Source organism: Streptomyces sp. S6 (genome assembly GCF_054880855.1).
Genome location: NZ_JBTYMC010000001.1, coordinates 1 through 57,454 on the forward strand (window position 1 = coordinate 1; position 57,454 = coordinate 57,454).

At 69.9% G+C, this 57,454-nt stretch carries 47 protein-coding genes and 2 pseudogenes (1 of these 49 cut by a window edge); 26 read left to right on the top strand and 23 right to left on the bottom strand.

The features are described 5' to 3' along the window. Together ACVNF4_RS00005 and ACVNF4_RS00010 are read left to right on the top strand one after the other, a co-directional pair. On the top strand, window positions 1-346 hold a 346-nt coding region (locus tag ACVNF4_RS00005; RefSeq protein WP_461800495.1), incomplete at its 5' end, for a PucR family transcriptional regulator. Between the two features lie 221 nt (window positions 347-567). Continuing rightward, the gene (locus ACVNF4_RS00010; RefSeq protein WP_461800496.1) at window positions 568-1,341 is read left to right on the top strand and encodes a hypothetical protein; all 774 of its coding nucleotides are present in this window, start codon (window positions 568-570) and stop codon (window positions 1,339-1,341) included. Window positions 1,342-1,455: 114 nt separating this feature from the next. On the opposite strand, the gene ACVNF4_RS00015 is transcribed toward ACVNF4_RS00010, so the two are convergent. Further along, on the bottom strand, window positions 1,456-2,259 hold the full coding sequence (locus tag ACVNF4_RS00015; protein WP_461800497.1) for a GntR family transcriptional regulator: 804 nt from the start codon (window positions 2,257-2,259) through the stop codon (window positions 1,456-1,458). Window positions 2,260-2,416: 157 nt separating this feature from the next. Between ACVNF4_RS00015 and ACVNF4_RS00020 the strand changes: the two genes are divergently transcribed. Both ACVNF4_RS00020 and ACVNF4_RS00025 read left to right on the top strand, forming a co-directional pair. Further along, a complete protein-coding gene (locus tag ACVNF4_RS00020) occupies window positions 2,417-3,262 on the top strand; it encodes a (2Fe-2S)-binding protein (RefSeq protein ID WP_461800498.1) in 846 nt (281 codons plus the stop codon). A gap of 316 nt (window positions 3,263-3,578) precedes the next feature. Next, a complete protein-coding gene (locus ACVNF4_RS00025) occupies window positions 3,579-4,637 on the top strand; it encodes a DUF2637 domain-containing protein (RefSeq protein ID WP_461800499.1) in 1,059 nt (352 codons plus the stop codon). 90 nt (window positions 4,638-4,727) lie between these two features. On the opposite strand, the gene ACVNF4_RS00030 is transcribed toward ACVNF4_RS00025, so the two are convergent. Both ACVNF4_RS00030 and ACVNF4_RS00035 read right to left on the bottom strand, forming a co-directional pair. Next, the gene (locus ACVNF4_RS00030) at window positions 4,728-5,201 is read right to left on the bottom strand and encodes an ATP-binding protein (protein WP_461800500.1); all 474 of its coding nucleotides are present in this window, start codon (window positions 5,199-5,201) and stop codon (window positions 4,728-4,730) included. A 733-nt stretch (window positions 5,202-5,934) separates the two neighbouring features. Further along, entirely contained in the window at window positions 5,935-6,573 is a 639-nt protein-coding gene (locus ACVNF4_RS00035) for a hypothetical protein (RefSeq protein ID WP_461800501.1), read from the bottom strand. 214 nt (window positions 6,574-6,787) lie between these two features. On the opposite strand from ACVNF4_RS00035, the gene ACVNF4_RS00040 reads away from it, so the two are divergent. After that, a complete protein-coding gene (locus ACVNF4_RS00040) occupies window positions 6,788-8,170 on the top strand; it encodes a helix-turn-helix domain-containing protein (protein ID WP_461800502.1) in 1,383 nt (460 codons plus the stop codon). 7 nt (window positions 8,171-8,177) lie between these two features. Here the strand turns inward: ACVNF4_RS00040 and ACVNF4_RS00045 are convergent, their stop codons facing one another. Next, window positions 8,178-9,851, bottom strand: a complete 1,674-nt coding sequence (locus tag ACVNF4_RS00045; protein WP_461800503.1) for a protein phosphatase 2C domain-containing protein — start codon at window positions 9,849-9,851, stop codon at window positions 8,178-8,180. Between the two features lie 344 nt (window positions 9,852-10,195). On the opposite strand from ACVNF4_RS00045, the gene ACVNF4_RS00050 reads away from it, so the two are divergent. Further along, on the top strand, window positions 10,196-10,678 hold the full coding sequence (locus ACVNF4_RS00050) for a DUF456 domain-containing protein (RefSeq protein ID WP_461800504.1): 483 nt from the start codon (window positions 10,196-10,198) through the stop codon (window positions 10,676-10,678). 18 nt (window positions 10,679-10,696) lie between these two features. On the opposite strand, the gene ACVNF4_RS00055 is transcribed toward ACVNF4_RS00050, so the two are convergent. Further along, the gene (locus ACVNF4_RS00055) at window positions 10,697-11,179 is read right to left on the bottom strand and encodes a methylated-DNA--[protein]-cysteine S-methyltransferase (protein ID WP_461800505.1); all 483 of its coding nucleotides are present in this window, start codon (window positions 11,177-11,179) and stop codon (window positions 10,697-10,699) included. Window positions 11,180-11,326: 147 nt separating this feature from the next. Beyond that, window positions 11,327-12,427: a ribosome small subunit-dependent GTPase A gene (gene rsgA / locus ACVNF4_RS00060; RefSeq protein WP_461800506.1), complete on the bottom strand. Its 1,101-nt coding sequence runs from the start codon at window positions 12,425-12,427 to the stop codon at window positions 11,327-11,329. A gap of 440 nt (window positions 12,428-12,867) precedes the next feature. Between rsgA and ACVNF4_RS00065 the strand changes: the two genes are divergently transcribed. Further along, window positions 12,868-14,766, top strand: a complete 1,899-nt coding sequence (locus tag ACVNF4_RS00065; protein ID WP_461800507.1) for an AMP-dependent synthetase/ligase — start codon at window positions 12,868-12,870, stop codon at window positions 14,764-14,766. An 18-nt stretch (window positions 14,767-14,784) separates the two neighbouring features. Here ACVNF4_RS00065 and ACVNF4_RS00070 read toward each other — a convergent pair whose 3' ends face one another. From ACVNF4_RS00070 to ACVNF4_RS00085, 4 genes are all read right to left on the bottom strand, one after another. Then, window positions 14,785-15,480 (bottom strand): response regulator transcription factor, encoded by a 696-nt coding sequence (locus ACVNF4_RS00070; protein ID WP_461800508.1) that lies wholly within the window; start codon window positions 15,478-15,480, stop codon window positions 14,785-14,787. Between the two features lie 169 nt (window positions 15,481-15,649). Further along, window positions 15,650-17,128, bottom strand: a complete 1,479-nt coding sequence (locus ACVNF4_RS00075; RefSeq protein WP_461800509.1) for a cellulose binding domain-containing protein — start codon at window positions 17,126-17,128, stop codon at window positions 15,650-15,652. Between the two features lie 275 nt (window positions 17,129-17,403). Next, the gene (locus ACVNF4_RS00080; protein WP_461800510.1) at window positions 17,404-18,723 is read right to left on the bottom strand and encodes a radical SAM protein; all 1,320 of its coding nucleotides are present in this window, start codon (window positions 18,721-18,723) and stop codon (window positions 17,404-17,406) included. Between the two features lie 151 nt (window positions 18,724-18,874). Continuing rightward, window positions 18,875-20,128: an MFS transporter gene (locus tag ACVNF4_RS00085; RefSeq protein ID WP_461800511.1), complete on the bottom strand. Its 1,254-nt coding sequence runs from the start codon at window positions 20,126-20,128 to the stop codon at window positions 18,875-18,877. A 146-nt stretch (window positions 20,129-20,274) separates the two neighbouring features. Here ACVNF4_RS00085 and ACVNF4_RS00090 point away from each other — a divergent pair, with 146 nt between their 5' ends. The 9 genes from ACVNF4_RS00090 (at window position 20,275) to ACVNF4_RS00130 (ending at window position 31,836) form a co-directional block, all read left to right on the top strand. Continuing rightward, a complete protein-coding gene (locus tag ACVNF4_RS00090) occupies window positions 20,275-21,519 on the top strand; it encodes a D-arabinono-1,4-lactone oxidase (RefSeq protein WP_461800512.1) in 1,245 nt (414 codons plus the stop codon). A gap of 135 nt (window positions 21,520-21,654) precedes the next feature. Then, window positions 21,655-22,899: an ROK family protein gene (locus tag ACVNF4_RS00095; RefSeq protein WP_461800513.1), complete on the top strand. Its 1,245-nt coding sequence runs from the start codon at window positions 21,655-21,657 to the stop codon at window positions 22,897-22,899. Window positions 22,900-23,164: 265 nt separating this feature from the next. After that, window positions 23,165-24,433 carry an ABC transporter substrate-binding protein gene (locus ACVNF4_RS00100; RefSeq protein WP_461800514.1) on the top strand — a complete coding sequence of 423 codons (1,269 nt, stop codon included), beginning with the start codon at window positions 23,165-23,167 and terminating at the stop codon, window positions 24,431-24,433. 17 nt (window positions 24,434-24,450) lie between these two features. Then, window positions 24,451-25,419 (top strand): carbohydrate ABC transporter permease, encoded by a 969-nt coding sequence (locus ACVNF4_RS00105; protein WP_461800515.1) that lies wholly within the window; start codon window positions 24,451-24,453, stop codon window positions 25,417-25,419. Beyond that, window positions 25,416-26,258 (top strand): carbohydrate ABC transporter permease, encoded by an 843-nt coding sequence (locus ACVNF4_RS00110; protein WP_461800516.1) that lies wholly within the window; start codon window positions 25,416-25,418, stop codon window positions 26,256-26,258. The genes ACVNF4_RS00105 and ACVNF4_RS00110 overlap by 4 nt, the downstream gene beginning before the upstream one ends. Before the next feature lie 12 nt (window positions 26,259-26,270). Next, window positions 26,271-29,138 carry a glycoside hydrolase family 2 TIM barrel-domain containing protein gene (locus ACVNF4_RS00115; protein ID WP_461800517.1) on the top strand — a complete coding sequence of 956 codons (2,868 nt, stop codon included), beginning with the start codon at window positions 26,271-26,273 and terminating at the stop codon, window positions 29,136-29,138. Window positions 29,139-29,222: 84 nt separating this feature from the next. Beyond that, window positions 29,223-30,221 carry an ABC transporter ATP-binding protein gene (locus ACVNF4_RS00120; protein WP_461800518.1) on the top strand — a complete coding sequence of 333 codons (999 nt, stop codon included), beginning with the start codon at window positions 29,223-29,225 and terminating at the stop codon, window positions 30,219-30,221. Beyond that, window positions 30,218-31,018, top strand: a complete 801-nt coding sequence (locus ACVNF4_RS00125) for an ABC transporter permease (protein WP_461800519.1) — start codon at window positions 30,218-30,220, stop codon at window positions 31,016-31,018. Before ACVNF4_RS00120 ends, ACVNF4_RS00125 begins: the two co-directional genes overlap by 4 nt. A gap of 5 nt (window positions 31,019-31,023) precedes the next feature. Beyond that, entirely contained in the window at window positions 31,024-31,836 is an 813-nt protein-coding gene (locus ACVNF4_RS00130; RefSeq protein WP_461800520.1) for an ABC transporter permease, read from the top strand. Window positions 31,837-31,845: 9 nt separating this feature from the next. Here the strand turns inward: ACVNF4_RS00130 and ACVNF4_RS00135 are convergent, their stop codons facing one another. The 4 genes and pseudogenes from ACVNF4_RS00135 to ACVNF4_RS00150 all read right to left on the bottom strand — a co-directional run. Continuing rightward, on the bottom strand, window positions 31,846-32,427 hold the full coding sequence (locus ACVNF4_RS00135) for a TetR/AcrR family transcriptional regulator (RefSeq protein WP_461800521.1): 582 nt from the start codon (window positions 32,425-32,427) through the stop codon (window positions 31,846-31,848). A gap of 86 nt (window positions 32,428-32,513) precedes the next feature. Next, window positions 32,514-33,848, bottom strand: coding sequence for a jacalin-like lectin (locus tag ACVNF4_RS00140; protein WP_461800522.1), 1,335 nt, complete (start codon window positions 33,846-33,848; stop codon window positions 32,514-32,516). Between the two features lie 146 nt (window positions 33,849-33,994). Beyond that, window positions 33,995-34,444 (bottom strand): hypothetical protein, encoded by a 450-nt coding sequence (locus ACVNF4_RS00145; RefSeq protein ID WP_461800523.1) that lies wholly within the window; start codon window positions 34,442-34,444, stop codon window positions 33,995-33,997. Window positions 34,445-34,494: 50 nt separating this feature from the next. Next, window positions 34,495-34,959, bottom strand: a pseudogene (locus tag ACVNF4_RS00150) (IS5/IS1182 family transposase); the annotation flags it as partial. Between the two features lie 382 nt (window positions 34,960-35,341). Here ACVNF4_RS00150 and ACVNF4_RS00155 point away from each other — a divergent pair. The 4 genes from ACVNF4_RS00155 (at window position 35,342) to ACVNF4_RS00170 (ending at window position 39,283) form a co-directional block, all read left to right on the top strand. Continuing rightward, window positions 35,342-35,758 carry a hypothetical protein gene (locus ACVNF4_RS00155; RefSeq protein WP_461800524.1) on the top strand — a complete coding sequence of 139 codons (417 nt, stop codon included), beginning with the start codon at window positions 35,342-35,344 and terminating at the stop codon, window positions 35,756-35,758. 57 nt (window positions 35,759-35,815) lie between these two features. Continuing rightward, a complete protein-coding gene (locus ACVNF4_RS00160; RefSeq protein ID WP_461800525.1) occupies window positions 35,816-37,276 on the top strand; it encodes a hypothetical protein in 1,461 nt (486 codons plus the stop codon). Beyond that, entirely contained in the window at window positions 37,273-37,782 is a 510-nt protein-coding gene (locus tag ACVNF4_RS00165) for a hypothetical protein (RefSeq protein ID WP_461800526.1), read from the top strand. The genes ACVNF4_RS00160 and ACVNF4_RS00165 overlap by 4 nt, the downstream gene beginning before the upstream one ends. A gap of 184 nt (window positions 37,783-37,966) precedes the next feature. After that, window positions 37,967-39,283 carry an MFS transporter gene (locus tag ACVNF4_RS00170; protein WP_461800527.1) on the top strand — a complete coding sequence of 439 codons (1,317 nt, stop codon included), beginning with the start codon at window positions 37,967-37,969 and terminating at the stop codon, window positions 39,281-39,283. 25 nt (window positions 39,284-39,308) lie between these two features. On the opposite strand, the pseudogene ACVNF4_RS00175 reads toward ACVNF4_RS00170, so the two are convergent. Together ACVNF4_RS00175 and ACVNF4_RS00180 are read right to left on the bottom strand one after the other, a co-directional pair. Continuing rightward, window positions 39,309-40,562: pseudogene (locus ACVNF4_RS00175) on the bottom strand (DHA2 family efflux MFS transporter permease subunit); the annotation flags it as partial. A gap of 9 nt (window positions 40,563-40,571) precedes the next feature. Beyond that, a complete protein-coding gene (locus ACVNF4_RS00180; RefSeq protein WP_461800528.1) occupies window positions 40,572-41,180 on the bottom strand; it encodes an NADPH-dependent FMN reductase in 609 nt (202 codons plus the stop codon). A gap of 170 nt (window positions 41,181-41,350) precedes the next feature. Between ACVNF4_RS00180 and ACVNF4_RS00185 the strand changes: the two genes are divergently transcribed. Together ACVNF4_RS00185 and ACVNF4_RS00190 are read left to right on the top strand one after the other, a co-directional pair. Then, window positions 41,351-42,037: a TetR/AcrR family transcriptional regulator C-terminal domain-containing protein gene (locus tag ACVNF4_RS00185; protein WP_461800529.1), complete on the top strand. Its 687-nt coding sequence runs from the start codon at window positions 41,351-41,353 to the stop codon at window positions 42,035-42,037. Window positions 42,038-42,192: 155 nt separating this feature from the next. After that, window positions 42,193-43,023, top strand: coding sequence for an alpha/beta hydrolase (locus tag ACVNF4_RS00190; protein ID WP_461800530.1), 831 nt, complete (start codon window positions 42,193-42,195; stop codon window positions 43,021-43,023). On the opposite strand, the gene ACVNF4_RS00195 is transcribed toward ACVNF4_RS00190, so the two are convergent. Then, the gene (locus tag ACVNF4_RS00195) at window positions 43,020-44,420 is read right to left on the bottom strand and encodes an XRE family transcriptional regulator (protein ID WP_461800531.1); all 1,401 of its coding nucleotides are present in this window, start codon (window positions 44,418-44,420) and stop codon (window positions 43,020-43,022) included. The two genes, ACVNF4_RS00190 and ACVNF4_RS00195, sit on opposite strands and share 4 nt — an antisense overlap. Before the next feature lie 480 nt (window positions 44,421-44,900). Here ACVNF4_RS00195 and ACVNF4_RS00200 point away from each other — a divergent pair, with 480 nt between their 5' ends. Beyond that, window positions 44,901-45,035, top strand: a complete 135-nt coding sequence (locus ACVNF4_RS00200) for a hypothetical protein (RefSeq protein WP_461800532.1) — start codon at window positions 44,901-44,903, stop codon at window positions 45,033-45,035. 278 nt (window positions 45,036-45,313) lie between these two features. Here ACVNF4_RS00200 and ACVNF4_RS00205 read toward each other — a convergent pair whose 3' ends face one another. From ACVNF4_RS00205 to ACVNF4_RS00215, 3 genes are all read right to left on the bottom strand, one after another. Next, window positions 45,314-45,682: a VOC family protein gene (locus tag ACVNF4_RS00205; RefSeq protein WP_461800533.1), complete on the bottom strand. Its 369-nt coding sequence runs from the start codon at window positions 45,680-45,682 to the stop codon at window positions 45,314-45,316. Between the two features lie 87 nt (window positions 45,683-45,769). Then, on the bottom strand, window positions 45,770-47,446 hold the full coding sequence (locus tag ACVNF4_RS00210; RefSeq protein ID WP_461800534.1) for a DUF2264 domain-containing protein: 1,677 nt from the start codon (window positions 47,444-47,446) through the stop codon (window positions 45,770-45,772). Window positions 47,447-47,684: 238 nt separating this feature from the next. Beyond that, a complete protein-coding gene (locus ACVNF4_RS00215; RefSeq protein WP_461800535.1) occupies window positions 47,685-48,728 on the bottom strand; it encodes a rhamnogalacturonan acetylesterase in 1,044 nt (347 codons plus the stop codon). Window positions 48,729-48,907: 179 nt separating this feature from the next. On the opposite strand from ACVNF4_RS00215, the gene ACVNF4_RS00220 reads away from it, so the two are divergent. Next, window positions 48,908-50,581, top strand: a complete 1,674-nt coding sequence (locus tag ACVNF4_RS00220) for a rhamnogalacturonan lyase B N-terminal domain-containing protein (protein ID WP_461800536.1) — start codon at window positions 48,908-48,910, stop codon at window positions 50,579-50,581. Between the two features lie 7 nt (window positions 50,582-50,588). On the opposite strand, the gene ACVNF4_RS00225 is transcribed toward ACVNF4_RS00220, so the two are convergent. Then, window positions 50,589-51,998, bottom strand: coding sequence for an RICIN domain-containing protein (locus ACVNF4_RS00225; RefSeq protein WP_461800537.1), 1,410 nt, complete (start codon window positions 51,996-51,998; stop codon window positions 50,589-50,591). Window positions 51,999-52,126: 128 nt separating this feature from the next. Next, the gene (locus tag ACVNF4_RS00230) at window positions 52,127-53,515 is read right to left on the bottom strand and encodes an amino acid permease (RefSeq protein ID WP_461800538.1); all 1,389 of its coding nucleotides are present in this window, start codon (window positions 53,513-53,515) and stop codon (window positions 52,127-52,129) included. A 145-nt stretch (window positions 53,516-53,660) separates the two neighbouring features. Here ACVNF4_RS00230 and mmuM point away from each other — a divergent pair, with 145 nt between their 5' ends. Beyond that, window positions 53,661-54,602, top strand: a complete 942-nt coding sequence (gene mmuM / locus ACVNF4_RS00235) for a homocysteine S-methyltransferase (protein ID WP_461800539.1) — start codon at window positions 53,661-53,663, stop codon at window positions 54,600-54,602. Window positions 54,603-54,734: 132 nt separating this feature from the next. After that, complete coding sequence (locus tag ACVNF4_RS00240; RefSeq protein ID WP_461800540.1) at window positions 54,735-55,805, top strand: LacI family DNA-binding transcriptional regulator; 1,071 nt, start codon at window positions 54,735-54,737, stop codon at window positions 55,803-55,805. A gap of 88 nt (window positions 55,806-55,893) precedes the next feature. Here ACVNF4_RS00240 and ACVNF4_RS00245 read toward each other — a convergent pair whose 3' ends face one another. Further along, window positions 55,894-57,454 carry the 3' portion of a carboxylesterase/lipase family protein gene (locus ACVNF4_RS00245; protein WP_461800541.1) on the bottom strand. It continues 32 nt past the right edge of the window, so the window shows 1,561 of its 1,593 coding nt (coding positions 33-1,593); its start codon lies beyond the right edge, outside the window; the stop codon is at window positions 55,894-55,896.

Genomic DNA, 57,454 nt, shown 5'->3' on the forward strand with positions numbered 1-57,454 from the left:
GCGGGTCGCGGCGGCGCGGCCGGGGCCGGTGTCGGCGGCCGGGCACCAGGAGCTGGCGTCGCACGTCCTGCTCCTGCCGTTCGTCCCGGACGACGTCCGGCGGGCCTTCACCGCGCGTCTCCTCGACCCCCTGCGCGAGTACGACCGACGGCATCGCGCGGAGCTCGTCCCGACGCTCGAAGCGTTCCTCGCCTGCGACGGCTCCTGGACGCGCTGTGCCTCCCAGCTCCACCTGCACGTCAACACACTGCGCTACCGGGTGGGCAGGATCGAGCAGTTGACGGGGCGTGACCTCGCGAAGCTGGAGGACAAGCTCGACTTCTTCCTCGCGCTGCGCATGAGTTGACGCGTGTCGGCCGAAGTGGCGTAAGGGGTCGGCGAGTTGGCGTGAGGTGCCGGCGGGCCTTCGGCGGGCCGGGGACCCGGCCTCCGGCTGCTGAAACCCCGGCGCGTCGAGTTCCCCCGACTTTGTGAAATCCTTCACCCACCCCCTTGGCCCCGTGCCACGATCCGTGCTGAGATGCGGCCACCACTCAACAGCTCGATGGCGTGCTCGGGGAGGGCAACGTGGCGCACACCGCCATGTCCGGTTACGGAACGACCCCTGGTGACGATCCTCTCCAGACCGCGGTGTGGCGGCTGCGGTCGCGCGCCTGCTGGACGGACGCGGCGGCGCTGCTGCCCGCCGACACGGCGTCCGGCTCGCTCCAGCGGGCCGCGCTGCTGGTCGAGCGGTGTCTGTACACGGAGCAGGGGTGGGCCGACGCGGAGGACGCGCTGCGGGTCGCCGAGGCGGTCGCGCACTCCGACTCAGAGCGGGGCGCCGCCGCTTGTGAACGCGGGTACTTGGCGTACTCGTCCACGTTGCACGGGGTGCGGGACCGGACCGACGAGGCGCGTGCGGCCCTCGGGCGGGCCGCCGCGCTGATCCCTCCGGGGGCTGTGCCGAGGGCGCTGCTCGACTTCCGCCGGGGGCTGTTGGCGGAGAACCTCGCGCGGTCTCCCCAGTCGGCGCGGGCCGCGTACCGCCGGGCCCATGCGGCCGCCGCCGAATCGTCCGACTCCCTGTTGCTGTCGTTCACTTGGCGCCATCTCGCGGGACTCGCCCTGCGGGACGGGGAGTTGACGGAGGCGCGGCACGGGTTCGCCGAATCGCTGCGGCTGCGGGAGGAGTTGGGGTATCTGGTGGGGACGGCTCCGGCGCTGGCGTCCCTGGCGGAGACGGAGGAGGAGCCGGAGGCTTCGCGGTTGAGGGAGGAGGCGAGGAGGTTGTTCCAGTTGCTGGGGGGTGTTCCGACGTGGCTGGCAAGGCAGTTGGGGGTCGTGAAGGACGCGTCGTAGGTCGGGTGCGGGTGCGTCGCGGTTACTCGCGCCCACGCGGCGGAGCCGCATATCAGACGCAGCCCCGCGCCCCTTGAAAGACGTGGCTGACGCCGTCTTTCACCTTTCGGCCCCCTAGCCCCCGAAGTGCTCCTCCACCAACAGCCTCACCGTCTCCACATCCCCCACCACCAGCGCATCCACCAACCGCACATGCCCCGCCGCATCCGCCGTCGGATCCCCGTACCCCTGCTGAGCCCGCCGGTGCAAGTCCTCGGCCAGCTGCACCAGTTGCCCGTTCCCCGCGAACCCCAGCAACGCCCCGTGGAACGCCCTGTCCGCCTCCGCGTACGTCGCCCGGCAGCCGGAAGCCGCGGCTCTCACGCCGGCCTCCGCCAACGGCCGCAGTTCCGCCCAGCGTTCACGGGGGACCGTCCGTGCGAGGCGCATTATCACCGGGGCCTCCAGCAGGCCCCGTATCTCGGCCAGTTCGGCCAGCTCTCGCGCACCGCGCTCAACAACCCGGAAGCCCCGGTTCGGGACGACTTCGACGGCGCCTTCCAGGGCGAGTTGCTGCATGGCTTCGCGGACCGGGGTCGCGGAGACGCCGAAGCGGTCGCCGAGGGCGGGGGCGGAGTAGACCTCGCCGGGGAGGAGGTCGCCGGTGACGAGGGCGGTGCGCAGCGCGTCGAGGATCTGGCCCCGGACGGAGGAGCGCTGGACGACGGGACGGGCCGGGGGGATCGGCGGCTCGCTGTGGGTGTGCTCGCCGCGGGCGGCGTCCTGTGCGGGGACGTGGGGTGCGGTGCCTTGGCGGGGGACGGTGACCGGCCTCTCGGCGCCCGCGCCCGCACCGGCACTCGCACCGCCGCCGTACGCCTCTAAGCCCGCGGCGGCAGCGCCGTGCGGCTCGTAGGAGCCCTGTGCGGTCGGGGTCACGGGGGTCTCCTCCGGGCTTGTCGGTACTTGGGGCCATTACGACCGGTTGTTACTCGTCCGTCAAGCACCATAGGCCCACTCGCGGCAAGTTCAAATCCCAACCATTTTGAGTAAGGTTAGGCTTACCTTCCAAAACTCGTGGATCGGTGGCCCCCGCATGCCCACTCCCCCGCCTGTCGTGCACGACGCGTACGCCCGCCTGACGGAGGTCTGCCCGAGCGTCACGGTGCGTCACCTCGGGGACGACGAAGCGGCGCCGACGGGCGACGGCTGGGTGTCGGCGGCGGGGCTCGCGGCCGGAAACACCGAGATGGAACGTTTCCTCGACTGGGACGACGCACAGGTACTGCGGGACTACGGAAAGCAGGGGCGCCCGGACGTCGTCGCGAGCTTCGGCCTCCACCGGTACTCGTGGCCGGCCTGCCTGCTGTTCACGATCCCCTGGTTCCTGCACCGCCGGGTCCCCCGCTTCCCCGTGACGCATGTCTCGTACGACCGCACCGACGGCATGCGCCTCGCGGTGCGGACGCCGGTGTCGTTCGCGTGTCTGCCGGGCGACCCGGCGGCGGGGGACCCGGGGGCCGTCGTCGTGCCGGACGAGGAGGCGCTCAGGGCGCAGCTGCGGGCGGCCGTCGCCGAACACCACGAGCCGCTGCTCGCCGGGTTCGGGCCGCGGATGCGGCGGCGGGGGCGGGCGCTGTGGGCGACGGTGACGGACGAGATCGTCGAGGGCGTCTGGTACGTCGCGGCGCTGCTCGGCGAGGGGGAGCGGGAACGGGCGCGGCGGGAGCTGGAGTTGCTGCTGCCGGGGGCGACACGGCCGTACGTCGGGACAGCCGCGTTCCGTGAACTCGCAGGTCCGAACGGCGAGTCGCTGCCGACCCGGGACCGGGCGAGCTGCTGCATGTACTACACGATCGACGCGGACGACCCCTGCGCGACCTGCCCGCGCACCTGCGACGCCGAACGGATCGCCAAGCTCATGGCGGCAACGGCGAGTTGACGGCGGTTCACACACCCCCCTCGTACGAGGCGCGGGTGAAGCTGTCGTAAGATCATCGCCGAACGGGACGGCCGTACGGTAACGAGGGCTTCACAATTTCCTCACGCGCCGCGGAAACTTTCCGTGGAACCATCCGTACGAGTAGTCTTATTCGAACTCAACTCCCTCCGCTCAAGCAGCAGTTCGAGCAGAACGTCGCCGTGGGCATCCCCTTGCACCTCCTTGGCGGCCTCTTGCCCCGAAACCCCCTTGAGGGCCGGGGGGATTGGGCCAATATGGCGGGCGATACGCCCTATCCCAATGCAAGGGACTCCAGATGAGACTGACCGACATATCGCTGAACTGGCTGCTTCCGGGCGCCGTACTGCTCCTGGGCCTGCTGGCGGCGATGGCGGTGCTCGCGCGGAGCAAGCGGTCCGGCGGGGAGCACGCCAAGGACGACTCCTGGGAGCGCAGCGAGGAACGGCGTAGGCGCAAGGAAGCGTTCTACGGCATGGCCTCCTATGTCCTGCTGTTCTGCTGCGCCGCCGTCGCCGCGGCGCTCTCCTACCGGGGGCTCGTCGGCTTCGGCCGGGAGAACCTCGGCCTTTCCAACGGGTGGGAGTACCTGGTCCCGTTCGGCCTCGACGGTGCGGCCATGTTCTGCTCCGTCCTCGCCGTGCGCGAGGCGAGCCACGGTGACGCGGCTCTCGGCTCCCGGATACTGGTGTGGACGTTCGCGGGCGCTGCCGCCTGGTTCAACTGGGTGCACGCGCCCCGGGGCTTCGGTCACGACGGTGCGCCCCAGTTCTTCTCCGGTATGTCCCTCTCCGCCGCCGTCCTGTTCGACCGCGCGCTGAAGCAGACCCGCCGTTCCGCGCTGCGTGAGCAGGGTCTCGTGCCGCGTCCGCTGCCGCAGATCCGTGTCGTGCGCTGGGTGCGGGCGCCTCGCGAGACGTACAAGGCGTGGTCGCTGATGCTTCTGGAGAACGTCCGCAGCCTCGACGAGGCGGTCGACGAGGTGCGCGACGACAAGGCGCGCAAGCAGGAGGCGAAGCGGCTCCAGCGTGAGCAGTCCCGGGTGGAGAAGGCTCAGCTCAAGGCCATAAGCCGGGGGCACCGGGGGTTTCCCGGGCGGGGTGGCCGGCCGATGGAGGCGCCTCCGGAGGTGGCACTTGAGCGGGTCGGCACCGGCGCTTCGGAGCCTGCCATAGCGGCGTCCTCACCGGAGCAGCTGCCGGTCCGCCAGCGCCCCTCGCTCTCGCCGGTCCGGCAGGGCTCGGAGGCGTCGCTCTCCAGCACCGTCGACCTCACCGCCGAGGACGACACGATGGCGCTGCCGCGACTGGACTCGCTGGAGCGCAAGCTCAAGGACCTGGAGCAGCAGTTCGGCTGACGGCTCCGTGAGCCGTGGGTACCTCGGGGCGGGGGCGCGACCTGGACAGGGTCGCGCCCCCGCCCCGTTGTCCGTCCACGTCACCTCGGACTAGGCGGCTTCCGCGCCGAGTTCGAACCAGACGGCCTTGCCGATGCCGTGCGGTCTGACGCCCCAGGCGTCCGCCAGGGACTGGACGAGGAACAGGCCTCTGCCGCCCGTGCTGTCGTCGGTGCGGACGGGTTCGGGGCGGGGGAGCCGGGCCACGAAGTCCCGTACCTCCACGTGGAGTCCTTCGGGTCCGACGGTCGCCGTCAGGACCGCGTCGTCGTCGGTGTGGACGAGTGCGTTGGTGACCAGTTCGCTGGTGAGCAGTTCCGCGATGTCCGAGCGGCCGGGTTTTCCCCAGTTGTGCAGCAGTTCCCTGAGTGCGTGCCGGGCCTCGGGCACCGCGCCCAGGTCCGCGCGCTCCAGTCGCCGCCGCAGCTGTGGGTGGCCGGCGTCGCCCTCGTACTCGGCGTTGTCGCCTGCCCGTGCCGCGTGTCCCGTCTCCTGCGGTGCCGCAGAGGAGGCCCCGATCGCCATGGGACCGCCCCCTCGTGCCTGCCTATTCATGACCCCCGCCCGCGCGCCGATGTCGGTTTCCCTCCTGCCTCGAACACGTTCACGGGAATCCATGCCCCGTGGAGCGGACGGCAGTCATGTCACGTCGGCAACGCCCAGGTGTTCGGCCATGTTCTCGGCACGGGGTGTCACGCCCCGCCACACGCCTCTGACCTGCCGACAAAGCCGGTGGCATATACCCATGGCCTCTCGCGGGTCGCACGGGCGGACACTCCCGGCCCTGAAGACGCATACACAAGCGCGAACCGACCTCGACCCCCCGCACCGCTCCCCACCCCCACCCCCTCCGCACACCCCCTCCACCCCGCTCGGTCCCGCGTCGACCTCCCCCTCCCGAACCTGCCGTACCCGACTCGGACCGACACCCACCGCCCACAGACACCCCCCGCCCTCCCCTCCTCCCCCAACTTGGCCAAAAACCACCCCACCCCGGCCACAGCCCCTGGCGCCCCCAACCCCTTGCTGCTGGTCACACCCTGGTGAGCACCGGCCGACAAGAACCGGACGAGAAGGGAAACACCGAGAGCGGGCCAGAGGGAGGAGGGCGGGAAAGTGACGCGGGGACCAGGTCCGGGGGTCGGGGGTGGGGCAGGGCCGCCCTCTCGTCCCCCATGCGTGAGGGCGGCCCAGTCTCGGGGACGGCTCAGTCCCGGGGACGGCTCAGTCTCGGGGACGGCTCAGTCTCGGGGACGGCTCAGTGGAGCTTCCTCACCGCTGTGGCCGTCGTCTTCCTGAACGCCTTGACCGGCGCGTCCTTGAACGTGCCGAGCCGGCCCCAGTCCACGACGGTGACGGTGCGGCCGTCGCGGCCGACGGAGAGGAGGCGGATGTCCGTCGCACCCCAGGAGGCGACCGTGTGGAGGCCGAAGACGTGAGCTCCCTCCTCCACCCGGACGGCCCCGTAGTCCTTGAACTCGGCCTGAACGTCCGGGTACTTCTCCTCGATGCGCGCCGCACAGGACCGGATGTCCTTCTCGACCCGCTCGTAACGCCCCTTCGCGAGCGCCTCGTCGGGCAGCACCACACTCATCTGAAGGGCTTCCGCGTCGAGTTCGGTACGGAAGGTGCGGTACCAGGAACCCTCCCCGACCCCACCCATCGCCATGCCCAGACACGTGTCCGCCTCGACCTCGTCCGGCACCCCCCGGGTGACCGGCCCCGCCGTCCACGCGGACGACGCGTCCGGCGGCAGCTCACCGGCGGACAGGAACCCCGGCCGCGAGGTCACAGCCGACGCGGGAGCGGCGGACGTGGAAACGACGGCCGCGGGAACGGCCGACAGACAGACGGCGGTGAGTGCGCTGAGCACGGCCGTGTGGACATGAGTGTGCATGGACGGTCCCCCGTGAGTGCAGATGGATGTGAACAAGCCGCACTCCGGCGTACGTTGGGCTTTCCGGTGCGACACCACGAGCATCAGGCGCCCCGCCCGCCCACGGCAAGCCGCACCACCCGTCCGCCGGGGATGGAACCATCCCACCCCCGCTGACGTGCAGATACAGAGAAGCCTGGGATGCCGTCCCGGGCCCGGGACACACGGGGGCACGGTGACGAGCGGCCAGCACGCGGCACACTTCGCGGCACGCCTGAGGGAACTGAAGTCCCGCACCGACCGCAGCTACGGCTCCCTCGCCCGCCGCCTCGGCATGAACACCTCCACCCTCCACCGCTACTGCGCGGGCGACGCCGTCCCCCAGGACTTCGCCCCCGTCGAACGCCTCGCCGGCTTCTGCGGCGCAACCCCCGAGGAACGCCTCGAACTCCACCGCCTGTGGCTGCTGGCGGTACAGGAACGACAGGGCCGGGGCCGTAAGGAAGAGGCCGAGGCCGGGGACGAGACCGACGCGGACGGCGATCCCGAGGGCGCCGCCCGCTCCGGCACCGGTCCCGAGACGGACGGCGAGGAGACCGGCGCCGATGAGCCGAACGCCCCCCTCGCCCACCCCGACACCGCCCCCCACCCCCCCTCCGCCCCCGCCCCCGTCGTCCAGAACACCACCCCGCCCCGCCCCCGCCCCTGGTACCGCCGCCGCACGACCGTTCTCGCCGCCGTCGCCTGTGTCGTCGCGGCGACGATCGGGACGCTGTCGGCGCTGCCGGACGACCGGAGGCCACCGGCGCCGGGAACGGCCGCGCGGGCGGGGAACGACGTGCCGTCGCTGAGTTCACGTCCGGGGAGGCTGACGGCGAGCCCCGCCGGGAGCCCGAGCGCGTCCGGGTCGCCGTCGCCGTCGTCCTCGTCGTCGTCGAGCGCGGCTCCTTCCCCCGAGGCGTCGCCGTCCGGCTCCCCCGCCTCGAAGCCTGTCACCGGCACCCCCATCGCCTTGAGTGTCGACTCCCATGTCTGGAGCCAGGGCTGCGGGCACTACTACGTCATCGACAAGCCACCCGTGCAGGTCCCTCCGCCCCCGGTGTCCCAGGACGCCCGCGCGTGGGCGACGGCGGAGGGCGCGCTGCACGGCGAGGACACGATGATCCGGATCTCGGTGCAGGGGCGGTCGGACACGGCGGTGGTGCTGGAGGGGCTGCGCGTGCGGATCGCGAGCCGGGCGCAGCCGGCGGCGGGGAACGCGTACTCCATGGACCGGGGCTGCGGCGGCAACCTCACGCCCCGCGAGTTCGCCGTCGACCTGGACAAGGAGCGCCCGATCGCCCGCTCGATGCCGGGCGGCGACGAGAACACGAAGTTCCCCGCCATCAGCTTCCCCTACAGCGTCTCCTCGAAGGACCCGGAGATCCTCCAGGTCACGGCGCGCACGGCGGGCTGCGACTGCTCCTGGTACCTGGAGCTGGACTGGTCGTCCCAGGGCCGCACCGGCACAGTCCGGATCGACGACGCGGGCCGCCCCTTCCGGACGACCGCGATCACGGGACTGCCGAGGTACTTGTACGACTACCAGAGCCGGAACTGGGCTCCCGACAGCGAGTGACCCGTCCTCACGCCTCCCAGACCGCCGCCGCCGTCCGGTCGTCCGCGTACCCCTTCACCCTGATCTGCACGTCCGCGAGGAACTCCGCGAGGCTGGGCGCGGGGGCGCCGGACCAGCGTGCGGTGAGGTGTCCGGCGAGTTCCAGCTCGCCCCTCAGGGGGTCCGCGAGACCGCCCGTGCACATCAGGAGCGTGTCGCCGGGCTGGGCCGTGGAGGTGCGGAAGAGGAAGGGGTCGGGGGGCGGGAGCTGGTCGTAGGGGGTGGCCGGGGGAGTGTAGGGGCCGCCTGTGTACGGTCCGCCGGTCTCCGCCCCCTCCGGGTGTGGAAGCGGTTTCGACGTGGTCCGGTGTGGGCCCGGTTCGCCCGGGGCCGGTTCGATGTCCTGCCACTCCCCCGACCGCAGCCGGAACAGGCCGCCGTCCCCGACGCCGAAGAAGACGCGGGTGCGGCACGCCGGGTCGGCGGGGAGGAGGAGACAGCGCAGGGTCGCCGTGTACTCCTGCGGGGTGAGGCCCTGTTCGGCGGCGCCGGCCCGCAGGCGGCCGAGGCTGCGGTCGGTCAGCCGGTGCAGTCCCGACTTCAGGTCTCCCCGCCGGCCCGCCCCGATGTCCTCCGACAGCCGGACGTGACTGCGCCCAACGGCCCTGCCGATCCACCGGCACACCTCGGCGGCGGCCTTGTGCGCGCCCACGGTCGCCCGCGCGCCGGTCGCCATCGCCACCAGCACCAACGCCTGCTCCCCGTGACCGAACCGCGCGGTCAGCAACGCGTCCCGCCTCGGCTCCCCCCGGTACCTCGCGGAGTCCCCCCGCACCGAGACCGCCCGCACCGTGCTGCTCCCGTACCTGGCCCCGTCCAGCACCGTGTCCGCGACGAGCTCCTCCAGCGCGTCGGGGTCCGCGAGGGGGAGGGCGGTGGGGTCGGCGTCGTAGGTCGGGGGGCCTGAACCGACGTAGTGGGTGAGGAGGGGGGTGTGGGAGGGGGGCGGGGGTGTTTGTGGGAGCGTTTGCGAGGCCGAAGGGAGAAGCGGGGGCGCGGCCGGGGAGCGAAGATCCGGGGCCGAGGGCACACCCGGTTCCGGGCGCCCCGCGAAGCCTGCCGGCAAGGGGCCCGGCGGGAAGTTCGCAGGGCCCGAGGGGGTCTGGGGCGGGGGTTCCCAAGGGGCTCGGTACGACGGGACCGGGGGCGGGGCTTCGGACGAGGCTTCGGACGACGATGAGGTGGGCGGTTGTGGTACCGCTTGCCTCGGCAGAGTCAGACGGATCGTGTCGCCGGGGCGCTCCGGAGCCCCCAGCTCCTCCGATTCCGTCGACTTCTCGGGCTCCTCGGGCTTCTCCGGCCGCTCGGACCGGTCCAGCCCCTCAGGGCTCACCGGCTTCCGGAACCGCTCCGCCTCCTCCGGCGCGGCCGGCTCGCCGGCCCCGTCGGCGGCGGTGCGCTCGACGGCGTCGTCCCCGGCGTCGTGGGGCCGGTTCTCGGGGGTGCCGTTGGTGCGGCGGGGGCGGGGGATCGGCTCCCACCATTCCTCCGTGTCCGGGCTCAGCGTGCCGGAGGCGGAGGCGAAGCGGTCGTCCAGGGAATCGGTGGTGGGTGCGGGACCGGTGTCGTCGGTGGGGGCGTCGTACAGCTGCCCCCACCAGTCGTCCTGGTGGCCGGTGGGACTTCCCCCCTGCTGGCTCATGCCCCTAATTGTCCACCGCTCGGGCCGGAAGAAAACGGGGCATCGGGAAAATGCGCGTCCTGGGGAACGGTTCGCGCGGCGTGTCGCGAGGGACTTCGGACGGGCGTTCGGGAGTGCGGGCCGCCGGACGATTCCACCCCCCACGGGAGAACCGCCCGGCGACGCCGCGGGCCGTGCCACAACCGCTCGCTGCGGCCGACGCTCCGAGTCTGCGGGCCTTCTCTGATAATCCGCTGAGAGCAAGGGTTGAATTCGATGTGAGCACGGGGCCCGTGGGACACCGCAGGCCCCCCGTGAGCCCATCTTGACCTGCGCCGTGCCCCCTCCTCCTGCACCCTGGGCAGATGGGAGTGTGGGAACTCCTGCTGGTCGGTCTGGTCATCCTGCTCGGCCTGTGCGGAGTGCTGGTACCCGGCGTGCCGGGGTCGTGGCTGGTGTGGGCCGGGGTGCTGTGGTGGGCGCTGAAGGACCCGCAGCCGGTCGCGTGGTCCGTGCTGGTCGGGGCGACGGTCGCGCTGTTCCTGGCCCAGGTGGTCCGCTGGGCGCTGCCCCCGCGCAGGCTGAGAGGGAGCGGGGCGTCGCCCCGGATGGCGGTGTACGCCGGAGCGGGCGCCCTCCTCGGGTTCGTCCTGATCCCGGTGCTGGGCGCGATCCCCGGGTTCGTCGGCGGCGTCTACCTCTGCGAGCGCCTCCGGCTGGGGCGCCACCGGGAGGCGCGGGCGGCGCTGCGGACGGTGATGCGGGCGGGGGGTTCGAGCATCCTGACGGAGCTGTTCACGTGCCTGTTGATCGCGGGGGCGTGGGTGGGGGCGGTGCTGTGGGGGTGAGGGTGGGCGGGGCTCCCCTCACAAGCTCCCCTCCAGCCTCAGCAGGCTCACCTTCCGCTCCAGTCCGCCCGCGTACCCCGTCAGCGACCCGTCCGCCCCGATCACCCGGTGGCACGGCCGCAGGATCAGCAGCGGGTTCGCTCCGAGCGCCCCGCCGACCGCCCGTACGGCGGCCCGGGACGCCCCGGTCAGGGAGGCGATCTCGCCGTACGTGACAGTCGTGCCGTAGGAAACGCTTTCCAGCGCTTTCCACACCTTCTCCCGGAACTCCGTCCCCGCCGCCCGCATGGGCAGCGCGAACTCCGTCAGCTCCCCGGCGAAGTACGCGTCGAGCTGTTCCCGGGCGGCCCGGAAGGGGCCGGTGTCCTCCCGCCACCCCGCCTCGGGGGTGCGCCCGCCCTTCTGGCCGGGGACGGAGAGGGAGGTGAGGACGCCGTCGGGGTCGGCGGTGAGGAGCAGCTCCCCGAGGGGGCTGGGGATCCGGGTGTACGTCGTGCTCATCGCGCTTCCTCAGGTCGCCGGTCGGCCCGCTGCGGGCCCTCGTACCGTCCAGTGTGAGCGGTACGAGGGGTGCCGGGCTGGCGGAAATCCGACATGGGGTTCAGGGGGCCGGGGGTGGGGCCGGCGCACCCCCGGGGTGGTGCCCCCTCACTCCCGTCCCCGCTTGGCGGCCCAGTTCGCCCGCCCCACCGCGCCCTTCGCCTTCCACTCGCGCCGCATCTCGGCCCGCAGCCGGGCGTCCGACTTGGACACGATCCACTGGTTCTCGCGGACGAGCTTGCGGTAGCTCTCCAGCCGCCGCACGGCGAGCGCGCCGTCCTCGACGGCCACCAGCACCGCGCACCCGGGTTCGGCCTCGTGCGCGCAGTCCTGGAACCGGCAGCCGGTGGCCAGTTCCTCGATCTCGGAGAACACCTGCCCGACCCCGTGCCCGGCGTCCCACAAGCCGACGCCGCGCAGGCCGGGTGTGTCGATGAGGACACCGCCGGTGGGCAGGGGCAGGAGGTTGCGGGTGGTCGTGGTGTGCCGCCCCTTGCCGTCGACGTCACGGGCGGCTTGGACGTCCATGACGTCCGCGCCGACGAGCGTGTTGGCGAGCGTCGACTTCCCGGCCCCGGACGCGCCGAGCAGCACGGACGTCCCCCGCCCGACGAGCGCGCCGAGTTCCTCGACCCCCTCCCCGGTGAGCGCGCTGACGCTCAGCACCGGCACGCCGGGCGCGGTGCTCTCGACGTCCCGCACGAGGTGCGCGAGGACGACGGGGTCGGCGACGAGGTCGGCCTTGCTGAGGACGACGACGGGTTGCGCCCCCGATTCCCAGGCGAGCGCCAAGTACCGCTCCACGCGCCCGAGATCGAGTTCGACGGCGAGGGAGACGGCGATCACGGCGTGGTCGACGTTGGCGGCGAGGACCTGTCCCTCGGACCGCTTGGACGAGGTGGACCGCACGAACGCGGTCCGCCGGGGCAGCAACGTCCGTACGTAGCGCGGGTCTTCACCCGCGGGGTCGACGACGGCCCAGTCGCCGGTGCACACGACCTTCATCGGATCGCGCGGCACGACGAACTCGGTGTCCGCCCGCACGACCCCCTCGGCCGTGACGACGTCGCACAACCCCCGGTCGACACGTACGACTCGACCGAGAACAGCGCCCTTCTCACGATGGGGCGCGAAACTCTCCTCCCACTCCGCGTCCCACCCGTAGGGGGTGAGGGGGTGCGAGGAATTTCCAGAAACGGAGAAACTCAAGGGAGACCCTTCACAAGGGCGGTCCCGGCAGCGCGCGTTGCGCCTCAGTCAGTAAGCCGACGACCGCGGAAGTGGAGCACGAACACCTGGTTGCCGCGGGACACACCCGCTTCGAAAGCAGCCATGACGCACACCTCCCGAACTTTTCTCGCCGGTCTCTTCCCCGATCAGCACGGGGCGCGCACAGCCTAGAGAACCGGGGAGAGTGTCCACCACCGGTTTTCCGCCCGGTTCCCACGATTCTCAGAGCTGCATCAGAGCCCCATCAGAATCACCTCGGAGATTCCCCCGCTACTCAACGGTACCGGCCCGTCACCTTCCAATACTCCGGGTAACCGCACGAGTTCACCACACGGCGACCGTACGATCCACTCCGCCACGGGCGTGTCGTCGCCGTCCGTTCACCCCCACCGCTCTTCCCCCGCATTCCGGAGCCGCCCGTGTCCTCTCTCTATCCGCTCGCGTCCACGCAGATCGACGGGATCGAACCGCCCGTCGTGCAGCCGGACATCGTCCGGGACGCCGACGGCGTGGTGCGTGAGGTGTCGGTGCCCGCGCTGGTGCCGACGGTGGGGCACGGGTCGCTCGCGGACCTGCCGTTCGACAACGCGACGCGGGCGCCGCAGGACGTGATGTTCAGCAGGCGCACCAGGGACGGGCGTTGGGGGGATGTGACGGCGGAGCGGTTCGCGCGGGAGGTGACGGCGCTCGCCAAGGGGCTGATCGCGGAAGGACTTTCGCCGGGTGACCGGATCGCGGTGCTGGCGCGTACCTCGTACGAGTGGACGCTGACGGACTTCGCGGCGTGGGCGGCGGGGCTGGTGACCGTGCCGGTGCATCCGGGGTTCTCCCCGCGCCGCGTCGAGTGGGTGCTGCGGCACTCCGGCGCGGCGGCGCTGGTGGCGGGGGACGTGCAGCAGGCGATGGGGGTGCGGGAGGCGGGGCTGCGGCATGTGTGGGTGATCGAACAGGGGCATCTGGAGCGGCTCGTGGAGGTGGGCGCGGAGGTGCCGGACGCGGAGGTGGGGGTGCGGCGCGGGATGCTCGGGCCGGTGACTCCGGCGTCGATCGTGTACACGTCCGGCACGACCGGGCGGCCCACGGCGTGTGTGCTGACCCACGGCAATTTCTTCGCGCAGATCGACAACGTCGTCGAGTTGCTCTTCCCGGCGCTCAAGTCGGCGGCGGGGCGGGACACTTCGGTGGTGCTGTGCGTGTCGCAGGCCCATGCCTTCGGGCGGGTCGCGGCGCTGGCGTGTGTGCGGGCGCGGGTGCGGACGGGGCATGCGCCGAGTCTCGCGCCGGAGGAACTCCTGCCGATGCTGGAGGAGTTCAGGCCGACGGCGCTGTTCGCGACGCCGGTGCTGCTGGAGCGGCTGTTCCGTTCGATGCGGGCGCGGGCGCAGGAGTCGGGCAGGCTCACCGCGTTCGACCGGTCGGCGCGGATCGCGGCGCGGTTCGGCGAGGCGGAGCAGCGGCAGCGGCTCGGCCGGGGTGAGGGGCCGGACCGGACGCTGCGGGCGGCGCGCGCGGTCTACGACCGGAGCGTGTACCGGCGGCTGCGGGCCTCGCTGGGCGGCCGGGTCGAGCACGTGGTGTGCGGAAGCTCGGCGCTGCGGCGGCAGTTGGCGGCGTTCTACACGGGCGCCGGGGTTCCGGTGTACGAGACGTACGGGCTGACGGAGTCGACGGGCATCGCGACGCTCGCCCCGCCGCTGCGGCCCCGGCTCGGCACGGCGGGTCATCCGCTGCCGGGGACGCGGGTGCGGATCGCCCGGGACGGGGAGATCCTGCTGTCCGGCCGCCATGTCCTGCACGGCTGTTGGGACCCGGGCGCGAGCAAGCTGCTGCCCGCGGCGCCGGGCGGCTGGCTGGCGACGGGGGATCTGGGGCTGCTGGACGAGGAGGGGTATCTCGTCGTCACCGGCCGGCGCGAGGACACGCTGACGACGTCCCTCGGCGCGCGGGTCGCCCCGCTGCCCGTCGAACACCGTCTGCGGGCCCACCCGTTGGTCTCGCAGGCCGTCCTGGTCGGCGCGGGCCGCCCGTACACCGGTGTCCTGCTGACCCTGGACCCGGCGGGCCTGACCCACTGGCGCCGGACCGCGAAGCGCACCGCCACGCCGTACGAACTGCTGCTGGACGACGTCGAGTTGCGGGCCGTGCTCCAGGAGGCGGTGGACGACGCGAACCGGGCGACCGGCGCCGGCATCGGGCGGTTCGCGGTGCTGCCGGGGGAGTTCACGCGGACGTCGGGGCATCTGACGCCGACGGGGACGCTGCGCAGGGACCGGATCCTGGGGGACTTCGCGGGGGAGGTGGAGGCGCTGTTCCGGTGAACTCCCCGGTAGCGGTGGTCAGTCGGCGCAGAGCCGGTACCCGACACCCCGTACCGTCCTGATCAGCGTGTGGCCCGGGTCCCCCAGCTTGCGGCGCAGGTAGTAGACGTACGTCTCGACGTTCCCCGACCCCTCGGTCCGCCGCTGCCACACCTGCTCCTGGAGCTGCTCCCGGGTGAGCACCCGGCCGGGGTTCTCCAGCAGGCAGCGCAGCAGGGCGAATTCGGTGCCGGTGAGTTCCAGCGGCCGTCCGCAGACGCGGACCTGGTGGGCGTCGAGGTCCATCTCGACCTCCCCGGCGCTGAGCCGGCTCGGCCCCGCGGGGGCGGCCCTCACTCCGCTGCGGCGCAGCAACGCCCGTACGCGTGCGGTGACTTCCCGCAGCTCGAAGGGTTTGGCGACGAAGTCGTCGCCGCCGAGGTCGAGGCCGCGGACGAGGTCGTCGATCCCGCCGCGTCCGGCGAGGAAGAGGACGGGCACGGTGACGCCGCGGGCGCGCAGCATGCGGCAGACCTGGAAGCCGTCGATGTCGGGGAGGCGGATGTCGAGCAGGACGAGGTCGGGCTGCCCGCGCGCGATCAGTTCCAGTGCCTGACGGCCGGTCGAGGCGACGGTGACCCGGAATCCGGCGAACTCCAGCGCCATGGCGAGCATGCCCCGGACGCTGTCCTCGGCGTCGACGACGAGGAGGCGTGCGGAGACAGGAGTGGTCATGTCCTGTTCCTTAGTCCACAGTGAGACTCACGCGAGGGTGCTTGAGTCATCAACCTCTACGGAACGTATCGTCACACATACCGGTGAGTAACTGAACTTGCCGCTGGCATATCCCAGTACGTGGGAAAACCCCGGCCCCGTGGAGGCCCGGGGCACTTCACCTTCCCCCCTAGTCGCAGGGGTGTCCGTTCAGCGTGAACCCGAAGGGTGCCGTGTTCTTGCCCTGCCAGGAGGCGAGGAACCCAAAGGACAGGGTGCCGTTCGCGGCGACCGACTTGTTGTAGTCGGCGGCGGTCGCGATGACCCGCGAGCCCATCTGCGCGACGGACGCGTCCCACATCTGGTCGACGTGCTGGCCGTCCTTGAAGGACCAGGAGACGTGCCAGTCGGTGAGCTTCTCGACGGTCGTCACGGTGACGGTCGCCTGGAAACCGTCGGGCCACTGGTTGACGAGGTCGTAGGTGACCGCGCACAGCGCTCCGTCGCCCTCGGGGGAGGAGGCCGAGCCGGTCGGCCCCTCGGAGGCGTCCGGCGACTCGCTCGCCGTGGCCGACGGGGTCCCCTGCGGTTCCGGGTCGGTGCGCCCGCCGCCGGTCGGCGAGGGACGGTCGTCCGACTTCGTCGTGGGTGTCTCGAAGGAGGGGACACCCCCGACGACCGGCGTGGAGTCGGTCGGCGTGCCGCGCGAGGCGCTCTCGCCCCGCGTGTCGCTGCCGCCGAACGGCATCAGGGACACGCCGAGCGCCAGGACCGACACCAGGACGGCGGCCACGAGGAGCCCGCCGCGCAGCGCCTTCGCCTTGGCCGCGGCAAGCCTGGCGGCCTCGCTCTCCGGGTCGATCAGGTCGGGCCGTCCGGCGCCGAGCCGTACCTCCGCGGCACGCCGGCGGCGCTCCAGGTAGGCGAGGCCGCCCCAGCCGATGACACCGCCCGCGAGAGCGGCGGGCAGTCCGCCGCCGTGCAGCCGCAGACACGCGGCGGCCTCGGCGCACTCGACGCAGAACGCGAGGTGGCGGGAGAGGTCCTCGGGCGCGTCGGCGCCCGGCGAGCGGGTGACCGCGTCGAGGAGGCGGACGTAGGAGCGGCACTCCGCGTCGAGCGGGGTGTCGAGGTGGTTGCGGTGGCAGCGGTCCCTGAACAGGCCGCGTACTTCATTGAGTTGCTCGGCGGCGTCCTGCGGGTCGAGGCCGAGCCTGCGGGCGACGGCGCGCAGCGGCAGCGCCTCGACCTCGGCGAGCCACAGCAGGGCGGCGTCCGGCTCCTGCATGTCGCGCAGGCCGCGCAGGGCGACGGGGCGGGTCAGCGGCGGGCCGGTGTAGCGGGCGGCTTTGTCCGAGTTGAGCCACAGGCGCAGGTCGGGGTCGAGGCGGTGGCCGTTCCCGCCGGCCTCCCAGCCGGCCGCCGAGGTGCGGACGGCCGTCAGCAGCAGGGGTATGCGGGGCAGCCGTGCGGCGCGGCGGCCTATGCTTCGGGTGCCGTCCTCGGCGGCCCGTGCCTCACGGATGCCGAGGGCGAACGCCTCACGGGCCAACTGGTGGGCGGCTGTCGAGCCGGCCGTGCACAGGTCGGCGTACGAAAGGACGGCGTCCCAGCACTCGGAGAACAGCGCGGCTTCCGCGGCGTCCTTCGGGGTCGGCAGGTCGGGCATGGGTCTCCTGCATTCGAATGCGAGGTCAACTCACCATAGCTGTAATGGAGTTGGGGGGAGTCTCGCGGCAGGGCCGAAGCTTTTCACGTCATGCGCACAACTGACAAGCGCGGTATTCAAAAGTGGCGGCGGAACGTTGGCACTTCGCCCGAACATCGACAAAGCGCCTTGACGTGAAACGCGTCCGGCCCCGTACGAGAGACCCGACTTCGGTCCTTCATACGGGGCCGGCGGCGCTCGCGCTCAGCTCGTTCCCTATCCGTTACACATCCGGCTCAGACGGCCGCCTCGTCGTTGGCCGGGAGGCTGTCCATGAAGGAGCTGACGGAGAAGACGGCGCGGCCGGGGCCGGGCTCGCCGTAGCCGGGCGGGGAGGAGAGGCCGAAGTCCTCCATGGTCTGCCGGTACGCCTGGAGGAGACGGATGTGGTACTCCAGCGGGGCGCCCGCCGGGTTGGCCTTGCCGAGCGGGGTGGTCGGCTCGGGGCACCAGGTGGTGAACCGGGGCGTGATGCCCTTCGACATGAAGAAGCGCAGGCCCTCGGTGGTGGAGGCGATGGCCTCGTCGACGGTCTTGAAGCCGAACGGCTCGGCCATCTCGACGCCGGCGACGAAGTTGGGGATCACGTTGCGGGCGCCGAAGATCTCCGCGGAGTCCAGGATGCGGCGGTGCCACTCGTCGCGGCCGACGTACCGCTCCTTGCCGGGGCAGTACATCTTGAAGAGGTACTCGTCCCACACCTCGTAGTTGGGGTGGTAGATCTGCACCCCGTAGTCCTTGAAGCGCTGGACGTCGTCCTTCGGCAGCGCCTGAGCGACGACCTTGCCGATCCAGCGGCCCGGGAAGCGCTCCTCGATGGCCTTGGCGTAGTGGCCGTAGAAGTCGGCCTCGTCGCGGCCCGAGACGGTCTTGGTGATCGCGCCGCCGGTCAGCGTGTAGGCGGTGGACGCCTTCGCCGTGTCGTACCGGTCGATGATCTCCAGCGCCTCCAGGACCTCCTCGACGTCCTTGACGCCGGTGTACGGGCGGCCCGCCGCCTTGTGCTGGCGCCAGTTGTGGTTGATGTCGCAGTACTGGCACTCCTCCTTGGCGCCGAAGTACTGGCAGACCCGGAAGACGGTGAGGTAGATCAGGTAGCCCCACTGGATCGTGGGGGCCACCTCCATCACGGACTTCCCGTTGGAGAGCTTGTGCCGGTAGTACTCCGGCATCGGGGGTACCCCGACGTCCGCGATCCGCTTGCCGTCCAGGTAGAGGCCGAGCATCCCCGAGTCGTCGGCCGCGACCCGGTAGGGGGAGGCGGGGTTGACCCGTACGGAGACGACCGTACGCCTCAGGTCGTAGGGGCCGCCGGTCAGGATGATCTCCTCCGGGGGCCTCCTGAGCGCGGCTTCACCCAGCTCGGGCAGGGTCCCGTGGTCGAACGAGAAGATGAAGTACGACTTCGGCTTCACCTCCCCGCCCTCGTTGTCACTCAGCGCGGAGGGGTCGAACGCCACTCCCCCGCGCAGCAGGTCCTCCTTGAAAACGGCTTCCCGCGGCACCCCCGGGAACCGCTCCATCAGATCCTCGACCAGCGCGGTCCGGCTGCCCATCCCGTCATCTCCCTCACACACACTTCACACGTACGACTCCTCACGGTATGCCCCCGGCGGGGGTGGGGTGGGGGCGGGGTGCCTTTACGGCGTGGGGAATATTTCCCAGCAAGCGTTTTCATCAGCCACACACCTCTTTCCCCGACGCCGCTCAGCTCTCCGCCGCTTTTTCTGACGACGCTCCGCGCCCCGCCCCGAAAATTTCCCGGTACCGCTTTCCCCCCGATTTCCCGCCGCCGACAATCCACGGCGCCAGCATTCCGGTGACCGCGAACATCACCCCGAGAACGATCCACCCCGCCCTCCCCCACGAAACGCACAACGCGATCACCAGCCCCGGCCCCACCGCCTCGGCGATCCCCGCACCGAGCCCGAACACCCCCAGATACTCCCCGGTGGCCCGCTCCGGCGCCAACGCGAACGACACCTCGAATCCGGCGGCGGAATGCCACAGTTCACCGACGGTGTGCACCACCACCCCGGAAATGATCAAGCCCCCCGCGATCCACCCCGGAACTCCGGACGCCATGGAAATGATCACGCACGCCACCAGAAACGCCACCCCCGACCGCCGGTACGCCATTCCCCCGGCCCTCGGCGTGTCGATCCCCCGGCTCGCCCGCACCTGAAACACCACGACGATCACCGTCGCGATCACCATCGAGGCGCCCACCAGCCAGTGCGGAGCGTCGGTCGCCCCGATCAGCCACAGCGGCAGCGCCACCGTGAGCACCTTGAACTGGACGGCCATCACCCCGTCGAGAGCGGTGACGAGCAGGTACCGCCGGTCGCGCAACGCGGTCCGGCGCGGGCCGCGCTCCGGTGTACCGGCGTGAGCAGCCGCCGGCAGCCGGACCAGCACGACGGCCGACCCCACGAGCGCCAACGCATTGGCCACGACGAGCAGTTGATACGCCCCGACACTCCCTACCTGCACCACCCACCCCGCCCCGACGGCCCCCACCGAGATCCCCACGTTCGTCACGGCCCGCAGATACGCCCGGAACTCCTGCGGCCGTTCCCCGCCGAACGCCCGGATCAACGGGGACCGCGCGGCGATCCCGGCCGCCTTCGCCCCACCCGCGAGGGACACGGCGACGACGAACGCGGCGAACGAGTCGGCGGCGAGGAACCCGGCGGTCGCCGCCGCCTGCACGACCAGCGTCACGGCGTACACCCCGCGCGCCCCGAACCGGTCGGCGAGCCGCCCGACGACGACACCGGCGCCGAGGGCGAGGAACCCGGCGAGGGCCAGTCCCAGAGCGACCTGTCCCGGCGGGAGGCCGGCGGCCTCGGTGAAGTAGAGGACTCCGGCGGTGAGATAGAGGCCGCTGCCGAGGGTGTAGACGAGGTTGGAGAGGGCGAGGACGCGCCGAGGGCCGGGATCCGGGAGTAGTCGGGGCACAGGGCTCCCCATCACGTGTCGATGTAAGGACCCGAACATCTTGAGGCTTGTTACTCGCAGGTGCAAGCTATATGCAACAAGCCCTCCACAAGCGGTTACGAGGTAGGTTTCACCCGCATCCCCTCGGAAGCCGGAAGGACGACCGTATGACCGCGAGCGTGACCAACTGGGCGGGCAACATCAGCTTTGCGGCTCGGGAGGTGCTCCGCCCGGACACCCCCGAGGCGTTGCGCAAGGCTGTCGCGGAGCATGACAGGGTGCGTGTCCTGGGCAGCGGACATTCCTTCAACCGGATCGCGGAACCCGGCGGCGAGGGCGCGCTCCTGTCGCTGGGCGCGCTCCCCGCCGAGGTCGAGGTCGACGCGGAGCGGCGGACCGTCCGGGTCGGCGGCGGGGTGCGGTACGCCGAACTCGCCCGGCGCGTACACGAGTCCGGCCTCGCGCTGCCCAACATGGCGTCCCTGCCGCACATTTCCGTGGCCGGCTCGGTCGCCACCGGCACGCACGGGTCGGGGGTGGCCAACGGCCCGCTCGCGGCGGCCGTCCGCGAGGTCCATCTCCTCACCGCCGCCGGGGAGTTCGTCGACATCGGCCGGGACGACCCCCGCTTCCCCGGCGCCGTCACCTCGCTCGGCGCCCTCGGTGTCGTCGTCGCGCTGACGCTCGACCTGGAGCCGGGGTACGAGGTGGAGCAGTACACGTTCACCGAACTCCCCCTGGAGGGGCTGGACTTCGAGGCGGTGGCCGGGGCCGCGTACAGCGTGAGTCTGTTCACGGACTGGCGGGAGCCGGGGTTCCGGCAGGTGTGGGTGAAGCGGCGGACGGACGAGCCGTACGCGGGGTTCCCGTGGGCGACCCCGGCCGTCGAGAAGCTGCACCCGGTGCCGGGGATGCCCGGCATGAACTGCACGGAGCAGTTCGGCGTCCCGGGCCCCTGGCACGAGCGACTCCCGCATTTCAAGGCCGAGTTCACCCCGAGCAGCGGCGACGAACTCCAGTCGGAGTACCTGCTCCCCCGCGAGCACGCCATGGCCGCGCTGAGTGCACTCGGAAACGTCCGGGAAGCGGTTTCCGGCGTTCTCCAGACCTGCGAGGTACGGACCGTCGCGGCCGACGAGCAGTGGCTGAGCCCGGCGTACGGCCGCGACTCGGTGGCCCTGCACTTCACCTGGATCGCCGACACCGACGCGGTGCTCCCCGTGGTCCGCACGGTCGAGAGCGCTCTCGACGGATTCGGCGCGCGCCCGCACTGGGGCAAGGTCTCCACCACCGCCCCCGCCGTCCTGCGCGAGCGCTACCCGGAACTGGACCGCTTCCGCGCCCTCGTCCACGACCTGGACCCGGCCGGGAAGTTCACGAACGCGTTCGTCCGCGAGGTGCTCGGCGACTGAGCCCGCACACCACGGGAACCGACTTCATAAACCCCCTTTCCGAACCCTTGTCGAATGGCCGGACACCGCCATAGCCTGGCGCGGCGCCGGAGCGACGCTGCTTCGGCGCGGGTGGAAGGGATGGGGGCGACTCCGGTGAAGCGAACATCACGTGACATCCGTACCGCGAACCGGTACGAGGTGCTGCGCCAGATCATCGCCCGCTCCCCCACCTCCCGGCAGGAGCTGGCCGCCGCGACCGGCCTCAGCCTCGCGACGGTCGCGACCCTCGTCGGCGAGCTGCTCGACCTCCGCATGATCACGGAGGTCGGCTTCGAGGACTCGGCGGGCGGCCGACCGCGCGGCCTGGTCGCCGTGCACGCCTCGGGCGGCGCGCTGATCGGCGTCGACATCGCGGAGACGTACGTCTATGCCGAGCTGTACGACCTGGGCCTGAACGTGCTGGCCCGCGCCGAGGAGCGGATGCGGCCGGGGCAGAGCAGCCCCGAGGAGGTCGTCGCCCATGTCGTGGCGACGACCCGCTCGGTCGTCGCACAGGCCGGCGTGGAGCCGGTCCGGGTGCTGGGCGTCGGGGTGAGCATGCCGGGGCAGGTGGACCGGGCGACCGGCGTCTCCGAGTACGCGCCCAACTGGGCCTGGCGGGACGTGCCGTTGCTCGACCTGCTCGCCGAACACATCCCGTACCCCCTGTACTTGGACAACCCGCTGCGCGCCTGCGCTGTCGCCGAGCTGTGGTTCGGCGGGGCGCGCGGGTACGGGGACGCCGTCGTGCTGATCCTCGGCACCGGGGTGGGTGCCGGGCTGATCCTGGGCGGCGCGGTGCACCGGGGGGTCAGTTCCAGCGCCGGGGAGTGGGGGCACTCCACGCTGGTGCTGGACGGCCGGCTCTGCCACTGCGGCAATCACGGCTGCGTGGAGACGTACGTCGGCGCTCCCGGAATCATGCAGAACATCAGGGAGTCGAGTCCGCGCAGCCCGCTGCTGCACCCCGGGGACCAGTCCGCGACGATCGACGCCGTCGCCGAGGGGCTCGCCGAGGGGAACCCCGAGGCCGTCAAGGTCGTCCGGGATCTGGCCCGTTACCTCGGTGCGGCCGTCGCCGATCTGGTGAACGTCCTGAACCCCGAGGTCGTCGTGCTGGGCAGCTGGGTCGCTATCCGGCTCGGTGAACCCCTGCTGCGCGAGGTGCGCGAGGCCGTGGCCCGGCACGCCCTGAAACGGCCGCTGGCCGCCACCCGGATCGTCCTGTCCCCGATCCTCACCGACTCGGTCTGCATGGGCGCGGCGACCCTCGCCCTGGAGGGCACGTTGCAGTCCGTGGGGCAGGCCGGAAACAAGCGCACCGCCAAAGCACGGAGCCGTACCGCACCGCCTTCGTGACGAACACCGAACCGACCGCGGCCACCGGCTTGTTGACGGGCCGTCAGTCCTGAATGAGCCTTGCGGTGGCTCGCGTCGGCGGTCCGCAACTCCCCTCCCCCACCCGACCGTTCGTGATACCGAACAGTCGCAACGCTTCGAACAGACTTTGTTCAACCCCTTGCCGAAGCCTTAGCCGAAGGTTAACGTCCCGCTCCGCAGCGCTTTCGAGCCACAGTGCCGGAGCCGTTGTGTCGCAGCCGCACTCAAGACAAGGACGTCAGGCATGTCGGCATCGAGCATGAGCAACTGGAATCGTCGATCCGTCCTGCGGGCCGCGATGGGCCTGGCCGCCACCGGCGGGCTGGCCGCGTGCGGCGGCAACAACGGGCGTAGCGGCGGGGGTTCCGGTTCGGGCAAGAACCTCGTCCAGTACTTCCACGCGTACGGCGAGGACGGCGTCGAGGCGGCGGTGAAGAAGTACGCGAAGGCGTACAAGGGGGCCAACGTCTCCACGCAGTGGATCACCGGCTCCAACTTCGAGCAGAAGCTGTTCGCCGCGCTGCTCACCGACAACGCGCCCGACGTCTTCGAGTTCCACCCGCAGATCCAGCTCGTCAAGAGCGGTCAAGTGGCCGACCTGACCGACATCATCGCGCCGGTCAAGAGCGACTTCAACCAGGCCGACATCACCTCGCACACGGTCGACGGCAAGATCTACGGCGTCCGCATGATCGACGACCCGCAGTTCTTCTTCTACCGCCCCTCGATGTTCGAGAAGGCGAAGATCCAGGTCCCGACGACGCTGGAGGAGCTGATAGAGGCGTCGAAGGCGCTCACCACCAGCAAGGTCAAAGGCGCCTACCTGGGCAACGACCTGACCCCGGTCCAGAACCCGCTGATCTGGTCGGCCGGCGCGGACACGCTGACCGCCGACAACAAGCCGGCGTTCAACACCGACGCGGTCGCGGCCGGCTTCAAGCAGCTGCGCGGGCTGTTCACCAGCGGCAACCTGCTGCTCGGCGCCCCGACCGACTGGTGGGACCCGTCGGCGTTCACACAGGGCCTGACGGCGATCCAGTGGTGCGGCATGTGGGCGATGCCGGTCATGCAGAAGGCGCTCGGCGACGACATCGGCATCTTCCCGTTCCCGAAGGTCGGCGCGGCCGGCAAGCAGTCCGTCGTCAACGGCGGCTGGTCGATGTTCGTCAACGCCAAGGGCAAGAACGTCGAGGCGGCCAAGGAGTACGTGAAGTGGCTGTGGCTCGACCAGAAGGAGTACCAGGAGGACTTCGCGACCTCCTACGGCTTCCACATCCCGCCGCGCACCTCGCTCGCGCAGAGCGCCACGAAGCTGAAGTCGGGGCTGCCCCTTGAGGGCGTCAAACTCTTCAACGAGTTCGGGCACTTCGACAACATCGGCTGGACGCAGGCGATGATCTCCGCGATCAACGACGTGACCGCCAACTCCATCCGCAAGGGCGACGACCCGAAGGCCCAGCTCGACGCCGCTCAGAAGAAGGTCGACGCCGAGCTCAAGAAGCTCTTCGGATAAGCCGCCGGGAACTCGACATGTCGACCACCACGACGCGGCAGGCCGCCTCCTCCGCCCCGGTCCCGGCCCCTTCGGGCCGGCGGCCGAGGCGGGGGCTGGCCGCCTCCCCCACCGCCAACTTCTGGCTCTTCACCGGGCCCTTCCTGATCGGCCTGGTGATCTTCGTCTTCGTGCCGATCGGCTGGAGCCTGTGGCTCAGCTTCTTCGAGGCACGCTTCACCGTCACGCCGAGCGATTTCGTCGGCTTCGACAACTACAAGCAGATCCTGACGGACGTCGACTTCCGCAACTCCCTGGTCACGTTCACCGTCTTCGCCGCGTTCATCGTGCCGCTCACCTGGGCGGTCTCGCTGGGGCTCGCGCTGCTGGTGAACCGGACGAGGTTCATGCGGGCGTTCTTCCGCTCGGCGTTCTTCCTGCCGACCGCGGTGAGCTACGTCGCCGCCTCGCTGATCTGGAAGATGTCCCTGTTCAACGGCGTCCGCTTCGGCCTCGCCAACACGGTCATCGGCTGGTTCGGCGTCGACAACATCGCCTGGCTCGCCAGCCCCGACCCGCCGTGGTACTGGCTGGTCATCATCACCGTACGACTGTGGCTCCAGTCGGGGTTCTACATGATCCTGTTCATCGCGGCGCTCCAGAACATCCCGAAGGAGCTGTACGAGGCGGCGGCGATCGACGGCGCCAAGCCGGGCTGGCAGACGTTCCGCTACATCACGTTGCCGCAGCTCAGGGCCACCTCGACGGCCGTGATCCTGCTCCTGCTGATCGCTGCCTACCAAGCGTTCGACGAGTTCTTCAACCTGCTGTCCAAGGCCACCTGGGGTCAGCCGCCGCTGGTGGAGCTCTACAAGATGGCGCTCGGTGAGAACCAGAACTACGGCGTCGGCAGCGCGGGCGCGGTCGTCCTCACCCTGCTGATCTGCGCCGTCACGCTCGTCCAGGGCAAGATCATGGGCTTCGGAAGGGGGGAGGAGTCGAAGTGAGCAAGCGCAAGAGCGGCTCTGTCCTCGGCAACACCGGTCTCTACGTCGCGACGTCCGTCGCCGCACTCCTCTTCCTGGTCCCGTTCTACCTGATCGTCCGCAACGCGCTGATGACGGACCAGGAGATCACCGGCGAGAACTGGAAGTGGTTCCCGACCAGCATCCAGTGGTCCAACATCAGCGAGCTGTTCGACGACCCGACGGTCGACTTCGCGCAGTCGCTGTGGAACTCGGCGGTCGTCGCCGTCCTGTCGACGAGCGGCATCCTGCTGGTGTGCTCGCTGGCCGGGTACGGCCTCGCGCGGATCCCGTACAAGCACGCCAACAAGGTGTTCTATGTCGTCCTCGCGACACTGATGGTTCCGACGGCCGTCACCTTCGTGCCCAGTTTCGTCCTCGTGTCGTCCCTCGGCTGGGTGGACTCTTACCGAGGTCTCATCGTTCCGGGGCTGTTCAGTGGTTTCACCTGCTTCCTGTTCCGGCAGTACTTCCTGGGATTCCCCAAGGAGCTGGAGGAGGCGGCGCGGGTGGACGGGCTCGGCTACTGGGGCGCGTACTGGCGTGTCGTGGTGCCGAACTCGCTGAACTTCTTCGCGGCCATGGCGACCATCACGTTCATCAACGGCTGGAACTCCTTCCTCTGGCCCCTGGTCATCGGGCAGGATCCCAGTTCGTGGACGGTGCAGGTCGCGCTGTCCTCGTACATGACCAACCAGACCGTGAACTACCACCTGATCTTCATGGCCACGGCCGTGTCGATCCTCCCGCTGGTGTTCGTCTTCCTCTTCCTGCAACGCTGGCTGGTGCAGGGGATCGCACAGACGGGCATCAAGGGCTGAGCTAGGAGACCGATGTCTTTCCGCACCACCTCCACGGACGTCGACTACGTCGAGGACGTCGCACCGGGCCGCGGGGCGCTCCCGCCACGGGCCTGGTATCCGTCGTCGGACGCGGCCACGCTGTCCCTGAACGGCCCCTGGCTGTTCAGGCTCTCGGCCACGGCCGGCGCCGAGGACGACACGTTCGCGGCGCCGGGATACGACGCCGGGGGGTGGGCGGAGGTCTCGGTCCCCGGGCACTGGGTCCTCCAGGGCCACGGCGCCCCCATCTACACGAACGTCCAGTACCCGTTCCCGGTCGACCCGCCGCACGTGCCGACGGAGAACCCGACGGGCGACCACCTCCGCGTCTTCGACCTGCCCGCCGACTGGCCGGCCGGCGGAGACGTACTCCTGCGTTTCGACGGCGTGGAGTCCTGCGCCCGCGTCTGGCTGAACGGCACGGAGCTCGGCGAGTTCAAGGGTTCCCGCAACGCGCACGAGTTCTCGGTGGGGGCGCTGCTGCGGCCCGAAGGCAACGTTGTCGCGGTCCGCGTCCACCAGTGGTCCGCGGGCTCCTACCTGGAGGACCAGGACCAGTGGTGGCTCCCGGGCATCTTCCGTGACGTCACCCTCCTGCACCGCCCCGAGAACGCGGTCCGGGACTTTGCCGTAACCGCTTCCTACGACCACGTCACCGGCACCGGCACCCTGCGCGTCGACTCGGACGTCCCCGGCCGGGTGACCGTCCCGGAGCTGGGCCTGGACATCGAGACCGGTTCCCCGGCGTCTGTCGCCGTGGAGCCGTGGACCGCCGAGACGCCCCGCCTGTACGACGCCGTCCTGGCCACCGCCGGTGAGCGCGTCCCGCTGCGGATCGGGTTCCGGACGGTCGCCCTGGACGACGGTCTGATCAAGGTCAACGGGACGCCGATCCTCTTCAAGGGCGTCAACCGGCACGAGTGGCACCCCGAGCGGGGCCGCGCGCTCGACCTGGAGACGATGCGTGAGGACGTGCTGCTGATGAAGCGGCACAACATCAACGCCGTGCGCACCTCCCACTACCCGCCGCACCCGGCGTTCCTCGACCTGTGCGACGAGTACGGCCTGTGGGTGATCGACGAGTGCGACCTGGAGACGCACGGCTTCGTCGAGCAGCAGTGGCGGGACAACCCCGTCGACGACGACCGCTGGACCCCGGCCCTGCTCGACCGGGCCGAGCGGATGGTCGAGCGCGACAAGAACCACCCCTCGATCGTCTTCTGGTCGCTCGGCAACGAGGCGGGCACCGGACGCGGGCTGACCACGATGGCCGAGTGGATCCACGGCCGGGACTCCTCGCGGCTCGTGCACTACGAGGGCGACTGGTCCTGCCGCGACACCGACGTCTACTCGCGGATGTACGCGTTCCACGGCGAGACCGAGGAGATCGGCAAGCGCCTCGACGGGGGTGCGCATCACCGGCGTGAACTCCCCTTCATCCAGTGCGAGTACGCGCACGCGATGGGCAACGGTCCGGGTGGACTCGTCGACTACCAGCGGCTGTTCGAGAAGTACGACCGCCTTCAGGGCGGGTTCGTGTGGGAGTGGATCGACCACGGCATCGTCCACGAGGAGTTCGGGTACGCGTACGGCGGTGACTTCGGTGAGGAGCTGCACGACGGGAACTTCGTCTGCGACGGCCTGATCTTCCCGGACCGCACGCCCTCCCCCGGCCTCCTTGAGTTCAAGAAGGTCATCGAGCCGGTGTCCTTCACGGGCGGTTCGGACACGGTCACGGTCACCAACAAGCAGGATTTCGCGGACCTTTCGGCGTTCGCGTTCTCCTGGGCGTTCCAGGTGGACGGCGAGGAGGTCGCGTCCGGTCCGCTGGAGGTGCCCGCGCTCGCGGCCGGTGCGTCGGCGGAGGTGAAGCTGCCGCCGGTGCCTTCGGAGGCGCCAGTTGGTGCGGAGACGGGGTGGACGGTGCGTGCCGTATTGGCGGCCGACACCCTGTGGGGTGCTGCGGGCCACGAGGTCGCGTGGGGTCAAGTCGCTCTTGCGGAGCGGGCGTTGCCTTCGCTCGGTGCGGTCGTCGCGCCGGTCGTCGGCGAGCGGGAGATCACCGTCGGCCCCGGTGTCTTCGACTCCCGCACGGGCGCGCTGACTTCGATCGGTTCGGTGCCGGTGACGGGCGGGCTGCGGCTCGACGTGTGGCGGGCGACGACCGACAACGACAACGGGACCGAGTGGGTCACCGGGATCAACTACAGCGAGCTGTGGCGGAAGTTGGGGTTGCACCGGATGCGACACCGGCTGGATGCCGTGTCGTTGGACGGGGACGCGCTGACCGTGCGGACCCGGGTGGCGCCGGCCGCCGCCGAGGTCGGGCTCGCCGCCGTGTACCGGTGGACGTCGGACGGGGAGCGGCTGAAGCTGACGGTGTCGGTGACGCCCGAGGGCAAGTGGACGGTGCCGCTGCCCCGGCTCGGTGTGCGGTTCGGGCTGCCGGGGTCGACGGACGCCGTGAGCTGGTTCGGCGGCGGGCCGCTGGAGGCGTACCCGGACACCCGGGAGGCGTCGCGGATCGGGGCCTGGCAGTCGACGGTGGACGCGCTCCAGACGCCGTACCTGTACCCGCAGGAAAACGGCTCGCGGGCCGATGTCCGCAGGGCTACGCTGGGCGGGCTCCAGGTCGAGGGCGACCCGGAGTTCTGGTTCACGGCCCGCCGCTGGACCACCGAGCAGCTCGACGCCGCCCGCCACCGCACCGACCTGGTGCCCGGCGAGACGGTGTGGGTACACCTGGACCACGCGACACACGGCGTGGGCACGCAGGCGTGCGGGCCCCGGCCGCTTCCGCAGTACGAGCTGGAGGCGGCGCCCGCCGAGTTCTCGTTCGTGTTCTCGGCAGCCGAGTAATCCTTTTCTGACTCTTTCTCCCGAGGCCGGCCCGGCACCCTCCGGGCCGGCCTCGGCTGTGCGCCTGCAAGGGAGGCTCATCGAGTGAGCGGCAGCATCGAGGTGCGCGGGCTGTCCCGCACCTTCCACACCACCGTCCGCCGGCCCGGTTTCGCGGGTGCCCTGCGTTCGCTGGTCGACCCGGAGCGGGTCGCCAAGCACGCCGTGCAGGACATCACCTTCGACGTCGCGGAGGGTGAACTCCTCGCGCTGCTGGGCCCGAACGGCGCGGGCAAGTCGACGACGATCAAGATGCTCACCGGCATCCTCACCCCCACCTCGGGCGAGGCGAGGGTCGCGGGCGTCGTCCCCTACCGGGAGCGGGAGCGCAACGCCCGTAACATCGGCGCGGTGTTCGGGCAGCGCACCCAGCTGTGGTGGGATCTCCCGGTGCGCGAGTCGTTCATGATCCTGCGGGACATCTACGAGGTCCCCAAGGCCGAACACGCCGCGCGGCTCAAGGAGTTCGACGAACTCCTCGACCTGTCGTCGTTCTGGAGCACCCGGGTCCGCCATCTCTCCCTGGGCCAGCGGGTGCGCTGCGACCTGGCGGCGGCGCTGCTGCACGACCCGGCCGTGGTGTTCCTCGACGAGCCGACGATCGGCATGGACGTCGTGGTGAAGGAACAGGTGCGGGAGTTCCTCCGGTACCAGGTCGAACAGCGGGGCCGTACCGTCCTGTTGACGACGCACGACATGACGGAGGTCGAACGCCTCGCGGAGCGCGTGGTGTTGATCAACCACGGGCGGCTGGTGCTGGACGGGCCGCTGGAGGACATCCGGCGCAAGTTCGGCTCGACCTGGCAGGTGCGGGCCACGCTCGCGGACCCGCACACCGAGGTGACGCCGCTGCGCGGCATAGCCGTCGTCGAACACGAGGGCCCTGTCGTGGTGTTCGGCCCCGAGGGTCCGGACGCGCCGACCGTCCACCAGGCGCTGAAGGCGGTCATCGAGCGGTACGAGGTGACGGACGTCGCGCTCGACGAGGCCGACCTCGAAGACGTCATGCGGGCCGCGTACGTCCACACGGAGGACGGCCGATGAGCTCGTTCGCGTGGCGTGCGGCGCGTGTCACCCCGCTCGGGGAGCTGTCCACGCCGCCCCGGATGACGGGGGCGCTGCTGCGGCTGGCCGTGCAGATCGTGCTGGTGGCGTCGCTGTGGCACGGGCTGTACGCGCGGACCGGGACGACCGCGGGGCTCGACCGGGGGCAGGCGGTGACGTACGCGGTGCTCGCCGTACTCAGCTCCCGTATCCGGGAGTTGGACCAGTACTCGGGGCGGGACACCGTCCAGCAGCACGTCCACTTCGGGACGATCGTGTACTGGTGGATGCGGCCGATGCCGCCCCGCCGGTACTACGCGCTGCGGGCGCTGGGCGAGCAACTGTACGGGTTCACCTGGGCGTTGGCCGGGTACGGGGTGTGCCTCGCGGTCGGCGTCGTCGATCCGCCCGAGTCGGCCGCTGTGGCCGGGGTGTTCGCGCTGAGTCTGCTGCTCGGGCAGTGGGTGCTGTACTACATCATGCTGGTCATCGACCAGTGGTGCTTCTGGGCGCTGCGCAACGGGGCCGCTCTGTTGATCCTGGTCTTCGCGCAGAACCTGCTCTCCGGGGTGTACGCGCCGCTGTGGTTCTTCCCCGACTGGTTCGTCACGCTCAGCTCGTACCTGCCGTTCCAGGCGACGCTGAGTGTGCCGCTGTCGCTGTACATCGGCCGTATCCCGCTGTCCGACGCGGGCTTCCAACTCGCCGTGCAGGCGGGGTGGGTGGCCGCTCTCGCCCTGTTGACCCGGTTCCTGTGGGCGCGTGCCGCCCGCAGGGTCGTCGCGCAAGGAGGCTGATCCGCATGGGTTCCGTGGTGAAGGCGACGCGGATCATCTGGCGTGTCACGCGCCTCAACTTCCGTGCGCAGCTGGAGTATCGGGCCGAGTTCCTGCTGATGATCGCGATCGGCGCGGTCTGGCAGGTGTCGGTCATCGTGTTCGCGACGGTCCTGTTGACCCGGTTCAGCGGGATGGGTGGCTGGGACAGCCGGGACGTGCTCATGATCCCCGCGATCCGGATGCTGGCCCACGGGTTGTTCGTCCTGTTCCTCGGGCGGGTGCACGGGCTCGGGCGGTTCATCCAGGAGGGGAAGATCGACGCGTATCTGCTGCGGCCCCTTCCCGTCTACCGCCAGGTGCAGTTGGAGTACTTCCCGACCAACGCGATCGGTGACCTGACGGTCGCGGTGGGGCTGATGGTGGGGGCGCTGAGCCGGAGCCAACTCGACTGGGATGTCACCCGAGTCGGCTACCTGATCGCCGCTGTCCTCGGCGGAATGCTTCTGGAGGCGGCCCTGTTCACGCTGGTCGCCTGCGCCTCCCTGCGCTTTCCGGCCGCCGACTACTGGGGGCGGTGGCTGGAGGAGCTGCTCGGCACGTTCGGCAGCTATCCGCTCAACGTGCTGCCCAAGGCGGTCGGGGGGCTGCTGACGTACGGCCTTCCGCTCGCGTTCGTCGCGTACTTCCCGGCGGCGGTGCTGACCGGTCACGGCCACGGGACGGTCGTCCCGTACTGGCTGGCGGCGGCTTCGCCGGTGTTCGGGTTGCTCGCGTATCTGGGGACGCGGGTGTTGTGGCGGTGGAGTCTGCGGCACTACAGCGGGGTGAACGGCTGAGCGGGGGACTCACGAATCGCCGGACGCGCGGGGCCAGTTGACGAGCGCCGAGTGCAGCGCGTCCACCGCCCGCTCCCACGACTCCTGGACGCCCCGGGAGGCGCCGAATCCGCCGGCCGCCTCCAGGACGCAGTAGCCGTGGAAGGTGCTCCTCAACAGGCGTACGGCGTCGGTGAGATCGGGTTCGTCGAGGCCGTACGCGCGGAGCATGCCGTAGGTGATGTCGGCGGTCCGGCGCAGGGCGGGGGCCTCGGCGACGAGGGCCTGGTCGATGCGGATCTGGGTGGCGGCGTACCGGCCGGGGTGGCGCAGGGCGTACTCGCGGTAGGCGCCGGCGAAGGCGACCAGCGCGTCCTTCCCGGCCCGGCCCGCGACGGCCGCCGCGATGAGGTCGATCTGCTCGGCGCCCGCCAGGAAGGCGAGCCGGGTGCGCAGCTCCTGGAGGTTCTTGACGTGCGAGTAGAGGCTCGCGTCCTTCACGCCGAACCGCCGGGCCAGCGCGGAGAGGGTGACGTTCTCGAACCCCACCTCGTCGGCCAGCTCGGCGGCGGCTGCGACGAGCCGGTCCACCGTGATTCCCGCACGCGCCATGCGCCACCTCCGTCCGTGTCCTAGGGGGGATCCTAGGATACTTAGGAAGGTGACGCCGGGTGGCTCATCGTCGGTGTGACCGCCGGTCAGCCGATCGGCGCGTAGATCACGCCCAGCTTGTCGACCTCGTCACCCGAGCGCCCGGTGAACCCGGCGATCTGCCAGCCGGCCGGCGCGGTGAAGGTGCGGGTGTCCGAGGTCGCCGTCCCGGCGGACAGCGAACGTCCCTTGTCGGTGCCGAACGCGGCCGAGAAGATCCGGGTACGGCCGTCTTTCTGACCCTGCGTCAGCTTGACGGAGGTGAGGTGCTCGCCCGCCGCGAGGGTGAGGGAGGTGGCGGTGCCGCCGGTGCCCCCGTGGGTGAGGGTGGTGCCGTTCGACAGGGTCAGGGAGACCGCGTCGAGGCGGGAGGCGCCGCGCAGGGTGAGGGTGCGGGGCGCGGGGGCCGAGGGGAGGTCGTCGGCGTCGTTGAAGGCCGTGCCGTGCGGGCCGCCGATGAAGTCGCTGGCGCGCAGGGAGGAGTTGAGGGTGTAGGAGAAGTCGACCGTGTGCGGGAAGTGGTCGGAGAGGTTGCCGCCCGCCGAGTCGAGGAACTTCGCCCAGTCGTTGCTGTAACGGGTTGCCGAGAGTTTCACCAGCTCGCTGCCCCGGTACAGGACCTTGTCGACGACCTCGCAGGTCTGCGGCGGCGCGCTCGTCGGGCACACCAGCGCGTCCGCGCCCTGCGTCGGCGCCGTCCCGCCCTTGACCAGTTGCACCCACGCGTCGGTGAGGCCGTTCGCCGAGGTCAGCGTCCTGATGTTGTCGCCGCTGCGGGTGTAGCGCGTGTTCGTGTCACCCATCACGATCACCGCGTTGCCCGCCGAGTTCGCCCGGATGAAGTCGGAGAGCTGCGTGACGTTGGCCCGCCGCGCGGCGAGCGCGTCCTCGGAGTCGTCCGCGTTGGTGTGGACGTTGTACAGGTCCACGAAGACACCCTCGGCGATCCGCACCCGGGCCAGCGAGAAGCCCTTCGGCGTCAGGCAGTTGGTGCCCGTGCACTTGCCCCACTTGACCCGCTCGAAGTCCTCGAAGGGCAGGTCGGAGAGCGTGTTGAGGCCGTCCCCGAACGGCACTCCGCCGCTCGTCGGCGTCCGGTACGCGTGGTCGTCGTTCGCGTACAGCGCCGCGTGGTAGTTGAAGTCCTCCTGGACGTTCACGATGTCGTACGCCCCCAACCGGGGCGAGATCAGCGGGGTGTTGGTCGCCGGCTTGCTCGAACTCAGGGGCTCCGGCAGGCCCGCGACGTTGTACGTCAGGACGTTGAACGTGCCCGAGGTGGCCGCCTGCGCGACTGCCGCCTGCGCGGGCGCCGCCGAGGTCGCGGTCAGCCCGGCGAGACCGAGCGTGGCTGCCGCGAGGGGGCCGATGATGCGTCTCATGGTGGGGGTGTCTCCGGTCGAAAAGGGAGCGAAAAGGAGAGGGAAGGGAAGCGTAAAGAGAGTTGAGCAATGCTCAGGTTGGAGGCGACCGGTGTGACGCACAAGGGCAAGGGGCGAACCGCCGGGAAATTGTGAGCAAGCGGTTGCTAAGACTTGCGACGTTTCCGCTCTTTACGGCGCTCCGCCCGTGGCCGATGGACGGGCGTCAACTCCCCCACGGCTCCCTGGACATGACCACCCTCCCCCGCGCACCACCACACGTCCCGCCCCTCCTCGTCCCGGGGGTGCATCCCGAGCCGATGCGTGTCGCACACCGGCCACACCTCCCACAGCCGCTCGACGACCGTCTCCTGTGCGGCGTCCGCAACCTCCAACACCCCTGCGTTTCGCTCCAGTTGGTTCCCCTGCCAGGTCCCGTCCGGCATCACCACATACACCCACTCGCTCTCCTCTTCGTCCCACGAGGGCATCCCCCACAGCCGCAACGGCCCCCGCCCCGGCAGCAGCGCCTCAAGGTCACGGTTGACGAGTTCGAGCGCGGCATCCCACTCGGGGTGCTCGCCAGGCGGTATCGGGCGGCCGGAAGAAGAGCTCATGCGGGTCATGCTGCCCGCAACCGCTCCCACCCGCGCAACCTGAATTTCCCGCCGGCGAAGCCCGACTCCGCAAGCGCGCGGCGGTTCTTGTCACCGCCGTAGCCGCGATCGAGGCTCACGTCGACCTGGTCCTCGACGGCTCCGAGGGCGGGAACGAGCAGGGGCGAGTCATGGCGGTTGGCCCCGGCGGAGACGGTACCGGTCCACCGGGGAGCGCCCGGCGGTCTCCCCGCCGCACGGGGCCCTGGTGACGCAGCCGTCCACGGACAGTTCGGCAAGCTCCGGGCCGATCATGCGGCCGTACGCCTCCGGGGCCAGGGCGTGGACCTGCTACGCCATGCCGAACTGGGCCCAGTGCCTGACGTGGCGTCGGCCAGTGCGGTCGGAGCAGCGGGGAGGGTGGCGATGCACTCATAGCCGGAGCCGTGTACCAGCGCGGATATCACGTGCTCGGGCAGCAGGGCCGATAACTGGTCCCACGGGGGTTCGAACAGGCATGATCGCAGGACAGCCACGGGCCCTCCGGTGATTACTGAGCGTAGAGAATTCCATGATCACCCCGGCTCGTACCCGCTCTGCATCTGAGGCACCAGATCGATCCCCAACACACCTACTACCAGGCTCTCTTAGCCCCTACCGGGGAGCAGTGAGCTGGGGATTGACCGCCTGAAACGCTTTGACCTGCGGGTTTTGGCGACTCGCACTCCCCTGCGACTCCCCGACGCTCCTCTGTCTGCAACATGGGGACACGCGGGGGAAACCATGCGCCGGCTTCGGGCATGACGCGGCCAGGAGGGGGGCCATCTCAGCCAATGTCGCCCCTTCACAGAGTCCTTTGCCGCCCCAAGAGCGTCTCTCGTAAGGTAACGAACAGTGATCACACTCGGGGGAGGCATCGTGACCCATAGCAACGAGCCGTCAGGCGCCACGGCGTCAACGCAGATGCGCCTGAATCATCTGGCCCCGCTCGACGGCGGCGGAGGCGTGCCGTCCCGCAACAAGAACCTCGCATCGAGCCCTACGCAGAAGACGAAGGCGGCCGAGGCGATCGAGAAGTACTTGGAGCCGGATACCCGTGAGGACGGCATTCAGGCGCAAGAAAGCACGGACGCAGCCGCCAGGGAGTTCGAGGGTTGGCTCACAGGGCCCGCCTTGAAAACCGCGCGCAAGACGTGGAACGACCAGCTCACGACACTGATGAACCGTCTCGGCTCGGATAAGGCCGCGCTACGCGCGACGAACACGATCTTCCAGAACACCGACACGAGCGTGGAGTTGGGTATCCGGAAGTCCTCCTCGCTCGACTCATTCTGACCACACCGCCTGTCCGCACCGGCCGGACTGTCAACCTGTAGCAGGAGTACACCAGTGGTGACGTACTACGAGATCATGGGCGCCGATTTGTCGAAGCTGTCGACGGCAGCCGATGACTGGGACGCCATGGGCAAGGACTTCGACAAGCACTCGGGGACGTACAAGAAGGAAGTCCACGGCATCTCCCTGGGCGACACGTGGGTGGGCGTCAGCGCGAACGCCGGCTCCGCGCGCTTCGACGTGACGCTCAAGGAGTACCAGGGGGCGCAGCGCGAGGCGAAGGCCGTCGCAAAGTTGCTGCGCGAGGCGTACGCCGAGTTCAGCCGTCTGCGGAAGAAAATCGAAGGCATCCGGGAAGACGCCATGAAGGCCGGCATGAAGATATCGGAGCAAGGTGCCGTCGCCTTCGACACGTCCAAGCTCGACCACTCCGAGTACGTCGTCTTCGTCCACGATCCTGAATACCAAGAGAGCGCCCGCACGGCGGCCTGCGGGTGGAGCGAACAGCTCGACACCACCGTGAAGGCAGTGAACGACGCCGATGAAGGCTTCAAGATCGCCCTCGCCGCCGTGATCCAGGACAAGGACCTCCTGGACGGCACGGTCGGTGGGTTCAATCGTGAGGCGGCGGCATCCAACCCCTACCCGTCGCTCGCGGAGACTGCGAAAGCGCAGCACATGCCCAAGGACAAAGGGCATGTCGCCGAGTGGTGGCGCGGTCTCGACCCGGTCACGCGCGGGATCTTGTTGCAGGAGAAGGGGAACGAACTACGCGAGGCGGGGATCATGAGTCCGCTGTACAAATGGCACCAGGCGGACGAAGGCGCGGGCGGCTTCGACACGGAGAATCCCTCCGGCCATGATCTCTGGATGCTGTCAGTAGCGCAGGGAATCGCCGCCGGCGGCGACGTGAAGGGGGAGATCGACGCGTCGCGCAACATGGAGCACTACCTCGGGAAGTCCGGCGAACGTCTGAACCTGGACGTGAACCGCATGCTCCATGATGACTCCGACTTCCGGACCCAGATCGCGCAGAACCACATCGACAAGAACAGCGCGGCGTGGCGGACGACAGCCCTCGACGCCTTCGAGAAGGCGGGCGGCGACAAGGCAGTGGTGGTCCCCGTGGAGAGCAAGGCGATCGGTGGCTACTTCAAGGAGGGGAACTGGTTCCACGCGGTCGGCGGGCACCAGCAGAACGTTTCGGGCATGGTCACCGTGACCCCTGGCGAGCACGGAAAGCCCAAGGTGACGCTCGACTACCAGGTCAATGTCTGGGACCGCTACAACTGGGATGCGGGCAAGACAACCGAGTTCCCCGGAGGCATCGTCATCGCTGACAAGGACATGGCACATCTGCACAAGGTCGGCTTCGCGCGCGAGTACGACATGAGCGGAAGCAGTACCATCCACAGCCACGACCTGGACAGCAGCGGGACTTCCACGGTCGCCCCGGGCCACTCCGGGCGCGAGGGAACGCGCGGCGACGTGTCACGCGGTGACGAGGAGAACCGATGAAAATCAAGATCGCCGCCTGCCTTGCCGGGGCACTGGCCGGCGCCCTCCTCCTCACCGCATGTTCCGGCTCGGACGCGAACGACACCCGCGTGAGCGGCGGGCGTACCTCTCAATGGGACAAAAAGGCGGGCGCTCCTGAAGCCGCGTCCTTCATGCACGTGTCCGTCCCGGACGGCGCGACCCAGGTGAAGGGCGCTGTGCAGCTCAACCCGCAGGAGGACGTCTACATCCTGTCTTTCGTCACCTCCCGGGACACGGCGAAGACACTCGCCAAGGATCTCCGTTCCGAAGAACCCTTGAGCACAAAAGGACCATTCAGCTCGATGCCGGACGATCTGTTCGAACATCTCGGGCTCGCCGACCCGGAAAAGGCTGGCGGAGTCGGCTGGGTCGGAGTGTGCCCCCCGTGCGTGAATGATCATCGACGCGCCAAGGTGCAGTGGATCGAGATGTTCGTGGAGCCGCTCAAGAGCAACCGGTCGAGGGTCTACTTGCAGGCGTTCTGATCGGCACGACGGCATCGAGCGATGGCGCAGCCGCCGGGCCAAGGATGTTGCCGACTCGTACGATGCCGATGCAGTCGTACCGCTTCGCGAGGATCTCCAGATCCCGGCCGTGCCACACCTGAGACACCGATGACACCCACCCCGACGCGTCCGGCACCCCGGACCGCGTCCTAAAGTCGGCCGAATGGAACCGACAGCCCGCCCCCTCTGGAAACAACGGGACTTCTCAGTCTTCTGGCTGGCCCAGACCCTCTCCGTGCTGGGTGACTCCTTCGCTCTGATCGCCCTTCCGCTCCTGGTACTGGAGGCCACCGGTTCGATCGCGAGCATGGGTCTGCTGACGGCCGCCGGCGGTGTGGCGCTGGTGGTCTCGGCGGTCTTCGCGGGGACGGTCGTCGACAGGGTCGACCGGCGGAAGCTGCTCATCGGCTGCGACCTGGCCCGTATGGTCCTGTACGGCGTGATTCCCGTGGTCTGGCTCGTGGAACCCCAAATCTGGTTGCTGTACGTGGTGTTGCCGGTGTGCGAGGCCGTCGGGATGCTCTTCGCGGTCGGTTACGTCACGGTCGTGCGCGGACTCGTCGGGACGACGCGTCTCACCGAGGCCAACGGCAAGCTGAACGCGACGGCGGCGGCAGCCGGGGTGCTGGGGCCGCTCGGTGCGGGAGCGGTGGCGGCGTGGACGGGGCCGGCGTCGGCCATCGGCGTGGACGCGGCCAGCTTCGGTGTGTCGGCGGCCTGCCTCGTCGCCGTACGGGTGCGCAGTCCGCTCCAGGAGAGCGGGGAACGGCCGGGCGTGTGGCGGGAGTTGAAGACGGGGGTCGGCTTTCTGTACGGGCATCCGGTGCTGCGGTCCCTCACCGCCCTGCTGTTCCTGTTCAGTTTCTTCACCCTCGGCCTCGTCGACCTGCTGATCTACCACCTCAAGCACGACTTGGGTCATAACGACGGCACGGTCGGCGCCGTGATGGCGGTCGGCGCACTGGGAACGGTGACCGGGTCGCTCCTGGTCGCCCGGCTGCGCAGGCGCCTCGGCTTCGGGCCGGTGTGGACGGCCTCGGTCGTGATGTGCGGCCTGGCGGTCGCCGGGCTCGGCCGAGCCGGCAACGTCCCCCAAGTCGCCTTCCTGACCGCCCTGTTCCTCGCCTCCGTCGCCGTCGGCGGCACCTGCTCGATGTCCCTGCGCCAAGAGGTGACCCCCGAGCACCTCCTGGGCCGGGTGACCTCCGCCTTCTGGACCATCCAGTACTCCGTCGCCCCGATCGGCGCGGCCGTCCTGACCTGGACGGCCGAGCACCACGGCACGACACCGGTCGCGGCGACGGCCGGAGTGTGCCTCCTGCTCATCGCCGTCGCCGCCCTGTTCACCCCGATCCGACGCGCAGGCCACGGTCACGCGAGGAGCCGACTCGCCGTCCCGGCAACCCCAGCGCCGGAATCACCGCAACCGCAGTCAGCGCCGCCGCCACCAGAAACACCGTCCGGAACCCCGCCGCGCTGACCCCCACGGAGCCCAGCAGAACGGAGAAGAAAGCGGTTCCTACGGAGGCCGACACCTGCTGGTTGATGGTGAGCGCCGTACTCGCCGCCCCCATCCGTTCTTTCGGCAACTCCCGGCTCGCGATGGTCATCGTCGGCATGATCACCATCCCGACCCCGACGCCCATCACCATCAGCGAGGCGGTGACCCGCCAGGCGGCCACCCCCGCCTCACCCATCTGCACCCCGGTGGCCGCCATCCCCACCGACGCCATCCCCGCCCCGCAGCAGATCAGCATCCGAGGCGACACCTTGTCGACGATCCGCGCCGCGATCTGCATCGTCCCCCCGATCGCGAACCCCACCGGCACCCCCAGCAACCCGGTCTCGGTGGCGCTCCAACCCCGCACCCCCTGCCAGTACATGGGCCCGAGCAGCGCCGACCCGAAGTACCCGCAGGCGAACAACGCGAGCGTCCCGATCCCTCGGGCGAACGTCCGGTCACCCAACAGCCGTAGATCCAGCAGAGGTTGACGGAACGTCAAGGAGTGCCGCACGAAAGCCGCGACGAGGACGACGCCGACGAGCGCGGGCACCAGCACCCCGGTCGAGGTGAACTCCCCGCGCTCCCCACCCCGGGCGAGCCCGTACAGCAGCAGCGCAAGACCCGGTGGCAGCAACACCAGTCCACGAACGTCGAGTTGAGGGACTTTGTCGGCCCGCGGCGCGTCGGGGGTCAGGAGCCGTGCGGCGAGGCCGAGGGCCAGTACGCCGACCGGGAGGTTGACCAGGAAGATCCAGCGCCAGGACGCGGCGTCGACGAGCCAGCCGCCGAGCACGGGTCCGGACACCGGGCCGATCAGGACGGGCAGCCCGACCAGCGCCATCGTCCGCCCGAACCTCTCCCGGTCGGCCAGCGCGAGCGCCATCGTCATGCCGACCGGCATCAACAGCCCGCCCCCGAGTCCCTGGACGGCCCGGAAGGCGATCAGCGCACCGGCGTTCCAGGAGAACGCGGCGAGCACCGAACCCCCGGTGAACAGGGCGAGCGCCAGCAGATAGGCGCGCTTGGCACCCAGCCGGGCCATCACCCACGCCGCCGTCGGGATCACGGCGGCCAGCGCGAGCGTGTACCCGGTGAGCGTCCACTGGATCGTCTCCAGCGAGGCGTGGAACGCGGCCGACAGGCTCGGCAGGGCAACGATGACGATCGTCCCGTCGAGGACGACCATGAGTGAGCCGACAATGACGACGCCGAGCGTGCGGTTGAGGGCCGTCGTCCGCGTCATGTCGGTGGCCATCCCCACCCCTCAGCCCTGGTAGGGCTGTTCGGCGCGCGCGGACTGCAACACCCGTCCCCACCAGGTCAGTTGCCCGAGCATCCCCTTGGCCGCGCCTTCGCAGACGGCGCTGTCGCGCGGGTTCCCGTCCTCCCCGAGCCCGGACCACGGGCCGTGCAGGCTGACCGCGTCCCGCACGCTCATGCCGTGCAACTCGGCGACGATCTGCCGGAGTTGCTCCACCGCACGGACACCGCCGGCGAGCCCGCCGTAGGAGACGAAGCCGACGGGCTTGGCCTGCCACTGCTGTCCGGTCCAGTCGACGAAGTTCTTCAGCGACGCCGGGAAGCTGTGGTTGTACTCGGGGGTGACGACGACGAACGCGTCGGCGGCGGCCAGGCGCGGGTACACGTCGGCCAGTGCGGCGCGCGCGGTGGGACTCGCCTCCGAACCCCAGCCCGGCATCACCATCGGCAGGTCGATGTCCGCGAGGTCGACGACGTCCGGTTCGAGACCGTCGTAAGCGGTTGCGACGCGCAGGAACCAGTCCGTGACGGCACGTCCCTGACGGCCCTCGCGGACGCTGCCGACGATCACGGCGACACGCAGTGGAGTTGTGGGATCGGTTGCTACAGGCATGGGTGTCTCCCTGTCCGTGCCCCGGTCCGACGGCCGGGGCGGGTTCACATCCAGCAAAGTACAACGGGCGTTGCAATTATTACAACGCTCGTTGTTCAAGTGGGCGTGCGAGCCCCCGGAAGTGCGACGCTTGTCGGGACACGGAACCGGTGAAAGGACGAGGTGACCGCGTGGGCACGACCAACGACGCCCGATGGCAGGCCGCCCTGGCTGACCACTCACCCCGCAAGGTCCAGAAGTGGGCCGCGATGGCGGGCGCCGCCTGCACAGTCTTCGGCCGCGAGGGCTACACGCGCGCCTCGATCGACGCGATCGCGGCGGCGGCCGGCATCTCGACGCGCACGCTCTACAACCACTTCCCCGGCGGCAAGGCCGAGCTGTTCCGGACGGTCGTCACCTGGACGTCGGCCGAGGTGAAGGACGCCCAACTGGCCTGCCTGAACTCGGTGTTGCCACCCGGCCGCCCTCCGCACCCCGACAACCTGGAGCGCGACCTCCTCGCCCTGGCCGAGGGATTCGCCGACCTCCTCACCCGGTACGCCGACCACTTCGCCCTCGTCCGCCACATCCACGCCGAGGCCGACCACGTCCCGTCCGACGTCCTGAAGTCCTGGCAGGAGGCGGGCCCCGCTCCCGTCACCGCCGCCCTCACGGAAGCGATCCGCCACCTCGACGACGCGGGTCTCCTCAACACCCACGCCGACCCCGCCCTCGCGGGCGCCCACTTCATCGCCCTCACCACCCAGACCCTCACCCTCCGCACCCACTACGGCGTCCTGCCACTGCCGGAGGGGGAGACGGGGCGGGTGCTGCGGGGGGGTGTGGCGGCGTTTCTGCGGGCCTATCGCGCCGCGTGATCCGGGGCACCCCGGACGTCAGCCACCCTCACCCGACCCGTTCGGCCGCACTCCGCTCCACACAGAACTCGTTCCCCTCCAGGTCTCCGAACGCACCGCTCCAGAGGTTTTGGAGCGGTCTCGTCTGTCCAGCGCGCCAGGACTAGGCTCGCGCCATGCCTACAGCTGACATCGTGACGCTTCGGACGCTTGACGGCCTACAACTGGCCGGCACGCTCGTGAGTCCCGACACACCAGCTTCGCGCGCTGTTGTGCTCGTACATGGTGGGGGTGTCACTCGCGAAGAAGGGGGGTTCTTTACACGATTGGCTGCCGAGATGGCCGAAACCGGTGTGGCCTCTCTTCGTTTCGATATGCGTGGCCACGGCGAAAGCGAGGGCCAGCAAGAAGATCTGACGCTCACTACGATTCTCAACGATATTCGTGTTGCCGTTACCTATCTACGGAAAGCTACAACTGCTCGCGAAATCTCACTACTGGGGGCCAGCTTCGCGGGCGGCGTCTGTTCCTATTACGCCGCCAAGCGTCCAGGAGATCTTTCTCGACTAGTGCTTTTTAATCCCCAGCTGGACTACAAGTGGCGCACCATCGATACACGCTCCTACTGGACCGATGATTCGATCAGCGAAGAAGCAGCACAGCAACTTACCGAGCAAGGGTTTATCCAGTTCACGCCGACATTGCGGCATGGGCGACCTCTGCTCAATGAGGTTTTCTGGCTTCACCCAAAGGATGCACTGGGTGACGTACAGGCCCCGACGCTTATTGTGCACGGTACCGCTGACACGTTTGTCCCTATCGACTTTTCACGGTCCGCTGTGCAACATTTCCGCGCCCCTTGCGAACTCATCGAAATCGAGGGATCACAGCACGGTTTCGCCGTACACGATGATCCCCAATATCTAGACCCACAGAGCCAAGAATGGCAGGCTTTCGTGATCCGAACCGTGAGTGACTGGCTGAATTCTGATTTCCCGCAGGGTTAGGCCACTCGGATTTGATCCCGAAATTCCCTAATCGCCGGTCGACTGCGCCAGCGATTTAGAGTTTGTGAAACTTCGCCCAGTACTCGCATGGTGCGCTCTGACTTCACTTCCTGGGCCACCTTCGCCGAGGCAGCACCAATGCGTGCCGCTTCATCTGGTTCGCCACTCAACGCCAATGCAGCCGACCTTCTGGCATTGAAAAATCCCACGTCACGCCGAGAGAGTGTCCCAGCCTCAATGATCCTTCCAAATAGCTCGGACGCCATCCTCGGCTTGCCGGCCTCGGTATAACTCACCGCGTTCCGAAGCAACAACGTATCTTCGTTGAAGTAAGCGCCGAGATCGCCCGCTTCGGCGTCAGGAGCACGAGAAAGTAACTCATGGGCCTCACCGAGCTTCTGCTCAACCAAGGAAAATGGTTCACCGAGCATGGCGCATCCCAATGCTTCCTGTTGTAGCAACTCCGCCCTTACGCGGATGGGAAGTTGCCATCGTTCATGCCGACCTGCTTGCGCCAGCGTCAAAATTCGCACGGCGTCACCACGGTCATACGCCATCTGAGATTTTTTGAGCAGTACATATCCCTGCATGGCAGGATCATCAGCTTCTTGAGCCCACTCCATGGCCCGGTCGTACCAGAAAACAGCAACGCCCGGTTGATGAATATCGCGGTACAGCCATCCAGCGAACTCCGCACCATCTGCGGCGACCGACAGCAATTCCCGCCGCACTCCGGGCTTGGCATCCCGTGCCCTCTGCTCGATGGCTCCGAGCAAGCCGAGAACCAGTGGCATGACTTTCCGTGCACCAAGCGCGCCGTCGTCGCGCTTGGCCGTTTCGAGTTTCCTGCGGAAGACTTCAACCATTGAACTGTCGAGATACCGGCGTGCATCTTCCATTGCCGCGGCAACGTGTTGAAATTCTTCAAGGTCAGCCCCTGTCAAGGTGGCTGCAACGATTCCTCGTCTGAGAAGGGTTCGGCGATCGAACGGACTCATAACCTCGTGGTCCATGGTCGGGTCGGCTGGTGCGCTTCCGATCTCGACGCCGGCGGAAGCATCAGCGGTAACGTCAATGTTTTCCGGAGAATCCTCCCAAGGGCGTCTTGGCAGGTCGAGCATTTCCCCTGGAATCCCAAATCCATCTGCCACACGCTCAATGACTTCGCGCCCCCGGATGCCCCTTACCCCACGGATGATGTCGCTGACGCGTGAGCTGGTCATCTTGCCGACAGCCGCCGCCATCACAGCATGGCTTGATCCTGTACGGCGATTGACAAGCCGGAAGATCTCTTGGAAGTTCCGGGCGGCACAGGCTTGCCGCAAGGCATCGCTGTTGAGGAGTGCGTCAGGGATCGTCAGCAGATATCCGCTCCGCTGAGTCGCGCGGTCTTCCATGTCGCCACCTAACAGGAACCGAAGTGATCTACGCCCAGCGTAGCTTCGGGACTCCAACGGGGAACCCCAAACGAGTTGAAACGGGGTTCCCCAAATGGGCTTGTGGGGTTCCCCGTTGGTCGTTCCCCGATGCCCCTGATTCGGTTGAAGCTCTTCAGACGGCAAAACCCCGCGACGGGCGAACGTCCGGGGGCGTGGCCACCAACCATCAGGGGGTTGAGGACAATGGGCAGCAGTACAAGCCCGAGTGAACGACGCCGAAGGGTTGTCCGAGCCGCACCCGTCGCGTACTCGACCTACGCTCCTCGCGGGCACGCCTGCGCCGGCTGCAAGTCCCTGATCGGCTGGGGAACTCGGGTCGTGCGTCTCGCCGATGATCACATCTCGAACGGACCGGCGACCCCCGACTACCGGCATTTCACCTGCTTCTGCCCGCAGCAACGGCCGCGCAAGGCCCGCAACGAGGTGACCGCGTGAAGTGTGCCCGACGTACGCGTTCGCGCCCTCGGCGAGCCTCAGCTCGTCCAGCTCCTGGACGGCACGGAAGAGGCCGACACGGCGCCGTTGACGGACTGGCGGGCCGAGTGCGGCGGCGTCCTCGACATCCGATCCTGACGGTGGGTGAACCGGGGTCCAGCGTGGTTCCGTCCGCCTGTGGGGCTGGGGGGAACGGGCCGTGCAACGCCGGCAGGCCGCCGACGAACCTCACCGGGAGAAATCCGGGATCACGGTCTCGACCGCCGGTCAGCGAGTCTGGTTCGGGACCGAGAACGGCCCCGGGTGGGACCTGCCGATCTGACCCGCGGGCCCGGCGCTGCTGCACGGGGGTGTGACGGCGTTCCTGCGGGCCTACCGCGCCGCATGAGCCGCGCCACCCCCAACGTCACCATCCCTCACCCCACCCGCTCAGCCGCACTCCGCTCCACACAGAACTCGTTCCCCTCCGGATCCTGAAGTGTCGCCCACCCGGTTCCGTCCGGCCTGCGGTGGTCGGCGGCGAGGGTTGCGCCGAGAGCGAGCAGGCGCTCGACCTCCTCGTCGCGCGTGCGGTCCTGCGGCTGGAGGTCGAAGTGGACGCGGTTCTTGAGGGACTTGGCCTCGGGGACGGTGACGAAGAGGACGCCCGCGCCTTCGAGGAGGACCTCGGGGTCGCCGGGTTCGTCGTCCTCGTGGAGGGGCTGGTCGAGGACCTGGGACCAGAAGGTCGCGAGGGCGTAGGCGTCGTGGGAGTCGATCGTGGTGTGGCGGATGAGTGAGGTCATGGGGAGATCCTTGTTCAACTCCCCATGGGCTGCCAGGGATTATCCCTGGGCATATCGGCGACCGGTTCCGGTCCACCGGCTGAAGCCTCACACCGTGCGGCTCTCGACACTCACCTCCCCCACCCCGATCCGCACCCTCCGCACACCCCCGTCGGCCCACAGCACCACGAACTCCCCCTCCCCGTGCGCCTCGACGCTCACCCCGTCGCTCAACTCCCCGGCGTCCAGGTCACCGGTGAGCCGGGCGAGGGCGAGGAAGAGGGTGGGGGCGGGGCCGGTTCGGGTGCCTTTGAGGAGGGTGAGGTCGGAGCGGGTGGCCGGCGGGGCGGGCCAGCCGGTGAGGTGGACGGGGGTGTCGGGGGTGGCGTCGGAGATGAGGAACGCGCGGACTTCCAGGGCGCCTTGGGCGAGCAGGACGCTGGTGACGCGGGCGCCGGTGGCGGTGGTGTGGTGGGAGGCGATCCAGTCGGGGCCGGTGCCGAGGGGGGTGATGTTCGTGCGGGTGGCGTCGTCGCCGATCACGACGCTGTTGTCGTACAAGGGCGAGGGTGTTGTCACCGTCGAGTAGGCGAGGCGCGTGTAGTGGGGGTCGTAGCGGGTGTCTTCGCTGCCGTGGTTGTGGAGGCGGACGATACCGTCCGAAGTCGTCGATTGCAGGAGCCAGTTGGGGGCGGGCAGCACGGTCACGGCGTCCTCGCGTTCCACCGGGGACGGGGATTCCGGGGCTGTCCAGACCTCGTGGTCCGAGGGGAGGAGGAGGCCGAGGAATGCCTTGCTAGCCCAGTAGGGGGAAGCTGGGCCCGAATAGCCTTGCAGGACTGAGGGGTTGGGGCCGTGCCAGCCCAGGGTGAGGAGGCCGTCCGGGGTCAGTGCCTCGCGGTCCAGGAAGTATTTGAGGGCGCCCGAGGCCAGCCGGCGGGTCTCGCCGGGGGGCAGTGGGGTGCGGCCGGTGAGGGCGCCCAGCCAGAGCGGGGCCGTCGTCGCGAAGCGGTACGTGAGGGAGCGGCCCTGGTGGAGGGGGGCGCCGTCCGCGCCGAACAGGCGGGCGTAGTCGGTGAGATGGCGTTCCAGGCGGCCGGCGTAGAGGTCGAGGAGGGTGGGGTCGTCGGCGAGCCAGGCGTGCAGGACCGGGTAGAGGTGCATGGCCCAGCCGTTGTAGTAGTCGAACTTGCGGCCGTCGCCGTCGGTGTACCAGCCGTCGGCCACGTACCACTGCTCGATGCGTTCCAGGCCCCGGTCGACGGCTCGGCGGGCGGCTTCCGGTTCGTGGCCGATGGACTCCAGGAAGCCGCCGACCGTGACGGGGAACAACTCCCAGTTGCAGGGCCAGGGTTCGGCTGTGAGCGCGGCGGAGAGCCAGGCGGCGGCGCGCTGTTGGACGCCGTCGTCGAGGCGGTCCCACAGGAGAGGGCGGGTCAGGCGGAGGGCGAGGGCGATCGAGGCTGCCTCGACGAGGGGCTGGCTGCGGTCCTCGATCGCCGGCCACACCCCTGCCGTGCCTGCCGCGAGGCCGTCCGCGTACCGATCGAGTGCCGTCTCGTCGCGGCGGAACGCGGCCAGCAGCAGGGTGCGGGCGTACCCTTCGAGGCCGTCGGAGAGGCGGCCCGACCAGCTCTCGTGGTCGCCGGGGAAGTGGTAGAGCGCGCGGTCCGGGGTGGCGTACGGCTCGGTCGCGGCGAGGAGGGTGTCGGCGGCGCGCTCCCAGTGGGCGCGGGTGTAGCCGGTGGCCGGGCTGAGGGTGAGGTCGGGCGGGGGGAGGTGCATGTGCGGGTTCCTTAAACCGAGATGCCGAGATATCGAGCAACTGACTCGCCGGGCACCCGAGTTGCCGAAGCGCCGAGTAACCGAGCCACCCGTCGGCCAAGTTGCCGACGCGCCGAGTAACCGAGCCGCCCACCAACCGAGTTGCCGCAGGCCACCACCAGCTCGTCATGAACCTGGGGCGCCCCGGTTCCGGTCGGGACGCCCCAGGGGCCTGTAAAAGCTCATTCCCCCGAAGCGATCACTCCATCCTCACCAGACCCTCCGGTATCAGCCCCTGCGCAACAAGCTCGTCCCGTACGAGTTCCGCGTACACGCCCGCCCCATGCACGGACGTGTGCGTGTTGTCCCGCTTCTCGTTGTACAGATAGATCCCCTTGGACCCCTCCACCCCCAACCCCTCGACGAGCGCCTTCGTCTTCGCGGTGAGGTCGATCAACGGCACCCCGGAGTCCGCCGCGACCGAGCGGATCACCGCCGGATGGTCGACACCGAGGCCGTTGACGATGAGTGCGGTGCCGTTGTTCAACGAGCCGTCGGCGTTGAACCAGCGCCGCACGACGGGGGTGACGAGAACGGGCCGTCCCCGCCGCTCACGGACGCCCTCGACGAGGGTCTCCAGGTTCGCGCGGTACGTCACCTCGTCGGTCGTCTTGTCGTTGTGCGCGAGCTGGATGAGGACGAGGTCACCGGGGCGGATCAACGGCCGGACGGTGGCCCAGAGTTGAGGGTTCGCCAGATACGTGACCGTACTCTCTCCGGAATCCGCGTAGTTGGCGACGGACAGGCCCTTGCGCAGGAACTGCGGGAGCTGTTGGCCCCAGCCGGAGTAGGGGTCGCCGGGCTGGTCGCAGACCGTGGAGTCGCCGACGAGGAAGAGCCGTTGGGCGTGCCGGGCAGGGGTGACCCGGATGCCGGCGAGGGCGGGGCGGGCGCCGCCGAGGGCGAGGTCGAGGCCGGGGCTGCCGTCAGGGCCGGTCGGTTCGCCTTCCGGCGTACGGACGTCGACCGTGAAGCTGCGGGCGGCACGCTCGCCCGCCGGGACCGTCGTCTCCGGGAGGAGGGAGCGGCGGGTCTCGCCGGTGACGCTCGTGGCGGACGCCGCGTCACCGCCGAGGAGCACCTTCACGTCGTACGTGCCGGGCGGGACGTCGAAGTGGCAGGCGGTGGCGGTGCAGTTGGCCAGGCCGAACGGAGCGGCTCGCGGACGGGCCTGGGCCGGGGCGGCGGACAGGGCGATGCTCAGGGTCAGGGCCGTCAGCACGGCGACGTTGAAACGTCTCACTCGCTGTTCCTCCATGGGTGCGACTGGGCCTGGCGGCAGGACCGTACCCGCTCTCGCAAGCGCTTTCTAGACCCTGGGCCCATTTCACATGATTGCCAACCTCATGCAAGCGAAAGCCCTTTCGCGAAATCGATTCAACTGGCACTCTGCATCGGCATCCCCCTCAAGGAGGCTCCCCCATGTCCGAACCCTCAGGCGTCGGCCGCCGCGCCTTCGTCATCGGCACCACCGCAGCGGCCGGTACCGCCGCGTTCGCGGGCCCCCTCTCCCCCAACGCCTCGGCGGCGGGCTTCGGTTGGCGCGACGACGGGTCCAACTACGTGGTGGACACCGGCGCGAACCTGGTCTTCAAGGTCGGCAAGTCCGACGGCGATCTCACCTCGCTGGTCTACAAGGGCGTCGAGTACCAGGGCTACGGCGGCAAGAACTCCCACATCGAGTCGGGGCTCGGCTCCTCGACCGTGACGATCAAGCAGTCCGGTTCGACGATCCTCGTCTCGGTCGCCCACGGCACGCTCAGGCACTACTACGCGGCCCGCAGCGGCGAGAACAACGTCTACCTGTGGACCAACCGCGCGGACACGTCGGTCGCCTCGACCCGCTTCATCCTGCGTGTCAAGGCGGGCCTGTTCCTCAACGACCAGCCGGATTCCTACACTTACGCGCCGACCACCATCGAGGCGTCGGACGTGTTCCGCAAGTCCGACGGCCAGACCCGCTCCAAGCACTACTCGAAGCTTCGGGTCATCGACTACACCCACGTCGGCTGGAGTGCGAACGGCGTCGGCCTGTGGATCGTCCGCTCCGACCACGAGAAGGCGTCCGGCGGCCCCTTCTACCGCTCCCTGCTGCGCCACCAGAGCGCGGACGGCGGCGGGTTGTACGAGATCCTGCACTACGCCCAGAACCAGACGGAGAACGAGCGCTTCGGACTCCAGGGCCCGTACGTCATCGCCCTCACGGACGGCGGCGCCCCCTCCTCCGCGCTGTATCCGGGCACGCTGACGACACCCTGGGCGGACTCGCTCGGCATCTCCGGGTACGTCCCGGCGAGCGGCCGGGGCCGGGTCGCGGGCGTCGGCATCACCGGCCGGGACACAGCGCACAGTTACACCGTCGGGCTGGCCAACCCGTCGGCCCAGTACTGGGGTTCGGCGCGCTCCTCGGACGGTTTCTTCTCCATCGCCGGAGTCCTGCCGGGGACGTACACGCTGACGGTGTTCAAGGGTGAACTCGCCGTCCTCACCACGTCGGTGAACGTCACCGCCGGCGGGACGACGACCCTGAACTCCCTCGCGATCCCGTCCTCCAACGACCCCTCCAACGCGAGCGCGATCTGGCGGATCGGGGACTGGAACGGTACGCCGAGCGGGTTCAAGAACGCCGACCTGATGACGTACGCGCACCCGTCCGACGTCCGCGCCGCCGCCTGGACGGGGAACGTCGTGATCGGCAGCGGGAGTGAGACGTCGAGTTTCCCGGCCTATCTGTGGAAGGACGTCAACAGCGGAATCCTGGTGTACTTCAAACTCACCGCCGCGCAGGCCGCCGCCGCGCACACGCTGCGGATCGGGGTGACGACGGCGTACGCGAACGGCCGGCCGCAGATCGTCGTCAACGACGCCTGGACGTCGGCCATCCCGTCCCCGCCCGCGCAGCCGAGCACCCGGTCGCTGACCAACGGGTCCTACCGGGGCAACAACCACACGTTCACCTACAGCGTCCCGGCCAGTGCCTGGCTCACCGACACCGGCCGGTACAACACGCTGCGGATCAACGTCGTGAGCGGTTCGGGGACGACGTCCTATCTCAGTGCGGGGACGTCGGTCGACGCGATCGACCTGCTTGCCTGACGAGAGGTCAGGTGCCGCGCGTCCACTGCTGGTTGGTCGCTCCGCTGCACGTGTACGTGATGATCGTGGCGGAGTTGGCGGTGGACGCGCCGTTCACGTCGAGGCATTCGCCGGTGGCGCGGGCCTTGATCTGCCAGTAGCCGCCGGAGGCGGTGAGGCTCCACTGCTGGGTGCTCGCGCTGCCGCAGTTCTCCTGGGTGACGCTGCTCGCGTTCTCCTGGAGGCACAACGAGCTCTGGCGGCCGATCAGTTGGTAGTAGCCGGTGCCGAGGTCCTTGAACCACCACTTCTGGTTGCCGCCGCTGTTGCAGGTGTACTGGTTGAGGGCGACGCCCGCCGTGAGGGACTGGTTCGGGACGTCCGCGCACTTCGAACTGTGCCTCGCGACGAGGGTGTTGTAGGTGGCGCTGACACCGGTGACGGTTCCGGCGGCCGTGTCCACGGTGATCTCCGGGGACCACGACATCGACAGGGAGGTGCTGCTCGGGAAGGTCAACGGCAGCCACACGTAACGGGAGTCGTTGACCTTGCCGCCGAAGGAGTTGCCCCAGCGGTCGCCCATGTAGAGGTACGAGGTGCCCGAAGTCCCCTGGACGGGCAGGACGTACGCGGTCTGCGAGCCGTACGCGGTGGAGTCGCCGACGTTCGTCATCGCGGACCAGGGGCCGGCGAGGTTCGTGGCGGTGGCGTACTGCTGCTGGTTGGGGCTCCAGCCGGTGGCTCCCGAAGTCAGCATGAAATAGACGCCGCCCCGCTTGAAGAGGGCCGGGGCCTCGCGGTGGCCGCCCGGCCACGGGTTGGCGACGAGGCTGTCGATCGCGGTGTAGTCGGCCGTCAGCTTGTAGATCTGGAGGTCGTAGTTCTCGTTCGCCGCCGAGATCATGTAGCCGGTGCCGTCCGTGTCGACGAACGTCGTGATGTCACGGGACATGTGCAGGCCGAGGGGGCGGAAACTGCCCTGGTAGCTGTAGGCGCCGTCGACCGTGTCGGAGACGGCGACCGCAGCGCGGGCCTCGCCGTAGTCGACGCCGTTCTCCTTGTGCATCCACATCACGAACTTGCCGGTGGACGCGTTGTAGATCACCTTCGGGCGCTCGATGTACGCCGTGCCGAGTTCCGAGGCGCTGGACTGGGTGAGGACCCGGTTCCTGAACTCCCACGTCTTCAGGTCGGTGGAGCGGTAGGCGTCCACCGAGCGGAACGTGTTGTCGGCGTTGCGGTCCTCACCGAACCAGTAGTAGTAGGCGCCGACTTTGATGACGCCCCCACCGTGGGCGTGCACCCCGTTGCCCGAAGTGTCGGTGAACTGGAGGCCGTTGGCGAGCGTCTGAGGCGCGGCCTGGGCGGGGCCCGCCACGGCCAGGGCGCCCGCCAGTGCCGTACAGAGGGCGATCAGGATCGCGTACACCCGTCTCATCTCACGCACTCTCCTCACGAACGGCGTTCGACACCTCGAACTGAATGTGACATTCCGAACGGCGAAAAGGTAAGGGCGTGTTACAGCGAGGTCAACGGGTCGTACGCGACTTGCGAGAAACCGTTTTCTCAAACTTTTTCCGAAAGATTTCGACCCTGATTTTCGGGTACCTCCACCCCCACCTCCACCCCTTCCTGGCGCCCCCTCAACCACACGTACACCGGAATCCCCGCGAACAGGAACAACACCCCCTGGTACACGGCCGCATACCCCGCCCCCGCGATCAGCCAGAACGAGAACCCGAACGACAGCCCGGCGACCAGCACGTCCCGCACGAGCCCGGCCGCCCGCACCCGCTCCCGGGTCCCCCGGGCCAGCCAGTACAACTGCGCTGCCGCGGACAGGAGATACGGCACGCAGCCGGTGAACGTCGTGATGAGCACGAGCACACGGAACGTCGTGTCGGGCCCGGCCGTGTAGTTGAGCCCGATCAGAGCGGTACCGAGCACGGCGACGGCCCACACCCCGAACCCGGGCACGCCCCCCTTGCCGACCTTGGCGAACGGCTTGGGGAACAACCCGTCCAGCGCGGCGGCGTACGGCATCTGGGCGGCGAGGAGGATCCACCCGTTGAGGCACCCGACGATCGACGCGACGGCGACGAGCGCGATGGCGGTGCCGCCCCACGTCCCGCCGGTGATCGAGTTGACCGCGTCGGCGAACGGCGCCCCGGACTTGACCAGTTGAGCGTGCGGGACGAGCCCGAAGACGGCGACGGTGCCGAGGATGTAGACGAGCGCGGAGGCCAGTGTGCCCAGGACGCTCGCCCGCCCGACATTGCGCCCGGGGTCGTCGACCTCCCCCGCGCTGACGGCCGCCGACTCCACCCCGAGGAAGCTGTACAGCAGCAGCGCGGCGGCAGCGGCGAGCGCGCCCGGCACGCTGTCGCCGGTCGCGTTGAACGGCCCGAAGTTGTCGGTGTCGACGAAGAACAGCCCGATCGTCGCGACGAGCAGCAGCGGCACGAACTTGAGGACCGTCGACACGATCTGCACCGTCCCCACCCACCGCGTCCCCGCGAAGTTCGCGGCGGCCGGCAGCCACAGCGCGAGCAGCGCGACGAGCCCTTCGAGCGCGTGGTTGCCGTGCAGCGGTATCAGGACGTCGACGTAGCCGACGACGGCGACGGCGAGCGCGGCGATGCTGACCCAGCACATCGTCCAGTACGACCAGGCGGACAGGAACCCGGCGAACGGGCCGAACGCGTCGCGCGGGTAGACGTAGAGGCCGCCCGTGACGGGGCTGCGCTTGGCCAGCTTGCCGAAGAGCAGGGCGAGGAGCACGGCCGCGACGGACAGGACGGCGAAGGCGAGGATGCTGAGCGTGCCGTAGGGGGCGACGGCGGAGGGCAGCGCGAAGATGCCGCCGCCGATGATGTTGCCCATGACGAGGGCGGTGGCGGCGGTGAGGCCGAATCCGCGCCGGGGGGACGCCGGGGCTGTTTCAGGGGTGGTCATCGTGCTGCTCCCGTGAGAGGGGTTCCTGAGAGCGGTTTCAGGACGCGGGGGCGTGATCGTATCCCCGTATCCCACATCGTGGTCGATCTGTTCACACACTGGACATACTCCGCCTGTCCCCGCCCTCGTCGGCTAGCGTCGTCGCATGACGCACCTCGCTCCTGTGCCCTCCGCCCCGCCGCTCGCCGACGTCCTGGCCGACCGGGTGGTCCTCCTCGACGGCGGCATGTCCAACCGGCTGGAGGCCCAAGGGCACGACCTGAGTGACGAGCTGTGGTCGGCGCGGCTGCTGGCCGAGGAGCCGGAGGCGGTCGCCGAGGCGCACTTCCAGTACTTCGCGGCGGGCGCGGACGTCGCGATCACGGCGAGCTACCAGGCGACCTTCGAGGGGTTCGCCAAGCGCGGCCTCGACCACGACCGGGCCGCCGAACTCATCGCCTCCAGCGTGGAGTTGGGTCGGCAGGCGATCCGCAGGTCGCGGGCGGGCGGGGCGGTCCGCCCGCTGTGGACGGCGGCCTCGGTCGGCCCGTACGGCGCGATGCTCGCGGACGGCTCGGAGTACCGGGGCCGGTACGGGCTGAGCGTGGCCGAGCTGGCGGCCTTCCACCGGCCCCGCCTGGAGGTGCTCGCCGCCGCCCGCCCCGACGTCCTCGCCCTGGAGACGATCCCGGACACCGACGAGGCCGAGGCGCTGCTCGGGCTGGTGCCTCGACTCGGCGTCCCCGCCTGGCTGTCGTACAGCGTCGCCGGTGAGCGGACCCGTGCCGGACAGCCGCTGGAGGAGGCGTTCGCGCTCGCGGCGGACGTGGCCGAGGTGATCGCCGTGGGCGTCAACTGCTGTGTGCCCGAGGATGTCCTCGGTGCGGTGGAGATCGCAGCGCGGGTGACGGGCAAGCCGGTCGTGGTGTACCCGAACAGCGGGGAGGCCTGGGACGCCGACTCCCGTTCCTGGACGGGGAGTTCGACCTTCGCGCCGGAGCAGGTGAAGGGCTGGGCGGCGGCCGGGGCGCGGCTGATCGGGGGGTGCTGCCGGGTCGGGACGCGCGGGATCGCGGAGATCGCCGGGACCGTCCGCCCCCTGGGGTAGCGGCGGTTGCCTCCCGCGCTGCTAGCCTCCCGCTGGGAAACCGTTTACGGACAGTGTTTCCACGGTTCCCGGGGTGTACGGCGGTTCTCGCGGGGCAACGGGGCTCTCGCGGGGCGAGGAGGGGTGGAGCGCATGACCAGGAAGACCGAAGAAGCCGGGGAAGTCCGACGGAGCAACATCCGGGACGTCGCGGCGCGTGCCGGGGTGTCGGCGGCGACGGTGTCACGGGTGCTCGGCGGGGTGTATCCGGTGAGCGCGCCGACCCGGGCGCGGGTGCTGGTCGCGGTGCGTGAGCTGGACTACGTCGCCGACGCCCGCGCCAAGGCGATCGCGGGCGTGGGCACACCGACGCTGGCGTTCGTCCTGGAGGACATCACGGGCCCGTCGTTCGCGCTGATGGCGTACGGCGTGGAGCGCGAGGCCGCCCGGCACGGCCATCTGTGCCTGGTCTGCGGCACCGAGGGCGACGTCCGCCAGGAGACCGAGTTCGTGGAGATGATGCGGGCGCAGCGGGCCGCCGCCGTGATCCTCGTCGGCGGCACGGCGGACACCCCGGAGTACCGCGAGCGCACCCACCGCATGGCCGACGGGCTGGCCTCGGCGGGCTCCCGCCTGGTGCTGTGCGGCCGTCCGCCGCTGGATGCGGGCGCTCCGGTCACGGTCATCGAGTACGACAACGAGTCGGGCGCGCACGCTCTCGTCGCGCACGTTCTCGCGCAGGGCCACCGCCGGGTGCTGTTCCTCGGCGGCCGTCCCGACCACACGACGGCGCAGGGCCGTGAACGCGGTTACACAAGCGCGCACCGGGCGCGGGACATGGACGTCGACCCGGCGCTCGTCCTGCACGGCGACTTCACCCGCGACTCCGGCCACCGCCTGATGCGCCAGGCTCTGGACGACGGCCTCGACTTCACGGCCGTCGTCGCCGCGACGGACATGGTCGCCGCCGGCGCCCTCACGGCCCTGCACGAGGCGGGCCTCAAGGTCCCGGACGACGTCTCGCTCGCCGGTTACGACGACATCCCCTACGCCCGCGACCTGTACCCGGCGCTGACGACCGTCCACGTCCCGTACGAGGAGCTGGGCCGCGTCGCCGTCCGCACCGCCCTGGGCCGCGCGGCGGGCGCCCCGGACGAGCATCTCCTGCTGGGGACGCACGTCGTGGTCCGCGACTCGGTGAAGCCGCCGCGCGCGGAGGGCTGAGGCCGCGGGGCCGGACGCGCTGGAGCTTTTCCGAACCTCAAGCCCCCGGGCAGCACACCGGCCCCGCCCGGAAACGCCCGGCAAGCGGTTACCGCGCCCGGTCCGACCCCGCCCTCCGCAGCCGCCGTACCACCGACCGCAGCTCGGTCCCGCGCAGCGACCGCGCGGGAAGCGGTTCCACAACGGCGGCCTGGTGCGGGACGACCGTCCCCGCGTCCCACAGGGCGAGATCGGCGTCCCGCAGTCCGGGCACGGTACGCGTCTCGCTGCCCCCGAAGACCCGTACGGGATGCCCGGCGTGCCACGCCTCCCACCCGGGGTCGCCGGTCTTCACGAACCGCGTCCACGCCCCGTGCATCTCGGCGGCAAGCGCTTGCGGAGGGTTCTCACCGGCGAGTTTGACGGAGTCCGGTGAGGTGCCGGCGTCGAAGACGAAGCCGAGTTCGAGGGAGTGGCAGGCGCCGAGTCCGGGCCGGCCGGAGGGCCAGGCGAACTCGTACACGTACGACGTCCCGGGGCGGGCGTCGGCCAGCCGGTGCAGGGGGCGGCGCAGCATGTGGTCGGTGACCATCTGGCCGACGATCTCGGCGGGTCCGGCGTCCGGGTGCAGGGCGCGGTAGCCGCGCGGGACCTCGGAGCCGCAGTGGCAGCGGGCCATGGCCCCGGCGAGGGCGACGGGCCCGAGCCGGTCGACGCGCTCGACGAGCCCGCCGGGGACGAGCCAGAGCCGGTACTCGTCGCTGGTCCAGCCGAGCAGGAGATCGACGCCCCGGGCGACGTCGCCGCCGGTCAGAGCCTGGAGCGGGTCGCGGGGCACGAGGTCGCCGTCGACGACGATCCCGAACGCGGGCCCGCCGAGGACGGGGCTGGAGAGCCGTCCGACCTCGTACTGGGTGCGCAGCAGCACGTCCCGGTCGACGGCGGCGAACGCCTCGGCGGTGGCCGGGATCCTCAGCCGCCCGGCCATCCGGCGGACCATCCGCCGCACCTTGTCCCGGTCGGACGCCTCGGGCGCCCCGCTCTGGAGTACGGCCCGCCGGAACAGGCCCTGCGCGCGGGGGACGGCGATGAGGGCGCCGATGCTGATCGCACCGGCCGACTGTCCCATCAGGGTGACCCTGTCAGGGTCCCCGCCGAACCCGGCGATCGCGTCCCGTACCCACTCCAGCGCGGCGAGCTGATCGCGCAGTCCCGCGTTGGCGGGGGCGTCCGGGAAGAGGCCGTACCCCTCGACGCCGAGCCGGTGGTTGATCGACACGAACACGATGCCGTCGCGCGCGAAGGAGGTGCCGTCGTACACCGGGACGGCTGAGGAACCCCTGGTCAGGGCGCCGCCGTGGAACCAGACGACGACGGGGAGCCGCGCGCCGGGTCCGGGTTCGGGCGTCCACACGTTGAGGTTGAGGCAGTCGTCCCCGGGGATGTCGGGGTCGGTGAGGAACTGCGCGAACGCCTCGGAGTACGGCGGTTTCGGTGCGGTCGGCCCGAACGTGCCCGCGTCGCGGACGCCGGTCCAGTACTCGGGGGGTACGGGGGGCAGGAAGCGCCGGGGGCCGAAAGGGGCCGCCCCGTAGGGGATGCCCCGGAACACCGCGACGCCCTGTTCGTGTCTGCCGCGTACGGCCCCGTAGGGGGTCTTGACCACGGGG

What these genes read in the sequence shown, in the direction of transcription:
- ACVNF4_RS00020 (WP_461800498.1), top strand. Translation starts at nt 2,417, where the DNA reads ATGCCCACTCCCCCGCCTGTCGTGCACGACGCGTACGCCCGCCTGACG.
- ACVNF4_RS00140 (WP_461800522.1), bottom strand. Translation starts at nt 33,848, where the DNA reads ATGAGACGCATCATCGGCCCCCTCGCGGCAGCCACGCTCGGTCTCGCC.
- ACVNF4_RS00045 (WP_461800503.1), bottom strand. Translation starts at nt 9,851, where the DNA reads ATGAGCCAGCAGGGGGGAAGTCCCACCGGCCACCAGGACGACTGGTGG.
- ACVNF4_RS00080 (WP_461800510.1), bottom strand. Translation starts at nt 18,723, where the DNA reads ATGGGCAGCCGGACCGCGCTGGTCGAGGATCTGATGGAGCGGTTCCCG.
- ACVNF4_RS00195 (WP_461800531.1), bottom strand. Translation starts at nt 44,420, where the DNA reads ATGGAAGACCGCGCGACTCAGCGGAGCGGATATCTGCTGACGATCCCT.
- ACVNF4_RS00090 (WP_461800512.1), top strand. Translation starts at nt 20,275, where the DNA reads ATGACCGCGAGCGTGACCAACTGGGCGGGCAACATCAGCTTTGCGGCT.
- ACVNF4_RS00205 (WP_461800533.1), bottom strand. Translation starts at nt 45,682, where the DNA reads ATGACCTCACTCATCCGCCACACCACGATCGACTCCCACGACGCCTAC.
- ACVNF4_RS00135 (WP_461800521.1), bottom strand. Translation starts at nt 32,427, where the DNA reads ATGGCGCGTGCGGGAATCACGGTGGACCGGCTCGTCGCAGCCGCCGCC.
- ACVNF4_RS00070 (WP_461800508.1), bottom strand. Translation starts at nt 15,480, where the DNA reads ATGACCACTCCTGTCTCCGCACGCCTCCTCGTCGTCGACGCCGAGGAC.
- ACVNF4_RS00125 (WP_461800519.1), top strand. Translation starts at nt 30,218, where the DNA reads ATGAGCTCGTTCGCGTGGCGTGCGGCGCGTGTCACCCCGCTCGGGGAG.
- mmuM (WP_461800539.1), top strand. Translation starts at nt 53,661, where the DNA reads ATGACGCACCTCGCTCCTGTGCCCTCCGCCCCGCCGCTCGCCGACGTC.
- ACVNF4_RS00105 (WP_461800515.1), top strand. Translation starts at nt 24,451, where the DNA reads ATGTCGACCACCACGACGCGGCAGGCCGCCTCCTCCGCCCCGGTCCCG.
- ACVNF4_RS00055 (WP_461800505.1), bottom strand. Translation starts at nt 11,179, where the DNA reads ATGAGCACGACGTACACCCGGATCCCCAGCCCCCTCGGGGAGCTGCTC.
- ACVNF4_RS00225 (WP_461800537.1), bottom strand. Translation starts at nt 51,998, where the DNA reads ATGAGACGGGTGTACGCGATCCTGATCGCCCTCTGTACGGCACTGGCG.
- ACVNF4_RS00240 (WP_461800540.1), top strand. Translation starts at nt 54,735, where the DNA reads ATGACCAGGAAGACCGAAGAAGCCGGGGAAGTCCGACGGAGCAACATC.
- ACVNF4_RS00230 (WP_461800538.1), bottom strand. Translation starts at nt 53,515, where the DNA reads ATGACCACCCCTGAAACAGCCCCGGCGTCCCCCCGGCGCGGATTCGGC.
- ACVNF4_RS00035 (WP_461800501.1), bottom strand. Translation starts at nt 6,573, where the DNA reads ATGCACACTCATGTCCACACGGCCGTGCTCAGCGCACTCACCGCCGTC.
- ACVNF4_RS00075 (WP_461800509.1), bottom strand. Translation starts at nt 17,128, where the DNA reads ATGCCCGACCTGCCGACCCCGAAGGACGCCGCGGAAGCCGCGCTGTTC.
- ACVNF4_RS00050 (WP_461800504.1), top strand. Translation starts at nt 10,196, where the DNA reads ATGGGAGTGTGGGAACTCCTGCTGGTCGGTCTGGTCATCCTGCTCGGC.
- ACVNF4_RS00100 (WP_461800514.1), top strand. Translation starts at nt 23,165, where the DNA reads ATGTCGGCATCGAGCATGAGCAACTGGAATCGTCGATCCGTCCTGCGG.
- ACVNF4_RS00145 (WP_461800523.1), bottom strand. Translation starts at nt 34,444, where the DNA reads ATGAGCTCTTCTTCCGGCCGCCCGATACCGCCTGGCGAGCACCCCGAG.
- ACVNF4_RS00220 (WP_461800536.1), top strand. Translation starts at nt 48,908, where the DNA reads ATGTCCGAACCCTCAGGCGTCGGCCGCCGCGCCTTCGTCATCGGCACC.
- ACVNF4_RS00210 (WP_461800534.1), bottom strand. Translation starts at nt 47,446, where the DNA reads ATGCACCTCCCCCCGCCCGACCTCACCCTCAGCCCGGCCACCGGCTAC.
- ACVNF4_RS00115 (WP_461800517.1), top strand. Translation starts at nt 26,271, where the DNA reads ATGTCTTTCCGCACCACCTCCACGGACGTCGACTACGTCGAGGACGTC.
- ACVNF4_RS00180 (WP_461800528.1), bottom strand. Translation starts at nt 41,180, where the DNA reads ATGCCTGTAGCAACCGATCCCACAACTCCACTGCGTGTCGCCGTGATC.
- ACVNF4_RS00165 (WP_461800526.1), top strand. Translation starts at nt 37,273, where the DNA reads ATGAAAATCAAGATCGCCGCCTGCCTTGCCGGGGCACTGGCCGGCGCC.
- ACVNF4_RS00130 (WP_461800520.1), top strand. Translation starts at nt 31,024, where the DNA reads ATGGGTTCCGTGGTGAAGGCGACGCGGATCATCTGGCGTGTCACGCGC.
- ACVNF4_RS00170 (WP_461800527.1), top strand. Translation starts at nt 37,967, where the DNA reads ATGGAACCGACAGCCCGCCCCCTCTGGAAACAACGGGACTTCTCAGTC.
- ACVNF4_RS00190 (WP_461800530.1), top strand. Translation starts at nt 42,193, where the DNA reads ATGCCTACAGCTGACATCGTGACGCTTCGGACGCTTGACGGCCTACAA.
- ACVNF4_RS00030 (WP_461800500.1), bottom strand. Translation starts at nt 5,201, where the DNA reads ATGGCGATCGGGGCCTCCTCTGCGGCACCGCAGGAGACGGGACACGCG.
- ACVNF4_RS00025 (WP_461800499.1), top strand. Translation starts at nt 3,579, where the DNA reads ATGAGACTGACCGACATATCGCTGAACTGGCTGCTTCCGGGCGCCGTA.